Origin of the sequence: Allobosea sp. AAP35, from assembly GCF_001295925.1 — a bacterium.
Taxonomy (GTDB): Bacteria; Pseudomonadota; Alphaproteobacteria; order Rhizobiales; family Beijerinckiaceae; genus Allobosea.
On the sequence record NZ_LJHQ01000008.1, the window covers coordinates 1 to 57,671 of the forward strand.

44 protein-coding genes and 2 tRNA genes (1 of these 46 running past the window's edge) are annotated in these 57,671 nt (G+C 64.7%); 23 read left to right on the forward strand and 23 right to left on the reverse strand.

The genetic code is table 11. The annotated features are described in order from the left end of the window. Positions 1-237: 237 nt before the first annotated feature. Positions 238-2,160, reverse strand: coding sequence for a diguanylate cyclase (locus tag IP69_RS04300; protein WP_054141596.1), 1,923 nt, complete (start codon positions 2,158-2,160; stop codon positions 238-240). A gap of 594 nt (positions 2,161-2,754) precedes the next feature. On the opposite strand from IP69_RS04300, the gene IP69_RS04305 reads away from it, so the two are divergent. Continuing rightward, positions 2,755-3,768 carry a helix-turn-helix domain-containing protein gene (locus IP69_RS04305; RefSeq protein WP_082358957.1) on the forward strand — a complete coding sequence of 338 codons (1,014 nt, stop codon included), beginning with the start codon at positions 2,755-2,757 and terminating at the stop codon, positions 3,766-3,768. 142 nt (positions 3,769-3,910) lie between these two features. On the opposite strand, the gene IP69_RS04310 is transcribed toward IP69_RS04305, so the two are convergent. Beyond that, complete coding sequence (locus tag IP69_RS04310) at positions 3,911-4,234, reverse strand: hypothetical protein (protein WP_156323280.1); 324 nt, start codon at positions 4,232-4,234, stop codon at positions 3,911-3,913. A 14-nt stretch (positions 4,235-4,248) separates the two neighbouring features. Further along, on the reverse strand, positions 4,249-4,443 hold the full coding sequence (locus tag IP69_RS04315) for a hypothetical protein (RefSeq protein WP_054141599.1): 195 nt from the start codon (positions 4,441-4,443) through the stop codon (positions 4,249-4,251). Between the two features lie 874 nt (positions 4,444-5,317). On the opposite strand from IP69_RS04315, the gene IP69_RS04325 reads away from it, so the two are divergent. The 3 genes from IP69_RS04325 (at position 5,318) to IP69_RS04335 (ending at position 12,800) form a co-directional block, all read left to right on the forward strand. Next, positions 5,318-5,884 (forward strand): recombinase family protein, encoded by a 567-nt coding sequence (locus IP69_RS04325; RefSeq protein ID WP_054141601.1) that lies wholly within the window; start codon positions 5,318-5,320, stop codon positions 5,882-5,884. 248 nt (positions 5,885-6,132) lie between these two features. Beyond that, positions 6,133-10,461 carry a bifunctional DNA primase/polymerase gene (locus tag IP69_RS04330; RefSeq protein WP_054141602.1) on the forward strand — a complete coding sequence of 1,443 codons (4,329 nt, stop codon included), beginning with the start codon at positions 6,133-6,135 and terminating at the stop codon, positions 10,459-10,461. Between the two features lie 104 nt (positions 10,462-10,565). Beyond that, positions 10,566-12,800 (forward strand): EAL domain-containing protein, encoded by a 2,235-nt coding sequence (locus IP69_RS04335; protein WP_054141603.1) that lies wholly within the window; start codon positions 10,566-10,568, stop codon positions 12,798-12,800. 205 nt (positions 12,801-13,005) lie between these two features. On the opposite strand, the gene IP69_RS04340 is transcribed toward IP69_RS04335, so the two are convergent. Continuing rightward, entirely contained in the window at positions 13,006-14,229 is a 1,224-nt protein-coding gene (locus IP69_RS04340; RefSeq protein ID WP_054141644.1) for a sensor domain-containing diguanylate cyclase, read from the reverse strand. A gap of 213 nt (positions 14,230-14,442) precedes the next feature. Between IP69_RS04340 and IP69_RS04345 the strand changes: the two genes are divergently transcribed. Further along, positions 14,443-15,453 carry a sensor histidine kinase gene (locus IP69_RS04345; RefSeq protein WP_054141604.1) on the forward strand — a complete coding sequence of 337 codons (1,011 nt, stop codon included), beginning with the start codon at positions 14,443-14,445 and terminating at the stop codon, positions 15,451-15,453. Positions 15,454-15,474: 21 nt separating this feature from the next. Here the strand turns inward: IP69_RS04345 and IP69_RS04350 are convergent, their stop codons facing one another. The 4 genes from IP69_RS04350 to IP69_RS04365 all read right to left on the reverse strand — a co-directional run bounded on the left by IP69_RS04350 (position 15,475) and on the right by IP69_RS04365 (position 19,094). Beyond that, a complete protein-coding gene (locus IP69_RS04350) occupies positions 15,475-15,834 on the reverse strand; it encodes a response regulator (protein WP_054141645.1) in 360 nt (119 codons plus the stop codon). Between the two features lie 231 nt (positions 15,835-16,065). Then, positions 16,066-17,058 (reverse strand): sensor histidine kinase, encoded by a 993-nt coding sequence (locus tag IP69_RS04355; RefSeq protein WP_054141605.1) that lies wholly within the window; start codon positions 17,056-17,058, stop codon positions 16,066-16,068. A gap of 392 nt (positions 17,059-17,450) precedes the next feature. After that, positions 17,451-18,821: an integrase arm-type DNA-binding domain-containing protein gene (locus IP69_RS04360; RefSeq protein WP_054141606.1), complete on the reverse strand. Its 1,371-nt coding sequence runs from the start codon at positions 18,819-18,821 to the stop codon at positions 17,451-17,453. 199 nt (positions 18,822-19,020) lie between these two features. Further along, a tRNA-Cys gene (locus IP69_RS04365) sits at positions 19,021-19,094 on the reverse strand. Positions 19,095-19,260: 166 nt separating this feature from the next. Between IP69_RS04365 and IP69_RS04370 the strand changes: the two genes are divergently transcribed. The 4 genes from IP69_RS04370 (at position 19,261) to IP69_RS04385 (ending at position 22,160) form a co-directional block, all read left to right on the forward strand. Then, positions 19,261-19,335, forward strand: a tRNA-Asn gene (locus IP69_RS04370). Positions 19,336-19,453: 118 nt separating this feature from the next. After that, positions 19,454-20,161: a transglutaminase-like cysteine peptidase gene (locus IP69_RS04375; protein ID WP_082358960.1), complete on the forward strand. Its 708-nt coding sequence runs from the start codon at positions 19,454-19,456 to the stop codon at positions 20,159-20,161. A 128-nt stretch (positions 20,162-20,289) separates the two neighbouring features. Next, positions 20,290-20,568, forward strand: coding sequence for a hypothetical protein (locus IP69_RS04380; RefSeq protein WP_054141607.1), 279 nt, complete (start codon positions 20,290-20,292; stop codon positions 20,566-20,568). A 137-nt stretch (positions 20,569-20,705) separates the two neighbouring features. Continuing rightward, positions 20,706-22,160 carry a deoxyribodipyrimidine photo-lyase gene (locus IP69_RS04385; protein ID WP_054141608.1) on the forward strand — a complete coding sequence of 485 codons (1,455 nt, stop codon included), beginning with the start codon at positions 20,706-20,708 and terminating at the stop codon, positions 22,158-22,160. Positions 22,161-22,176: 16 nt separating this feature from the next. On the opposite strand, the gene IP69_RS04390 is transcribed toward IP69_RS04385, so the two are convergent. After that, the gene (locus IP69_RS04390; RefSeq protein WP_054141609.1) at positions 22,177-22,971 is read right to left on the reverse strand and encodes an SDR family NAD(P)-dependent oxidoreductase; all 795 of its coding nucleotides are present in this window, start codon (positions 22,969-22,971) and stop codon (positions 22,177-22,179) included. Positions 22,972-23,184: 213 nt separating this feature from the next. Between IP69_RS04390 and IP69_RS04395 the strand changes: the two genes are divergently transcribed. The 4 genes from IP69_RS04395 to IP69_RS04410 all read left to right on the forward strand — a co-directional run bounded on the left by IP69_RS04395 (position 23,185) and on the right by IP69_RS04410 (position 27,104). Further along, the gene (locus IP69_RS04395) at positions 23,185-23,901 is read left to right on the forward strand and encodes an alanyl-tRNA editing protein (protein ID WP_054141646.1); all 717 of its coding nucleotides are present in this window, start codon (positions 23,185-23,187) and stop codon (positions 23,899-23,901) included. A 50-nt stretch (positions 23,902-23,951) separates the two neighbouring features. Continuing rightward, positions 23,952-24,809 (forward strand): 3-mercaptopyruvate sulfurtransferase, encoded by an 858-nt coding sequence (gene sseA / locus IP69_RS04400; protein WP_054141610.1) that lies wholly within the window; start codon positions 23,952-23,954, stop codon positions 24,807-24,809. A 169-nt stretch (positions 24,810-24,978) separates the two neighbouring features. After that, positions 24,979-26,550, forward strand: a complete 1,572-nt coding sequence (locus IP69_RS04405; RefSeq protein ID WP_054141611.1) for an MFS transporter — start codon at positions 24,979-24,981, stop codon at positions 26,548-26,550. 23 nt (positions 26,551-26,573) lie between these two features. After that, complete coding sequence (locus tag IP69_RS04410; protein WP_054141612.1) at positions 26,574-27,104, forward strand: cupin domain-containing protein; 531 nt, start codon at positions 26,574-26,576, stop codon at positions 27,102-27,104. A 23-nt stretch (positions 27,105-27,127) separates the two neighbouring features. Here the strand turns inward: IP69_RS04410 and IP69_RS04415 are convergent, their stop codons facing one another. The 3 genes from IP69_RS04415 to modA are packed head-to-tail and all read right to left on the reverse strand — an operon-like array spanning position 27,128 to position 29,716. Next, complete coding sequence (locus tag IP69_RS04415) at positions 27,128-28,252, reverse strand: ABC transporter ATP-binding protein (RefSeq protein WP_054141647.1); 1,125 nt, start codon at positions 28,250-28,252, stop codon at positions 27,128-27,130. After that, positions 28,245-28,913, reverse strand: coding sequence for a molybdate ABC transporter permease subunit (gene modB / locus IP69_RS04420; RefSeq protein WP_054141613.1), 669 nt, complete (start codon positions 28,911-28,913; stop codon positions 28,245-28,247). The genes IP69_RS04415 and modB overlap by 8 nt, the downstream gene beginning before the upstream one ends. Before the next feature lie 11 nt (positions 28,914-28,924). Continuing rightward, complete coding sequence (gene modA, locus IP69_RS04425) at positions 28,925-29,716, reverse strand: molybdate ABC transporter substrate-binding protein (RefSeq protein WP_054141614.1); 792 nt, start codon at positions 29,714-29,716, stop codon at positions 28,925-28,927. A 169-nt stretch (positions 29,717-29,885) separates the two neighbouring features. Here modA and IP69_RS04430 point away from each other — a divergent pair, with 169 nt between their 5' ends. The 3 genes from IP69_RS04430 to IP69_RS04440 all read left to right on the forward strand — a co-directional run bounded on the left by IP69_RS04430 (position 29,886) and on the right by IP69_RS04440 (position 32,278). Continuing rightward, positions 29,886-30,335, forward strand: coding sequence for a winged helix-turn-helix domain-containing protein (locus IP69_RS04430; RefSeq protein ID WP_054141648.1), 450 nt, complete (start codon positions 29,886-29,888; stop codon positions 30,333-30,335). Next, complete coding sequence (cueR, locus tag IP69_RS04435; protein ID WP_054141615.1) at positions 30,332-30,739, forward strand: Cu(I)-responsive transcriptional regulator; 408 nt, start codon at positions 30,332-30,334, stop codon at positions 30,737-30,739. Before IP69_RS04430 ends, cueR begins: the two co-directional genes overlap by 4 nt. Before the next feature lie 117 nt (positions 30,740-30,856). Beyond that, the gene (locus tag IP69_RS04440) at positions 30,857-32,278 is read left to right on the forward strand and encodes a M20 family metallopeptidase (RefSeq protein ID WP_054141616.1); all 1,422 of its coding nucleotides are present in this window, start codon (positions 30,857-30,859) and stop codon (positions 32,276-32,278) included. A gap of 155 nt (positions 32,279-32,433) precedes the next feature. On the opposite strand, the gene IP69_RS04445 is transcribed toward IP69_RS04440, so the two are convergent. From IP69_RS04445 to IP69_RS04455, 3 genes are all read right to left on the reverse strand, one after another. Next, positions 32,434-33,018, reverse strand: coding sequence for an amino acid synthesis family protein (locus IP69_RS04445; protein ID WP_054141617.1), 585 nt, complete (start codon positions 33,016-33,018; stop codon positions 32,434-32,436). 217 nt (positions 33,019-33,235) lie between these two features. Then, positions 33,236-33,823 (reverse strand): amino acid synthesis family protein, encoded by a 588-nt coding sequence (locus IP69_RS04450; protein WP_054141618.1) that lies wholly within the window; start codon positions 33,821-33,823, stop codon positions 33,236-33,238. Between the two features lie 10 nt (positions 33,824-33,833). After that, on the reverse strand, positions 33,834-35,024 hold the full coding sequence (locus IP69_RS04455; protein ID WP_054141619.1) for an amidohydrolase family protein: 1,191 nt from the start codon (positions 35,022-35,024) through the stop codon (positions 33,834-33,836). A gap of 157 nt (positions 35,025-35,181) precedes the next feature. Between IP69_RS04455 and IP69_RS04460 the strand changes: the two genes are divergently transcribed. The 5 genes from IP69_RS04460 to IP69_RS04480 all read left to right on the forward strand — a co-directional run bounded on the left by IP69_RS04460 (position 35,182) and on the right by IP69_RS04480 (position 42,034). Continuing rightward, complete coding sequence (locus tag IP69_RS04460) at positions 35,182-35,697, forward strand: MarR family transcriptional regulator (RefSeq protein ID WP_156323282.1); 516 nt, start codon at positions 35,182-35,184, stop codon at positions 35,695-35,697. A gap of 115 nt (positions 35,698-35,812) precedes the next feature. Then, the gene (locus IP69_RS04465; RefSeq protein ID WP_054141620.1) at positions 35,813-36,694 is read left to right on the forward strand and encodes an FAD binding domain-containing protein; all 882 of its coding nucleotides are present in this window, start codon (positions 35,813-35,815) and stop codon (positions 36,692-36,694) included. Next, positions 36,691-39,477, forward strand: a complete 2,787-nt coding sequence (locus IP69_RS04470) for a molybdopterin cofactor-binding domain-containing protein (protein ID WP_082358962.1) — start codon at positions 36,691-36,693, stop codon at positions 39,475-39,477. The genes IP69_RS04465 and IP69_RS04470 overlap by 4 nt, the downstream gene beginning before the upstream one ends. After that, on the forward strand, positions 39,474-41,003 hold the full coding sequence (locus IP69_RS04475; protein ID WP_054141621.1) for a 6-hydroxynicotinate reductase: 1,530 nt from the start codon (positions 39,474-39,476) through the stop codon (positions 41,001-41,003). Before IP69_RS04470 ends, IP69_RS04475 begins: the two co-directional genes overlap by 4 nt. Positions 41,004-41,152: 149 nt before the next feature. Next, positions 41,153-42,034: a UPF0280 family protein gene (locus IP69_RS04480; protein ID WP_054141622.1), complete on the forward strand. Its 882-nt coding sequence runs from the start codon at positions 41,153-41,155 to the stop codon at positions 42,032-42,034. On the opposite strand, the gene ppx is transcribed toward IP69_RS04480, so the two are convergent. After that, the gene (gene ppx, locus IP69_RS04485; RefSeq protein ID WP_248306706.1) at positions 42,035-43,612 is read right to left on the reverse strand and encodes an exopolyphosphatase; all 1,578 of its coding nucleotides are present in this window, start codon (positions 43,610-43,612) and stop codon (positions 42,035-42,037) included. Then, complete coding sequence (locus IP69_RS04490; RefSeq protein ID WP_054141623.1) at positions 43,548-45,743, reverse strand: RNA degradosome polyphosphate kinase; 2,196 nt, start codon at positions 45,741-45,743, stop codon at positions 43,548-43,550. The genes ppx and IP69_RS04490 overlap by 65 nt, the downstream gene beginning before the upstream one ends. Positions 45,744-45,982: 239 nt before the next feature. On the opposite strand from IP69_RS04490, the gene IP69_RS04495 reads away from it, so the two are divergent. Beyond that, positions 45,983-47,236: an acyl-CoA desaturase gene (locus IP69_RS04495; RefSeq protein ID WP_054141624.1), complete on the forward strand. Its 1,254-nt coding sequence runs from the start codon at positions 45,983-45,985 to the stop codon at positions 47,234-47,236. A 7-nt stretch (positions 47,237-47,243) separates the two neighbouring features. Here IP69_RS04495 and IP69_RS04500 read toward each other — a convergent pair whose 3' ends face one another. From IP69_RS04500 to IP69_RS04525, 6 genes are all read right to left on the reverse strand, one after another. After that, on the reverse strand, positions 47,244-47,972 hold the full coding sequence (locus IP69_RS04500; protein WP_054141652.1) for a hypothetical protein: 729 nt from the start codon (positions 47,970-47,972) through the stop codon (positions 47,244-47,246). After that, complete coding sequence (locus tag IP69_RS04505) at positions 47,965-49,074, reverse strand: AI-2E family transporter (protein ID WP_054141625.1); 1,110 nt, start codon at positions 49,072-49,074, stop codon at positions 47,965-47,967. The genes IP69_RS04500 and IP69_RS04505 overlap by 8 nt, the downstream gene beginning before the upstream one ends. A gap of 123 nt (positions 49,075-49,197) precedes the next feature. Next, on the reverse strand, positions 49,198-49,728 hold the full coding sequence (locus tag IP69_RS04510; RefSeq protein ID WP_054141626.1) for a CDP-alcohol phosphatidyltransferase family protein: 531 nt from the start codon (positions 49,726-49,728) through the stop codon (positions 49,198-49,200). 190 nt (positions 49,729-49,918) lie between these two features. Then, positions 49,919-51,047 (reverse strand): peptide chain release factor 2 gene (prfB, locus tag IP69_RS04515; protein WP_156323283.1). Its coding sequence is split into 2 segments (ribosomal slippage): positions 49,919-50,977 and positions 50,979-51,047, totalling 1,128 coding nucleotides; the frame shifts between segments, so codons are not numbered across the junction. 158 nt (positions 51,048-51,205) lie between these two features. Continuing rightward, entirely contained in the window at positions 51,206-53,653 is a 2,448-nt protein-coding gene (locus IP69_RS04520; protein WP_054141628.1) for a penicillin-binding protein 1A, read from the reverse strand. A 143-nt stretch (positions 53,654-53,796) separates the two neighbouring features. Further along, positions 53,797-55,044: an N-acetylmuramoyl-L-alanine amidase gene (locus tag IP69_RS04525; RefSeq protein ID WP_197279671.1), complete on the reverse strand. Its 1,248-nt coding sequence runs from the start codon at positions 55,042-55,044 to the stop codon at positions 53,797-53,799. A 755-nt stretch (positions 55,045-55,799) separates the two neighbouring features. Here IP69_RS04525 and IP69_RS04530 point away from each other — a divergent pair. After that, positions 55,800-57,671 carry the 5' portion of a ribonuclease E/G gene (locus IP69_RS04530; protein ID WP_054141630.1) on the forward strand. The gene runs 1,059 nt beyond the window's last position, so only the first 1,872 of its 2,931 coding nucleotides appear in the window; it begins with the start codon at positions 55,800-55,802; its stop codon lies off the right edge, out of view.

A 57,671-nucleotide genomic window follows, 5' to 3' on the forward strand; every position in this document is an offset into this window, starting at 1 on the left:
CATCGGGAACCTCCATCGGATCCATTATGGCCGCCCGCACACGGAAATCCCGACAGTCCCCGTTTACAATTGCGAGTTCGGAGCTTTCGACCGCTGGACCTTCACTGATCTTTCTCAGCGTCGTCGTGTGCACCCTAGCCATTTACAAGAAAACCCCGCGCAGAAAAACCCGTGCCACGGCCGTGTCCGCGTCGATTCTTGGGCGGCCGCCGGCGCGTCAAGGAAGAACGGCGCTCTTCACGCACTTTTCGCCTGCGGCCAGATCGCGACCTGTCCTGACATAACCAGGCGATCGCGCCCGGCGCCTTTGGCGACATAAAGGGCCCGATCAGCTGCTCCAACCAGCGAGGCGCCATCTAACGCGGAGGCGTCAGTTGGCCAGGCGGTCGCTCCGCCGAGGCTCGCCGTGACGACCTTGGAAGGGAGCTTCATAGGGTGCGGGATCACAAGTCCACGAATGGCCTCGCCAACCCTGAGTCCGACCTGCTCGCAGCCCTCGGCGTCGGTATTTGGCAACAGGAAGACGAACTCTTCGCCTCCATATCTCGCAGCCAGATCGGCCGGTCGCCGAGCTTGTGTTGATAGGATACTTCCCACAGCACGAAGGCACTCATCACCGGCCTGATGGCCGTAGCGATCGTTAAATTCCTTGAAATGGTCAATATCGATCATCAGCACGGAGACAGGGGCCCCCTCTCGCGCCGCTCTTGCCCATTCTTGGTGTAGCCGCTCGTCGAAGCATCGGCGGTTGGCAAGCCCGGTCAGGCCATCGGAGGTTGCCAGTGCCGCCAGTTTGTCCTGGAGATCCTTGTGTTCGGTCATGTCGCGCGAAATTGCCACGACCCCGTCGACCATGCCGGTATCCGTCTTTTTCGTAACGCGTAGCGACGTCTCGATCCAGATTTCCGCCTTCTCTCGATGTCGAGTGCGATAAAGGATCTTGGCTTCCTCGACGTCCCCGCGCTTCAGCGCAGCTACGGCCTGTGCGACGCGGGGTAGATCCTCCGGGTTGACGCCAGCCAGAGCCGGCGTTCCCACAAGCTGTGCGGGATCCCAGCCCAGAACGCGCGCGCAAGACGGTGAGGCGTAAAGAATGCGCTCGTTGAGGTCGACACGGGTGACCATGTCGCTGGATTCTTCCGCGAGCAAGCGGAAGTCCGCCTCCTTGGCAGCCAGTGCCCCTGCCGTGCGCTGACGTTCGAAGAGCTGGCGCACGAGGTAAATACCGATGATGCCGATGAACAACGTCAAGGCGAGGACGAAGGCGGTCCGAACGACCGCACCCTGGCGCCAGCGCGCCAGGACTTCATCCTGTGCTTCCGTTGCGAGCAGCACGAGTGGATATTTTTCGCTAAACCTGAACGAACTCAATCGCTGAACACCGTCCAAGGGCGACTTGAAGTAATAGGCGCTAGCGGGGGCGCGGGACGATCGGTCCCTGATGAGCGACGTCGCCGACATGTCTCTCCCGACAAGGGTGCCGTCGTCGAGACTGCGCGCCAGCAGGATGCCGTCGGCACTGAGCAATGTGACGGTGCCGTTGGGCCCGATGTCGAACTGGCGATAGAACTGGGTAAAATAGGCCGTGTCGATCGTCGCAAGGACCACGCCCGCGAAAGTCCCATCTGGATGGTTGAAGCGGCGGGATACCGTGATGATCCATTGGCTCCCGGAACGGCTCTTGATCGGTCGGCCAAGAAAGGCCTGACGGTCGTCTACCGCGCGATGATGCTGGAAATAGGCACGGTCGCTGTTGTTCAAGCCGGTGAGGCTGACGCCTTCCGTCGTAGCCAGCCAGCGTCCCGTTTCGTCATAGACGAATAGGCCGCGAATGCGGCCTAGCGTCATCTTGCGCTGCGCTAGGAAAACCTGGATCCGCGCAATCGCTGCAGGCTCCGTCCCGTTTGTCTCAAGTCTGCTGGCCAGACCGATAAGCGTGGCGTCAGCGAGATCGATCGTGTCCTCCGCGTGCTGCGTCAGCGAGCGCGCGAGATTCGCCATGTCGACTTCGGCATTCTTCAGGTCGACGTCGCGCGAGGTCCATTCGCGCCATCCGCTCAGGGCGAGAATGACGAAACAGACGGCCGTTATAAAAATCGCGGCCCAGAATGGCAGACGTGGCAGGGCGAACGTTCGATGAGCGATACGGACCGCCTTCATGGCTGATTTCCTCCCAGTGGAGCCTCGCATTGCCACCTTAACGAATTGAACTTCTGCGGATTGGACGCGAGAGGCGAACAGTCCAGACGTCGGCCCACGGCGACCGTTGTCAGTTGCCGCCAAACTGCCAGCTGGACCGCCAAAATGCGGACGCTGTCGGTGTCGGCTAGGGGCGAGAAGCGCCGGACAGAGGTCCAGGCGAGATGCGCCACAGGACTAATCCGCTCTCCCGGCAGGGTGCTGCGGCGCCATCCGCCGTCGTGTGGATATCTGAGCTAGAATGACCAAGGGTCCGAAAGGACCCATGTAGGTGGAGGCAAGCAACGCCGGGCCGCGCGGCTGGGGGGCAACAGGTCGACCCGGCGTCGCACGCTCCGAGGAGCGCTGAGCCAAGCATGCTTTCGTAAGGTCAACACATCGTTAAGAGCCGCCGGCGTCTCCGCCTCGACGGCCGCACCAGGACGAGCTTGTTGGTCCTGGAAGGCGATGTTCGCGTTACTGGTGCGACGATTGGCGCGGTCTTGGTTTCCCTGACCGGATCACGAAGCCCGCTCGGCGTGTTACCCTACGGCACATCGTTCGCCGGGGGGCATTATGATCGCAGTCCGTTTCACTACGACCGATCTTCCTGCCAGAGAACAATTCGATGCGTGGCAGAGCTGGTTTGGCGGCGTCTTCAACGTCGCGACTGCTGATGGAAACACCGGCTTCGAAGCGAGCAGCACGGTCTGGGCACTAGACGGATTCGCACTGGGCCACGTCAGAGCGCCGGCCTTGACGGCCGCTCGGGACACCGCGCTTTTGCGTTCAAACCCTGTCGATCACTGGGTTATCACGATAGGGCAGCGCCAAACGGTCGGATCATATGGTGCTGGCCTCGAACTCAACGTGCCGGCCGCGGTCCCTTTTGTTGCCTCGCTCGGGCGGGAATTGATCAGCCAGCGGCCGGGCGACGAGCGGCTGCATCTTTATCTCCCGCGCGACACCTTCCGCGATCTAGCTCCACCGCTCGATGCGGCACAAGCCCAGGCCCTCGATACGCCGCTCGGCCGGTTGCTGGGCGACTATATCAGCCTCCTGCAGCGCCACCTCGTCGAATTCGAGGCGGCAGACATGCCGCGGCTCACGCATGCAGTCAGGGCCATGGTGATGGCTTGCGCAGGCCCCTCAGCGGATCGTCTCGACCTGGCCGCGAGCCAGATCAACCTGACGCGTCGCGAGAAGGTCCGGCAGTTCATTGACCGGAATCTGCGCGACCCGTCTCTCGACGCCGCTTTGTTGTGCCGCGCGATCGGGATGTCACGCACGCAGCTCTACCGGCTCTTCCAGGACGATGGAGGAGTGTCGCGCTATATCCGTCATCGCCGGCTGCTGCGCGCCTATGCCGACCTGGCCGACACGGCTAATAACGGAAGCATCAATGCCATCGCCGATGCCCTGTGCTTCGACGATGCCTCCAGCTTCAGCCGGGCCTTCAAACAAGAGTTTGGCTTGAACCCGCGTGATGTGCGGGCAGCGGCAGCTATGGGACCGAAGACTCATTCCGGACGGGGCGAAAGGTGCTCGGATTTTCCCACATCGCTCCGCGAGTGCCTGATGCGCTTCTGAGGCGGACCGCGCATTAAAGTTGGCGCTGGCAGGAGTAGACCGGCATCACCCGCCGGTGCGCGAAACGGTCCTTCGCTGCACCATCGACGACATGGCACCCCGACCTGACGCATGAATTCGCGCTGAGACCCGAAAAAGGTGCTCAGTTTGTCAATCTCGGCATGGGCGACATCCGCATGGGTCCGCGGTCGCTGCCCCGCCGCTCGAACGCGCGGGCGCGGCATGTCTTCAACATCGCGTCCCTCAGCGCAGTCGCGTTGACCGCTGGCAGAACCAGGTCACGCGCGGTCCAAAATGGCGTCGCAACTTCTTCAGCCAAACACAGGCAGGTTTGCATCCGCTGAAGGGGTGGTTGCTGCAATTCGGCCTCGACGCAAGGGTGCACGACGTCGTTGAAGGTCGGCACGCGCGACGTGACGAGGTATGCAGCCCCCGAACCGATCGCCATTAAAGCCGTGAACGTCATGGCAACCGCCCTGATCACGGCGTGGCGCCTTCCGGCATTTCAGCAATATCCCGTACGACCCAGCGCGTAATCTCGCCCGACACCTCAACCTTGTAATTCAAGTCGTTGGCCTTGCCGCGCGCTTCGTCTTCGTCACCGGCTTCTACTACGACCGTAATCGACCGCTCGATATCCATTTTGACCGTAAAGCTCTTAACTGGCTTCTGCATAGGCACCTCCTTTTGCGCGGCCTACGGGAAGAGTCAGATGACGTATAGTCAGCCAATAGGATTAGCGGTTGTTCAAAGGCAATAAAGCTTTGCGGACGGATCGACGGGTAGCCATAAAGCCTCGGACATGATGCGTTAATGCGACACAGCATTCGGCGTTCCGGTGCCCCGTCGTCGTACTCGCTTCACCCGTAGTGCCTCCGCCCACATCATACTCACGACCTGGGCACAGTGATTGTCGGCGTCATCGCGAACAGCGGAAAGGGCGGTCGCGCGACCTTCTTCGTCGGACGCCTGACGGGCACACCGAGGGGGCTGCGTAGGAAAATGGAGTCACGTCCATACATCGTTTGGCACATTCGGGATGCCCAACGTCGGACTTCCCCAAGGTCGGGATGAGCCAACTCCAGGAGCCCGACGCCTAGTCCAAAAGCTGCCCGGAAGCAGACGTTCCAGATGTCGGCTTGGCGGTTTTCCACAGAGTGGGGTTCGGCGCCGTCGTTCTTCATGGGCAAGCCCGGCTGGGTGCGATCCAGGGCCTGAAACTGCGCCTTCTCATCGACATTGAGCACCACGGCATGGGTCGGAGGATTACGTCTTGACCGCAAACAGCGGGGTAACTCAAAGAATTGCACCGCACTTGGCCTATCTCCGGGAGCAGCGAGGCCCGCAGGACAATTTTGGGAGCGGAGGACCCGCAAAATTCCTAGGCGGCCCGCGAGTAGACCGGCTGAAGACGGGCGTCGTTCCATAAGAGCTTGCCCTAACGGATCGTTCCAAAACTAGCGATTATCGGTCCATAAGAATGGTCCATTGACATTGATGGCCACACCTAAGATGCTATTGGAACGATAGCCTATAGGAGACGGCCCCCATGCTCATCGGATACGCGCGCACCTCGACCCTCGACCAGACGGCCGGACTAGAGGCGCAACAGCGCGACCTTGCGGCGGCGGGGTGTGAGAAGGTCCTGGTCGAACAGGTGTCGTCGGTGGACGTAGGCGAGCGCCTGGAGCTAGCCCGCGTTCTCGACATGCTCAGAGCTGGCGACGTCATGGTGGTAACGAAGCTCGACCGCCTTGCCCGATCCATGGCTCACCTAATGGACCTCCTGAAGATCATCGACGGAAAGGGCGCATCTCTCCGCATCCTCGCGATGAACCTCGACACGGGCACTCCCACGGGACGGCTCATGCTCAACATGCTGGGGAGCGTGGCGCAGTTCGAACGGGAGATCATGCTGGAGCGGCAGCGCGAAGGCATCGCCAAGGCCAAGGCCGCAGGCAAGTACAAGGGCCGAGCCCCCACGGCCAAAGCCAAGCAGGCCCAGGTCACTAAGATGTCGGCTGAAGGCACTAGTTTGTCAGAGATCGCGCGGCGCCTTGGTATCGGCAAGGCAAGCGTGCATCGCATCCTTAAAGCCGACCGCTCCGAGAGTTGAACGGCTGACCTGGCGCTAATCAAAAACGAAATAATATCATAATATCAGATACTTAAAAAATTGCTGACTTGGCGAAATGGCCTGTCGCAACAATATCCAGGTCAGCGGTTGCTCTTCCGAATTAGCGGATGGGCGTCTTCCATAACGAAAACCCCGACCTTTCGGCCGGGGCATCGTCTGGGCAGGAACTGCAGCCATCCTCGCGCTTGCCGGCGCAGGCGGCTTGATCGAACAAAGCGACTTGCCCGATGTCAGAAGATTTGGCCATTGAGCCGCTCCCTATCAAGAGCTTGCGCCCCGCGAATGATGCGGACGGGCCGGCCTCTCTAAACCACGATCCCCTCGTCGCTCTGCTTGATGACGCTGCATCATATGATGAAGAGCGGGTGCGAGCGCATGAAACCAGCGAGTCCCGCTACCAGGACGCTGTGGCATCCGGTAAGGCCCCCAAGCGCCCTGCCGCGCTGCGCCTGCTCGACTGGTCCCGTTCGACCATCCTCAGCCACGAGCCCGCCCGCGCGGAATATCTGCAACAGCTCCGCGACCGTAATGGCGTGGCACGCATCATCGGAGACCAAGTCGCTCCATATTATGCGTGGGTGCGCCAGCAGGCCGAGCGCCCCCTTGGCTCGCACCTCGCCGCGGTGACCGCCAACGGCTTCAACTGCCTGCCGGTCTTCGGCAAGATGCCGGCTCCGCCGCGCGACTACATTGCACCAGGCGCGCATTTCGCGTTCGACGATCCGGCTCGGCCTGCATGGACTGACGCATGCTCGCGTCCGTGGCAGCAGTCGATCCTCGACTATTGGACCACCAACCGTGCTAAAGCATCTATCGGCCTGGCATGCGGTCCACTGCAGTCTGGCGCAGCGTTCGGTCTAATCGCTCTCGACATCGACGCGGACGACGCCGCGACCGTCGCCATATGGCGCGAGGAATTGGCGCGCGAGCTAAACCTCGATCCTGATGCCCTCATGCAGCGCGGTCGCGCGGGCTCACCCCGTGTTTTAGTGCCGATCCGCATCGCCATGTCTGGCATTGATCGCGTTCCTTCAGCCAAGATGCACGGCGCGGAGCTGCTTGGACACGGAAAGCAATTCGCCGCATTCGGCTATCACGTTTCGGGCTCCGCCTATGAATGGACCAATGGCAGCCCGGCGACCGTCCGTCATATGGACCTGCCTGTTATCGACGTAGATCAGCTCGCAGCCGTCACGTTTCGCGCCTATGGGCGCCTTGGCCGCATCGCTGACGCCGAAGAGATGGCGCAGAGCATCGTCCTAACCGCTGTCAATGGCGTGCAGGAGGCAACCGCCAGCACTCTCGCCACAGCTGAGGTTTCAGGACTTGTTCGTAGCGCCCACTCGTCCGGTATGAGCATCTTCTCGCTCGCGAACGACATGGCGCTGCGGAATCTGACGCACTGGATTTACGGCCTGGCCGGCGTCGCCGAGATCAAACCCCGCCGCAACGGCTTCGATGCCGTGCCGATGTTCCGGGACACAGGCCGCAGCTCGAAGGATCGCGCACGCGATGGCCGGTCGCTGACGTTCGGCCCGCCCGGCACGACGCAGGCCGGCATCAAGGACCAGGTCGCCGGCACGAAATTCAGCGCCATCGACCTCGTCATGGCATCAGAGGGCTTCTCCAAGGTCCGCGCCCTGCGCTGGTTGTGTGAACGCCTCTGCCTTGTGGCGGAGTACGACGAGTCCCGACGTGTCTGGTTCGCGGGCGAGAAAGACATAGACCTGGCCGCCATCCGTGAGAAGGCTCGGCTCGTACGCGACTTCAACACAATGTTGGCAGGCGTCTTGGTCAAGCCTGACGACGCCCCGCACGTCGATGACGAGCCAATTGTCGAGGATGACGCCCTGGCGGTTGCGGACGCCGCCAGTGAAGCCTCTACGGCTGCGCCAGTGTCGATTGAGCAAGCGCGAGAGATCGCGTCTGCCTGCGTGGATTCTGCGTTTGCTCATGCGGCCAAGCCCCGCACGAATGAAACCGCCGTCACACGGGTGCTTCGTGCTCGGCTCGGAGTCGGCAAAACGACGGCGTTCATCACCCGCGTCCTGACTTGGCTTTGGTCTGGCGAGGATACTGATGGCTGCGTGGTTTATGCCGCCCCCACGGACGCACTGGCGCGAGAAACCTACGACAAGCTTGTGGCGACGGCCCCTGCCGGTTCTGTTTCCCGCATCGGCGGGCGCGGGACCGTCATAGACGGCGAGCCGCTCTGTGGACGTGTCGAGGACGTGAACCGCTTCGCACGGCACATGCCCGGCGTCTCGATCATCAAAACCATCTGCACGGCGCCCACTGAAAACGGCGGGTGTCCGCTCGCTGCCTCGTGCCGCTATCTAGCGCAGGCGAAGGCATCTGAGACGAAGCACCGCAAGCCGCATCTCGTCATAGTGTCTAGCCAGTTTCTCACGAGCCCTGGTGCGGTCATCCCGCTGCATGTCGCTCTTCTCGTTCTTGACGAGAGCATCATCGGTTCGATGACGACGCAGGTTGCTGACATCGGCGTCTCAACCATTTCCGCGTTGCGGGCGACCGCCGAAGAAACGCGAGCCAAAGCCCGGTCTTGCCGCTCCGTCGCTGGATCCGGCCTGATGCCGAAGGTTGAGGCGTTCGCCGCAGCCGATGATTTGGCGATCACCCTGCGTCAGATCGAGCCGAACCGGATCATCACTGCCGAGCGCCTCGCTGAAGCTGGGTTGGACTTCGCAGCCGTCCGCCATCTTGCCCATTGGGCGTCGATGATGTCGGAAGCCTGCCGCCCCGAACATGAATGTGGGCGCGTCAACCTCGACACCGAACACGTGTACGCCGCGCGCTGGCACGAGACGGCCGCGATGCTGACCGCCATTGTGGAATGGGAGGATAGCTTACACGAGCGCGTTCCGGTCCTGATCGAGAACGAGTTGTCAGAACGCCGCGTCCGCGTCGTGGCCCGTCGCCGGTTGCCGGAGCACCTCCGCACCGTTCCGGTCCTGGCGATGGACGGGACCGGCGAGATCGAGTTGATCGAGTTGGCGCTCCGCCGCACCATCGCTCCTGAGAACATCGTTGACGCCTGGCCGGACGATCCGGCCGGCGTCGAGAACCTTTATGTTTCGGATGCTCCGGTCGGAAAGGCGGAGATGCTAGACCGCAAGACAGGCGTCGCGGCGGGCCACAACCGCATCATCAGCGCCTTGAAGCGCAACCTGGGCGACAACGCCCTTGTGGTCATGCCGAAAGCGATCCGCGAGGCGAAGGCGTCGAAGGGGCAAGGCTTCCTCGACTATCGCGGACTCGGAATTGGCCACTTCAATGGCCTCGCCGGATCGAACGCATTTGAGCATGTCCGCTGGATCAGCCTTCACTCGCGAGAAATTCCTCCCGCGTACGACTTGGTGCCGATGGCTATTGCGCTGAAGCTCGATGACCTCGACGATAACTCGTCCCGCTACAGCAAGACATCGCGGCCGATCCGCCTCCGCAATGGCAGCACCCTATCGATGCAGATCGACTCTCATGGTGATCCCGTCGTGGACGCGCTTTTGCGCGCTTCGACGGATGGCGAACAGCTACAAGCTGCCGAGCGCGGCCGTGCAGTCAACCGTTCCGAGGACAAGCCGTTGACCACCGTCTATGCGACGGGGCGTCTGCATCCTCGTGTCGTGATCGACGACGCGCCACGTTGGGGAGCGACCGCCGCCGGTATCGCTGATGTCGTTCGCGAAGCATCGGGTGGATGGATGATCTATGGCCGTCGCGGGCTTCTTCCGGCCCTGCCGGTAGCAACCGAGCTGAAGGAGACATTGACCTGGTATCCCGCAAATCGCGGCTGGCCGGCAATGTCACAACAGGGGGCGCTAGCTCGCGTAGAGATTAAAGATGGGGTTCTTATATCTCTACGCGAGCTAGCGCCCCCTGTTGGAGCGGTACTCTACCGCGTCACCGAGGCGAACACTGGGGACTGGCATATCGAATGCCCCCCAGGCACCACGGCCGAGAATGCTCAACGCTTCGTCCGCTCCCTTGGTGCTCTGACCGCCCATGTCGAGGGTGTGGCCGGATCGCGCGCTCTTGCGTCGTGGCAGGAGCATGGCATCGCGACAGACAGCGCCGCTGCTTGCGTCATCATCGACCCGATGACCTGGGGGGATAAGCGCAACGCCTCAAGATCGCCGGGCGGCTTGCTCGACCCCGCAGCTCTTGCTGCCGCAGACCCGAACGTGGTTCTGTTCCGCATTACGCGGCCGGCGTCATCGAGCGCGTTCGTCGTGGCTATCGATAGCGCCCGCTATCCGCATCCAGTGCCGCATCTCGAAGGTCTATTCTCCGGCCGTGGCAAGCTCGCGGGCAAGCTGCCGAAGGTCGAGCGTGTAGGAGCACCCCAGGAGCCCGCCAAGACCCCGGCCGGCGTACTCCCCTTCGTTCGCCCGGCCACCCCGTCCGTGCCCGCCCTTGGGCTTGCTGGCGGCTTGCTCGCCGGCTGGCACCCGGCCCAGCCGAACGACCTAGCAGGGCCGACAGCGGGATGGGCATCCCGCCCATGGGTCGCCGCAACCTTCGTCGGCCTGATGTAGTGGCACTCGCATGCGCGAGACCGCTGACGCGTTGCAAAATTTAACTCACTGGCAATAATTTCGGGATTTTCTGACGCAATAACAGGCATTGAGGCTGCGTTCCGATGGCGAAGCGCCAAAAACCCGCGGCAGTGGAGATGACTATGTCCGTCACATCCATTGACTTCGAAACTGCATTCGCAGCGATGCCCATGCCAGCGTTTCTTGTCGATCGGGCACTGGTCATAGCCGCGAGCAACTCTGCCTTTGAACGACTGGTCGGAATTGATCAATCCACGATGATTGGCCGTCCGTTTTTTGAGTTGTTTCCGCCTGCCAATAAGCGCGAGGGACAGGTGTTAAAGAACTCCTTTAATCGCGTGTTCAGAACCGGCAAGCCGCATCACATGGCACACGTTCAGTATACGACGGCGTCTGCGGAAGGTGGCGAACGTTCGTGGACAACCTCCAACAGTCCGCTGTTTGGACCCGATGGCGCCGTTTGCCACGTTCTGCATTGCACGGCAGAGATTACGGATCTGGTGCAATTGCGGCACTCGCCACAGGCCGAGTGCGTTGCGGAGACCGGCATCGTAGCTTGGGCTCGGAATGTCGAAAATAGCCTCAGCAGCGAGCATAAACGTCTTCAGCAGCTTTTTCAGCAAGCGCCAGGCTTCTTCTGCGTACTGCAAGGCTCGAAGCATACTTTCGAGCTTGCCAACGATGCCTATTATCAGCTGGTCGGGCATCGAGAAATTATCGGCCAGGAGGTTGTCGATGTCCTCCCGGAAATCATCCCCCAAGGCTTCATTGAGAAACTTGATCGAGTCTACACAACCGGGGAGCGCTTTACAGGTCGTGCAGTACCGATCCTGCTACAGCGGACCGTTGGGGCACCGATGGAGCAGCGCTACATCGATATGATCTACGAGCCCATGTTCGACGCGAACAGGGTCGTGACCGGCATATTTGTCCAAGGGCACGACGTGACCGAAGCTTACGCGCTCGCGCAGGAGATCGCCTACCAGGCTGCGCATGATCCGCTCACGGACCTCGTCAGCCGACGAGAGTTCACCAAACTGACGCGGAGGACGGAGGGCCCTGGGCCGCATGCGTTGTTCTATATGGACATCGACCATTTTAAGATCGTGAACGATCGCTGTGGGCATGGAGCAGGGGACGCCTTGCTCATTCAGGTTGCCGAGGCTCTCAAGCCGCTGTGCTCGACGGACCAGGATCTTCTCGCCCGCATTGGCGGCGACGAATTTGCGCTGGTCCGGCGAAATTGCACTATGGAGGCTGCCGCCAAGCTGGCCGAACAGTTGCGCCGGGCGGTCAGAGAGATCGATTTCATCTGGAACGGGACGCGCTACGGCATCACGTTGAGCATCGGCCTGGCCGGCTTTACAGAGGCCGAAAGCGAATTCTTCGATTCCATGCTGTGTCTTGCGGACTCTGCGTGCTTCCTGGCCAAGGAGAAGGGCCGCAACAGGGTCCAATTGAGTCTGCGAGACGATCAGGAGATCAGACAGCAACAACAGGACATGGACGGTGTTACGCTTCTCAAGGAGGCGATGCGAGAGGACCGCGTCGTCCTTTACGGCCAGAGGATCGTAGGGCTTCAGGCGGACGTGAAGCACCAACGGACCTTCTGCGAAGTCCTTGTGCGGCTAAGAGACCCTGATGGGACGATCATCTCTCCGAACGCTTTTATTCCAGCTGCCGAGCGCTTTGGCCTGATTGAGGAGCTAGACCGCCACATCATCCGGACGGTGTTTGCATTCATTGAGGCCCGCCCCTCCGACCACCTCGGTGAAATCTGCTACTTCGTCAATCTCTCGGGAATTACCCTGAGCGCTCCGGGATTTTCCGATTTCATCGAGACCGTCCTCACCGATCATCCTTCAGCACTGGCCTCACAGGTATGCTTCGAGGTCACCGAGACTGCGGCCGTTTCCAACATCAACCGGACGAGCGAGTGCATGCACCGCTTGATCAAAAAGGGTTTCAGCTTCGCGCTGGACGATTTTGGCAGCGGGATGGCTTCGTTTGCGTATCTCGATCGGCTGCCGGTCCAGTACGTCAAAATCGATGGCGATATCATCAAGGGCATGGCCGCTCACCCCGCGAAAGCGATCATTGTGGATGCTGTGGCGAAGATCGCGCGCATCATGAATCTGCGCACGGTCGCCGAATCTGTAGAGTGTCGAGAAGTCATCCCACAGCTTGAGACATTAGGAATAGATTATTTGCAAGGCTACGCTTTGCATCGGCCAGAACCACTGTCGAGCCTGATCAAGCTCAATGTGGCCGGGGTTCATTTTACAGATCTGCAGACTGGTCGCGGTGTACAAAGTTAGTGGTATAGAATTCAGAATCTGTCGCTACCTAGCTGTCTCAAGGATGTTTCGTTCTATAATAAATATCGAGTTATTGCATAAAATTATGAAATAATTTGCTGATAAACATCAAGATTAATATTTAATTTTATTCTGATCGCGCAATCATAGCGACGAATATTTTTAAATACGACAATATTCGCAGTCGACGTTGCGGTTTTCCGTCTCAAGCAAAGCGGACATCAATCTCCCCGCTGGCCTTGCGGGCGACTTCGCACATCGTCGAGAAATTATCAGCCTGGATCGCGAGCTTGAAGCGCTGCGGCACGTCCTCTGTACTGATCACCGCGAGGTTGGCGCCCTGTTCGGATAGGCGTTTGACCGTGCAGTGGATTGCAGAACGGCCGCCGTTGAAAATGATCTGTCCGGCCTTGAGCACGCGCCGGCCTAAGCCATGCGACGACCCGGCTGGCGCGGGAGCAGCGATACACCGGTTTCGCCCTTCCGCCTTCGCGCGATACAGCGCGGCGTCCGCCATGCCTAAGAGCGTATCGAGGTCGGCTGCTGCCGAGCCGGAGGTCGCAACACCAATGCTTGCGGTCACCGTAAGAGGGCCATCGTCGGCCCCGACGACCTGTGAAGCGATGCCACTGCGTAGCTTCTCGGCGACTTTGATGGCCTCCTGCTGATTGGTGTGCGGCAGCAGCACGGCAAACTCTTCGCCGCCGAGCCGCCCGAACAAGTCGGTCTTTCTCAACAGCGATTGGCACGTCGCCACGCTGCCAGCCAGCACAGCATCTCCTGCAGCATGTCCATGGCAGTCGTTGATACGCTTGAAATGATCGAGATCCAGCGCGATGCAACTGACTTTATGGCCGTGGCGCTGGGTGAGCGCCAGAAGACGCGAGCCCTCTTCCCGAAACGCACGACGCGAGAGCGCTCCGGTCAGTCCGTCGGTGGTGGCCAAGACGCGCAGCGCCAGCGCGTCGGTGACCACGCCCGCCAAGTCCGACAGGATGGCGATCTGATCGGCGCCGATCACGCGCGGCTGCGCGTCCAATGCGCAAAGCGTACCGATGTTCTGGCCGCGGGAACTTCGAAGTGGGATGCCGGCATAGAAGCGCAAGTGAGGTGGGCCAGTCACCAGCGGATTATCGATAAATCGGCTGTCTGTGTGGGTGTCAGGAACGATCAAGGGTTCGTTCTGCCTGATCGTATAGTCGCAGAAAGCAACGCTACGGTCGGTCTCGCATTCGACGAGTCCCTGCCGGGACTTAAACCATTGCCGATGGCCGTCCAGAAATGTCACGGTCGACATTTGGACCTTCAGGATGCGGCACACCAAGCGGGTTACGCGATCGAAGGGCTCCTCGGTCGGCGTGTCAAGGACGTCGTAACGATCGAGTTCGTCGAGGCGAGCCTGTTCAAGCGCCGCCGCAGAATCCGACATAGCGTCCATCCCTGGTGTAGTTTCTTGGGTTCAGTTCATCGCTGGAACCTAAATGATCGGTAAATCAGGGCGCCTACGGGCGTTGGCGTGCATCTCGAAATTTCGCCCAAACGATTGAACTGCGCTCGCGGCTACGGCATAGCGACAGCGGGCGGACCACACTTGTTCGCGCTACTCGCAATTTGCGTAGCCTAATTTCGATCTGGATAGCTGATGGCGACCACACCCGACGAGCTCAAGCCCCTCCTCTGGGAACCTAACAATCTTGTAAGGGCGATCGAAGCGGCAGGTGTCACTTTATGGTCGTGGAACGTCGACACCGACGCGTTGGCGATGGACGACTTCGCCTATGATCTGTGGGGCATACCGCGCGGCATCGATGTCAACTTCGAGGACTTATCGGCGCATATCCATCCCGCTGATCGTGACCGGGTGCGCGCAGCTTTTACTGCGACGAGGGCCATTGTGGGACCCTACGAGATCGATTTCCGAATCCTGATCGGGGATGAGCTGAGATGGATATCCGCTCGTGGACAGGGCAACGATTCCGGCATGGTCAAGCGCATCATGTTCGGAATTTTCATTGACGTGACCGGCCGTAAACAGGCTGAGGAGGGCCGTGAACTTCTCGCGGGCGAAATGAGCCATCGCGTTAAGAACCTCCTGGCTATCGCTTCCGGGCTCACAGCCATCACGTCGCGGTCCACGTCGACGACCAACGACATGGCTCGCGAGCTCACGCTGAGGCTGACCGCCTTGGGAAGAGCCCATGACCTGGTCCGCCCCGTCCCGGGACAAACCGAAGCGGCGTCGGCCCTGCTCGGCGACCTTTTAACAGTCCTGCTCGCCCCATATGACGATCTCGGGGCGTTTAGCGGACGCATTCGGGTGTCTGTACCGCGGATCAGGGTCGGCGAAGCCGCAACGACTGTTCTAGCGCTCGTCGTACATGAACTGGCGACCAATTCCCTGAAGTATGGTGCCCTGTCGGTGGATACGGGGCTGCTGGACGTCTCTTGCTCGGCGCGTGATGAGGCTGTGACGATCGTATGGACTGAAAGTGGTGGCGCGAAGGTCTCGCCGCCCACGGGAATTGGCGGCTATGGAAGCAAGCTAATCCAGCGCAGTGTGACGGGACAACTGAGAGGTTCCATCGACTATGATTGGGCGGAGGAAGGCGTTGTAGTGACGCTGCATGTCGATCCTGAACGCCTTGCAGCCTAACCGGCAGCGACCTAACCCCAACTACGGCGCAGCAGCAGCGATCGCCTGTAGCAAGGCCGCCGGCGAGTATGGCTTTCGTAAGAATACCGTCTCGCTGGGCATATCGTCCACCCCTGGCGCTACACGTCCAGAAGCCAGTATCAGGATAACGGGAGGCCACCGCTGCCGGATCGCGTGTGTCAGCTTTAAGCCGTCCATAGAACCCGGCATTTCGATATCCGAGAAGACGACGCGAATGTCAGGTCGCGTCTCCAGAAATTGAATGGCCTCATCGGCATTTGATGCCTCAAGGACTTCATATCCGGCATCTTCGATAAGAGAAACTGCGTCTAAACGTATGATAGGCTCGTCCTCAACGACGAGGACAACGATCTTGGTCATTCTGGGCACTCACGACAGCTCTGTTGGTAACTCAGTTTGATCGATTTTGTTTCAGGCCGCCACGTAGAGAATAACCATTTTCGGCTTTCGAATGGGTTGGGTGGGAGCGGTTGGCCAGCGTCTAGAATTTTGAGCTAACCGCCAGTTTACGACCATTTCCTTACGCGCCGCGCTGGAAAAGATAATCGCTACGCTCGTGCGGCACCTTCCTGCGACACCTAGCCCAGCGTTTTAACTGGCAAGCTTTGCCATTTGCATCGTCAATGTCACGATGACGCCCTCTCGTGCCCATTCGCGGTGGATCGACCCGCCGAGCTGGCCGGTAATGCTGCGGACGACGAGACGGCTACCGAAGCCACCCGTACCCTCAGGCTCTTCGACCTTGGGTCCTCCACGTTCTTTCCACGTGATCGCGACGGTCTCGCCGGATTGGTTGCCGGATATGTCCAGCGTTCCTTCCGGCACTGATAGCGAGCCGTATTTCACCGAGTTGGTCGCCAATTCGTGGATCACCAAAGCGATCGACGTCGCCGATGCTTCGCCAACACCCATTCGAGGGACCGCCACGCGGATACGCCCGGAAAATGCGCCCATGTCTTCATAGGGTGACAGCAGGATGGAAAGGAGGTCTCCAAGCAATGCAGCCGTTCCTTGGTGGCCTGGAAGTGGCCGCACCAGGTCATGCGCCCTGCCCAGGGCCGTCAGCCGCCCTGTGAGTTCGTTTGCCATGTCCAACACGGACTTGCTCGAACGAGACGACATCTGTGTTAGACCCGTGGCGATCGCCAGCAGATTTTTGACCCGGTGGCTCATTTCCCCGGCTAAAAGCTCATGGCCCTCCTCGGCTTGTTTTCGACCGGTGACATCCAGAAAGACGCCGTAGGCAAGACCCTTATGTAAGCCGACGTCGCCGATCCCGCGCGCCGAGATCCATCGTATTTCCTCGCCAATCAAAATTCGGAAGTCGATTTCGTACGTGCCCGCGATGGCTCTGGTCGCGATGAAGGCTGCTCGGACCCGATCCCTGTCGACGGGATGAATACGCTCCGACAGGTCTTCAAACTGAAGACGCTGCTTCGGAGCCACCGACCACAACTCAAAACCACGCTCATCCATCGACAAGCTGTTGGTCGCGACGTCCCAGGACCATAAGGAAACTGCGGCGGCACCCATGGCGCGTCGTAGGATGTCGGCGTTCCAGGTCGAAGGGTCGGTTGTCGTCATTGGGCTCTCTGGGCGGTGGCAAGACCAGACCGTGTAGCAGCCGTAGCTCGGATCAACTACTTATAACGGTGAGGTGTTAAACCAAGCGGGGTAAACTGGTCGGCTCGTACGGTTTATGGCCCCCGTAGAGACATTCCGAACGTCTGCAGACTGGCAGGGCTGCGCCGCTTTCACCGAGCCGTGAGGACCAAATCGGGCGGATACTGATATCGCGACCCGTGCCATATAGGCGGCAGGCCAGGACTACCAGTCTGGCCCGGCTAAACCTGCCGAAAGACGCCGACATGATCTCCGACGTGCCTCTGGGACTCGCCGAGCTTGTGTCTGATGACCATTCTATGGAACCTGAGCCTATCCAACGGCAACACCGGCCAGCAGACTACCGCCGGCCTCTACCCCTTCGCCGCCCGGCCGCGCCCACCTGCCGGCTGCGCCTGCCCGACGGGGGCGGGATCGCTTGCCGCCAGGATGCGTCGCCTCCGGCCTTGCCGCAGTTGCCCATCTTCGCCGATCCCGGCGCGTGCCCGCTGCGCCATCACGTCGGCCGGCGGACGCGCGTCCTCGCACAGCAGCCCAGCCCATTCGTTCAGCACGTCGCGGCGAATTTCGAGCAGGGTCGAGCGGTTATATCTGCCCTCAACATCCCCGCGCACATGGCCGAGACAGAGGTCGATCACCACCGAATCTCTCGGCCGGCGCTCATTCATGATCGAGCTAAAGCTTGCCCGCCCCCCATGGCAGTTCTGTTCGCCAGAAAAACCGACCCGTCGCAGCGCCTGTGCGACCGCGTTCTCGGAGAGTCCCTTGCTGCCGTCGCGGAAAGGCGAGGGAAACACTAAAGCGCCCTGCCCTGTATGCGCCCGCATGACCTTCAAGATGGTCACGGCTTCCGGCGACAAGGGCACGACATGATCGTAGGTCGCGCTCGCCTTGCGCGTCTTCGTCAGCTTCATCCGCGACGCAGGAATCACCCACTGTGGATTAGGACCGTCCAGATCAGCGGGAATTTCCGACCAGGGCAGGAAATTAACCGTGCCAATCCGGACCGCCGTTAGCCAACATAATCGTAGTGCCAGCTTCACGATGCCGTGGCCGTCTGCGTCGTCCATGGCCTGCATGATCTCCCGCAGCCTGCCGATGTCCGTGACTGCGGGATTCCGACCGTGCATGACCGCCCCAAGCTGTTTTCCCAGCTTCGCCGCCGGGTTGCGATCGATCAGTTCAAGGCTTTCGGCCGTATCTAAAATGCCGGCAATGCGTCGCTGGACGCGGTGCGCCAGATCAGGCGAACGCGCTTCGATATCGCGCAACAGCTTCATGACGTCGCGCGCCGTGACCTGCGCCACGGGCAGATTACCAAGTGTCGGCATCACTGAGCGGTCGAGCGACGCCTTGACGTTGTCCAGATGAACCGCCGACCAGTGCGAGGCCCTTCCCTTTAGCCATTCATCAGCGACAGAGCGGAACGTCGATTGAGCCTCACGCTCGCGCTGAGCCTGCCGCGCCTTTCGGCCTTCGTCTGGCGTAACCCCTTGACGAAGATCGGCCTTGATCGCCTTCGCCCTGCGGCGCGCCTCGCCGAGCGTCACATCGCCATAATGGCCAAGCGTCTCGACCGTCTCGCGCCCGTCTTTCTGCCATCGGACGCGGAAGATTCGCGCGCCAGACGGCATGCAATGGACATACAGCCCACTCTCGTCGGCGAGCTTGTAAGCCTTGGCCTGCGGCTGTGCAGCGCGAATTTGCGTATCGGTTAGCGCCATCGGGAGTCCCATCATACCCGGTTGAGGCCCTACCCATACCCGGCCCCATACCCGGCGCAAGCCTCTCTCGCTTTGCAAAACCGGCCAAAACACCAAACTAAGCAACAAAAACAGCCAAAACAACCAAACGAGAAAAGCCCCTGTTTCCAGGGGCTTATCACGAAAAGGTAACAATTTCAGGGGCTTACATTTGAGTTTTTGGAGGCCTCGCCCGGAATCGAACCGGGGTGCAAGGATTTGCAGTCCTCTGCGTAACCACTCCGCCACGAGGCCTTCCGTCGGGACGCATCGCGTTGCGTGCCCAGTGGCTCGCTATAACCATATGCCGGGGCTCGCCGCAACTGCCAAGCTTCCCCTCGTCGCGGATGAGACGCTTTCACGGTGGATCGGCGGAAAGGGGTTGCGTCCCCGTAAAGGCGTCGCTATACGCGGCCACCGATCCCGGATAGCTCAGCGGTAGAGCAATCGACTGTTAATCGATTGGTCGCAGGTTCGAATCCTGCTCCGGGAGCCAGTTTTTTGAAGGTCCGAGCAGCGATGCTCGGACCTTTTTCTATTGGCAGGTTCGCGACTGGCTGAGCCGTGGCGTGCAGGACAGGCGCGACCGGTGTGGTTCGGGCGCACCGCGTTGCATGAACGGCCTCCGATCGACACTTCGCGGCGCAGGCCTCGGTCAGCCGACTCAACTGGGCGACGCCGGCCTCATCAGTCAGGATCGGCAGCCGAATTGTTTACCGGCTTCACCCCATGATCGAGCCATGAACGACACTCGTCGCTACGTCCCTGGGCTTCTTCTAGGTGTCGCCACCCTGCTGGGCGCCTGCGCCTCGCGTCCGGTTGGCGACGTCGGCCGTACCCCGCAGCCCACGCAGCGAGCGGGTATCGATTCGTCGCGGTTGGAACTGGCGCCTATCGACTACACCCGGTTTTGCCTGCGCCATGCCGGCGAATGCGAGCTTGGTGTACCCGACGCCCTGATCGCCCTGACACCGGATGTCGAAGCCGAGATCGAGCGGATCAACCAGGGCGTCAATGCGCGCATCAGGCCGAGCAAGCAGATCGGCGACTGGCGGATCGATCCCGCGTCGGGCAATTGTAACGATTACGTCGTCACCAAACGCCATGAGCTGATGGCATCGGGGCTGCCTGCCTCGGCGCTCCTGATAGCGGTGGTGAAGACGCCTGCGGGCGAAGGGCATCTCGTTCTCCTGGTCCGGACGAATCGCGGTGATTTGGTGCTCGACAACCTGACCGCTGACATCCGGCGCCGCGCGGACACCCGCTATGCCTGGCTGAAACGGCAATCGGCCCGCGATGCCACCTATTGGGAACGGATGTAGGCGCCGCCTCCATCGGCCGACGACCGTGCAATCTCGCTGCCGCATGAACGGGAGCGAACTTTCTGCTTCACACGCGGTTGTCCTGCCACGGCGCATTGTCTCGCGGACCGTCAATCAAGGAGAGCGATATGCGCAGACTGATTCTTGCAGCAACACTGGCACTAGGGCTCGGAGCGATCCCAGGTGCGGCATCGGCCGCGCCGGCCTTCGCCGGACAGACGGCAGCGGCAGCAACAACCGACACGCTGCTCGTCCAGTACCGTGGCAATGGTGGCGTCCGTATCTATGAGAGCCGGCCACGCTACCGGCATCGCGGCCCCGGCTACCGCCGCTCCTATGGTCCGCCGCCGCATGCCCGCGCCTATGGCCGGCGCTACAACGACCGCCAGTGGGACCGCCGCTGGTGAGGTGACGATCGGCCGCCGGTTCGCCCGGCGGCCGAATTCCGGCCAGGGCGAAATCCGATCCGCCATTTTTGGCGTAAGGTCCGCGTGACGCTGACAGCCGGTCGGCGCAATCGCGAGCGGAGCGCAGCACCTCGATCATGACCGCCCGATCGCTCCACTGGTTCCGCGACGACCTTCGTCTTGCCGACAATCCCGCTCTGGCTGCCGCCGTCGCCCATGGCGCGGTGCTGTGCCTCTACGTTTTCGATGAGGGCAGCTCCCGCCGCCAGCTCGGGGGGGCCAGCCGCTGGTGGCTTGCGCGCTCGCTCAAGTCGCTGGCGGCCTCTATCCAGGCAAGGGGCGGTGAACTTGTCATCATGCGCGGCGATCCCGCCGACATTCTGCCGCGCGTGGCCGAAGCAGCCGACATCGCGCTGGTGACGTGGAGCCGACGCTACGACGCGGGCTCGATCGCACTCGACAGCGCGATCAAAACAAAGCTCGTCGCAGCCGCGACAAAGGTCGAAAGCTTCAATGCCTCGCTTCTGAACGAGCCCTGGCAGGTCACCACAAAGACCGGCGACCCGATGAAGGTGTTCACGCCCTATTGGCGCGCGGCCCGCGAACGGGGCGACCCGCCCGCCCCCCTGCCCGCACCGGTACGGATCGAGGCCCTGAAGCTGCCGGCTGCCGTCCAGGCCATGACGATGTCTCTCGGCGACCTGGCGCTGGAGCCTTCTGAGCCCGACTGGGCCGGCGGGCTGCGCGATGCCTGGACGCCCGGTGAGGACGGCGCGGCTGCCCGTCTGCACGACTTCCTGACAGGGCAGCTCGACGGCTATGGCGAAGGCCGCAACCGACCCGACTATGTCTCCACCTCGCGGCTCTCGCCCTCCCTGCGCTTCGGCGAGATCGGCCCGCGCCAGATCTGGCATGCGACACGCAGCGCCATCGAAAGCGGTAAGGCTCAGGCCGGCGCAGGCGATGCAGAGAAATTCCTCTCGGAAATCGGCTGGCGCGAATTCTCCTATCACCTGCTGTTCTACAACCCTGATCTGGCGACGAAGAACTACAACCGCCGCTTCGACGTCTTCCCCTGGCGGCAGGATGATGTCGCGCTGTCGGCCTGGCAGCGCGGGCGCACCGGCTATCCAATCGTCGATGCGGGCCTGCGCGAGCTCTGGACGATGGGCTGGATGCACAATCGCGTGCGGATGATCGTTGCGTCCTTTCTCATCAAGCATCTGCTGATCGACTGGCGACAGGGCGAAGCCTGGTTCTGGGACACGCTCGTCGATGCCGATCCCGCCAACAACACCGCCAGCTGGCAATGGGTCGCGGGCTCGGGCGCGGATGCGGCCCCCTATTACCGGATCTTCAATCCGGTGACCCAGGGGCTGAAGTTCGATCCCAAGGGCGGTTACGTCCGGCGCTGGATTCCCGAGATCGCCGGCCTCGACGACAGCGTCATCCACGAACCCTGGAAGGCTGATGCCTCGTCCCTGCGCCGGGCGGGCGTTGTTTTGGGAGACACCTATCCCCGACCGATCGTCGATCTCGATGTCGGCCGCAAGCGTGCGCTGGAGGCCTTGGCCTCGACCCGGGGGGACTGAGCCCGACGCATGCGATTCAGAGCGATCGTGCCCCGCTCCAACGGGCGCCCCGAGACACCAACCAGAAATAAACCGGATAAGGCAGGAGGTTGAGGGCTTTCATCGCCCAGGACAGGCGGCGAGGAAAGCTGATCTCGAATCCGGACTTCTCCAATCCATCGACGATTCGCAGAGCGGCCTGTTCCGGTGTGATAGCGAATGGCATCGGTACGTCCTTGGCATCGGTCAGCGGCGTCGTGACCCAGCCGGGATTCACGAGCTGGAGCCTGATGCCGCGCTGATCGGCGGTGAACTTCAGGCTTTCGCAGAGATGGATCGCGGCCGCTTTCGAAACCCCGTAGGCGGATGCGCCCGGCAGCCCGCCATAGCCCGCGACCGAGGCATTCAGCGCGATCTGGCCGCGTCCGCGCAGGGCCATCGGGTCCATCACCGCCGAAAGCGCGCGCGCCGCTCCGACGAGATTGACGGCGATGATCCGCTCAAAAGCCTCCATGTCGAGCAGACCGCGCGAGGCTGGCGCGATGCCGGCGTTCAGAAAGGCCAGCGCGATCGGTCCCTGGACGCTTTCGATTCCGTCGACCACCTCCTTCATCGCGGCACTGTCGGTGACGTCCCCGGCATGGGCGACAATCCGCCCTGGCAGGCCCTCGGCCCGACGCGCGACGTTCTCGAGCAGGTCGAGCCGGCGCGCGGTGATCGCCACCGTCCAGCCGCGCCGTGCCAGTTCGAGCGCCACGGCTTCACCGATTCCGGAACTCGCCCCAGTAATCCACGCGACTCCGTCGCTGGGCTGCATGCGCGGCAGTGACATGGGACCTCACAGGCTGAACCGAGCGGGGCTGGACCGACGGCTGAGGCCATCTCTACGATCTGCGTCCCGCCGACGGAAGGGCCAGGGCGGCCCCCTCGTAGGATCACCGCTGAAGGCGCGGTGGCGCTTCCCGGCGGATCCGTGCAATCTGCGTTTCCCTCCCTACCGCGCCTGGCGCCGCCGCGTCGGCGCGACGACAACGAGCCCGCAGCCATGCCGACCGAACTTCTTTTCCGAGAAGACGCTTATCTCTTCGAGACATCCGCCACCGTGCTTGCCGTCAACGAGCGCGGCGGCATCGTGCTCGACCGCACGGTGTTCTATGCGACCGGCGGCGGCCAGCCCGGCGATGCCGGGATCATCACGCGCCCTGATGGCTCAACGATCGCGATCGGCACCGCGATCTACGACCCCGGGGACAAAAGCCGGGTCCTGCATGTCCCGCTCGAGGGCCAGCCCGTGCCTGCGCTCGGCGAGCGCGTGACGGCGGTTCTCGACGGCGAGCGGCGGATGCAGCGCATGCGGATTCACACCGCGCTGCATCTGCTCAGCGTCGTCCTGTCCTATCCGGTGACGGGCGGGGCGATCGGCGATGGCGACGGCCGACTCGATTTCGACATTCCCGAGGGCGGGCTCGACAAGGCCGAGATCGCAGACAAGCTCAACGCCCTGATTGCCCGCAATGCCGCTGTCGGCGAAAGCTGGATTACCGATGCGGAACTCGACGCCAATCCGGGCCTGGTCAAGACGATGTCGGTGAAGCCGCCGCGCGGCTCGGGCCGGGTCCGGCTGGTGGCGATCGGCGATATCGACCTGCAGCCCTGCGGCGGAACCCATGTCCGCAACACCGCCGAGATCGGCCTTGTCGCGGTCACGGATATCGAGAAAAAGGGCAAGCAGAACCGCCGCGTGCGGATCGCGCTCGCCTGATGAGCCTCCCGGTACGGGCTATGAAAAAAGACCACGAGGAAACACCCGACATGGCACGCGACACTGTTTTCGTTTCGACCGACTGGCTCGCCGAGCGCCTGAACGCACCCGACATCGTGGTCGTCGACGGCTCCTGGTACCTGCCGGTGCATGGCCGCGACCCGCATGCCGAATATGCCGACCGGCGCATTCCCGGCGCGCTGCGCTTCGACATCGACACAGTCAAGGACACCACCTCGGACCTGCCGCACATGCTGCCGCGGCCGGAGGCTTTCGCCGCCGCCGTCGGCGCCATGGGCATCGGCGACGGCATGCGCATCGTCATCTATGACGGGCTCGGGCTGTTCGCCGCCCCGCGCGTGCGCTGGACGTTTCGGACCTTCGGCGCGACCGATGTTGTCATCCTCGACGGCGGCTTCCCGAAATGGCAGGCGGAAAACCGCCCGATCGAGCATGGGCCGCCGCGCAGCCGCGCGGCCCGCAGCTTCACCGCTAGGCTCGACCATTCTGCCGTCGCCGATGCCGACGATGTCGCGCGGGCGCTGGCGCAAGGCACGGCGCAGGTGGTCGATGCCCGGCCCGGCGATCGTTTTCGCGGCGAGGCGCCCGAGCCGCGCGCCGGTGTCCGGTCCGGCCATATGCCGGGTTCGCTCAACCTGCCCTTCTCCGCAATCGTGCAGGACGGGCAGCTGAAATCGCCGGATGCGATCATGGCCGCCTTCACCGAGGCCGGTATCGACCCCGACAAGCCGCTGATCACAAGCTGCGGTTCGGGCGTTTCGGCGGCGATCCTCTCGACGGCGCTGGAAACCATCGGCAAACCGGCACGCGCGATCTATGACGGCTCCTGGGCGCAATGGGGCGCCAGCGACCGGCCGCTCGCGACGGGCCCCGCCCGTAAGGGCTGAATCCGGCGCGAGCCCAGGCCCCTGGCGCGGCGACGTCCGCCTTCCGCTCCTTGACCTCAAGACAGATCTGTCGTCCGCCCTGTCGCGCAAACCGCGCATGGTCCCGTGCCGGCTGCGCTGCAGCGGCCCGCTCGACGGGTCGCCGACACCGAAAGCCGCGATTTTACCGATGACGCCGACCGACCTTCCAACCAAGGCGACGCGCCGCGACTGGATCGGCCTTGCCGTACTCGCTTTGCCTTGCCTGTTCTACTCGATGGATCTCACGGTCCTGAATCTGGCCGTGCCGCAGCTAACGGCCGATCTCAAGCCCAGCGCGGCGCAGTTGCTGTGGATCGTCGATATCTACGGCTTCATGGTCGCCGGCTCGCTCATCACCATGGGCACGCTCGGCGACCGGATCGGCCGGCGCAAGCTCCTGCTGATCGGCGCGGCAGCCTTCGGCTGCGCCTCGATCCTGGCGGCGATGTCGACCAGCGCCGAGATGCTGATCGCCACGCGCGCCTTGCTCGGCATCGCGGGGGCGACGCTGGCGCCCTCGACCCTGTCGTTGATCCACAACATCTTCCGCGATTCCCGCGAGCGTACCTTTGCTATCGGCGTCTGGATCTCGAGCTTCTCGGCCGGCGGCGCGATCGGGCCGCTGGTCGGCGGCCTGCTGCTCGAGCATTACTGGTGGGGTTCGGTCTTCCTGATCGGCGTGCCGGTGATGGTTCTGCTCCTGATCCTCGGACCGATCCTGCTGCCGGAGTTCAAGGACCCGCAGGCCGGGCGCATCGACCTGTTCAGCGCCGCCCTGTCGCTGGCGGCGGTGCTGGCGACGATCTACGGCATCAAGCACATGGCCGAGCATGGCCTGACCTGGCGCGCGCTCGCGCCGATCGCGATCGGTCTTGGTCTTGGCACCGTCTTCCTGCGCCGGCAGCGCCATCTGGCCGACCCGCTGATCGATCTGCGCCTGCTGCGCAATCCGGTCCTCAGCGCCGCGCTCGCGATCAATGTGCTGGGGTTTCTGTTCCTGTTCGGCAGCTTCCTGTTCATCGGACAGTATCTGCAGCTGGTGCGCGGATTTTCGCCGCTGGAGGCAGGCCTGTGGAGCCTGCCCTCGGCGCTCGCCTTCATCCTGGGCGCGCCGATCGTGCCGGTGCTGGCGCATCGCTTCCGGCCGGCGCTGATCATGGGCACCGGGCTGACGATGGCGGCCTGCGGCTTTGCGCTGTTGTCCCAGATCGAGATCGGCGGCAGCCTCGCGCAGGTCGTCGTCGCCTCGGTGATCTTCTCGCTGGGCTTCACGCCCGTCGTCGCCCTGACGACGGAGCTGATCGTCGGCAGCGCGCCGCCCGAGCGCGCCGGCTCTGCGGCGGCGCTCTCGGAGACCAGTCTGGAATTCGGCGGAGCGGTCGGGATCGCCATCCTCGGCAGCATCATCACCGCCGTCTATCGCAGCGAGATCGTCGCCGGCATGCCGTCGGCCTTGCCTGGCGAGGCCGCGCGCGTCGCGGCGGCCACGCTCGGCGGCGCCGTCGCGGAAGCCGCGCAGTTGCCGGTCGATCTGGCCGCTAGCCTGCTTGCGGTGGCGCGGGCGGCTTTCGTCTCAGGGATGCAGCTTTCGGCCCTGGTCGCGACGCTCGGGCTGTTCACCACCGCGCTGGTCGCGCTGGTGCTGCTGCGTACCGTCCCGCCGGCGGCCTCGCGCCAGGCGGTGACAAAGCCGGTTTCGCCCGGCGCGGCGCTGTCCTAACCTGCGCGGACAGGAGCGCACGCATGTCCGACCATGATAACGATCACACGCACGACCATTCCCACGATCACAGCCATGCCCCCGAGGGCGAACCGCGCTGGAAGCATGACGGCGTGCGGGTCGTCACCGGCGACAAGCTCGATTCCAACACCGCCCAGACGCCCGGCATGTTCCGGCAGGCGGCGATCGACCATGCCCGCGTCGGGGCCCAGAAGATCTGGGCCGGCACGGTTTCGATCCAGCCCAATGCCAGGACCGGCGTGCACCACCATGGCGAGCTCGAGAGCGTGATCTATGTCGTGCGCGGCAAGGCCCGCATGCGCTGGGGCGAGCGGCTCGAATTCGTCGCCGAGGCCGGCCCGGGCGACTTCATCTATGTGCCGCCCTTCGTGCCGCATCAGGAGATCAATGCCGACCCCGACAACCCGCTCGAATGCGTCCTGGTCCGCTCCGACAACGAGGCGGTGGTCGTCAACATCACCGATGTCGACCCGGTCGAGGCGCCGGAATCGGTCTATTGGGTCGATCCGATCCACAAGCAGCCGCCGGGCTGAGCCGGCCGGCCAGAGCGGGCCGGTCAGGGGAGATCGGCTCGGCCTTCGCTCTCGCCGGCCATGATGTGGATGCCTTCCGGCATCAGGGCAACTGTGACGGCCGAGCCGGGTCCGAGCCCCGTCCGGCGGGCGTAATGAGCGGGCAAGGTCATCGACAGCAAGGGTGCATCGCGTCCGTCGAGACTGACGGTGACCGCCAGGCTCTCGCTGAGATGGACGAGGTCGCGGATCGTCCCCGAGAAGCGATTGGGCAAACGGTCGGCCTGGTCGAGATCGGTGCGGCTCAACAGGACCTGCGTGCCGGCGATGGCCCAGGCGATCTCCGACCCGACCGGATGAGATTCAGTGCGCGGCGTCTCAAGCCTGCGGCCGTTCCAGTCGAGCCAGCTGCGCGGACCGTCATGGGCGACGATGCGGGCCGAAAAGATGTTCTTGAGGTCGACCAGCCGCGCCGCCTGCACCGATGCGGGTCTGGCCAGCACGTCGCGCGGCGTGCCGATCTGGAGGATCGATCCACGGTCGAGCAGGCACATCCGGCTGGCTACGCGCGCCGCCTCGTCGAAATCATGGGTGACGAAGAGGATCGGGATCGGAAAAGCGCGGCTCAGCTCGCGCAGTTCACCGTAAAGCCGCTGGCGCGTCACCCGGTCGACGGCGGAGAAGGGCTCGTCGAGCAGGAGCACATCGGGGTCGCGAGCCAGGGCGCGGGCGACGGCGACCCGCTGTTGCTGCCCCCCTGAGAGTTCGGCCGGTTTGCGGTTGTGGAGGTCGGTCAGGTTGACACGTTCGAGCAGCTCTCCGGCGCGGCGGCCGCGTTCCGGGCCGGGCAGATGGCCAAGCGCGGCGGCCACATTCGCCAGCGCGGTCATATGGGGAAACAGCGCGTAGTTCTGGAAGACCAGGCCGACACGGCGCCGATGGGGCGGCAGATCGATCCGGCGCGCGGTATCCAGCCAGGTCGCTCCGCCAACCGTCACCTGGCCGGCGGCCGGACGATAAAGCCCGGCGATGCTGCGCAGGATCGTCGATTTGCCGCTGCCGGAGGGGCCCACCAGCGCCAGAACCTCTCCGGCCGCGCAGGACAGCGACAGATCCAGCGGGATCGGCCATCTCTGCTTCAGCGCGATCATCAGAGTGTCATCAGCCATGCCGGCGGCCGACATGGCTCGAGAGGCGATAGATCAGCCCAAGCGTCACCAGCGACATCGCCAGCAGCGCAGCCGCCATGATGCCCGCGCTTTGGGTGTCGAACGCCTGGACGCGGTCGTAAATCGCGATCGAGATGGTCTTGGTTTCTCCCGAGATCGACCCGCCGACCATCAGCACGACGCCGAATTCGCCCAGGGTGTGAGCGAAGGTCAGGACGAGCCCCATCAGGATACCCTGCCAGGCCAGCGGAATGTCGATCCGCAGCAGCACCTGCAAGGGCGACAGTCCCGAGACCGCCGCAGCCTCGCGAATCTCGGGCGCGATCGCCTCGAAAGCCCGCTGCATCGGCTGAATCGCGAAAGGCAGGTTCACGATCACGGAAGCCACCACCAGGCCTTCGAACGAGAAGACGAGGTTGTGGCCGAAGGCGGCTTTCCAGAATTGGCCAATCGGCGTCGCGCCGCCGACGCCGACGAGCAGGTAATATCCCACGACCGTCGGGGGCAGCACCAGCGGCAACGCCAAGGCCGCTTCCACCCAGCCCTTGCCGGCGAAGGCGGTATAAGCGAGCCAGCGTCCCGCCACGAGGCCGACCGGCAGCAGCAGGGCAACCGTGACGAGACCCAGCTTGATCGACAGAGACAGCGCAACCCAATCCAACGCGGTCGCCCCTATTCGCCGGGCAGCAGAAAACCGTAGCGCTTCAGGACAGAGCGCGCCGGTGGTGACTGCACATAGTCGTAAAACGCTCTCGCATCGGCGTCGGCATTCTTCATCCTCACCATCCGCTGCCGCAAGGGCTTGTGCAGATCCGCCGGGATCAGCGCATAGGACCCCAGCTTTTCGATCTGCGGCGCCAAAGCGAGCGAGAGGGCGAAGATGCCGCCTTGCGTTGAACCCGAGGTCGCGAATTGCGCCGCCTGGCTGACATTCTCGCCCAGGACCAGCCTCGACCGAAGGCCATCCCAGAGGCCGACGGCGCGGAGTGTTTCCTCGGCCGCACGTCCGTAAGGCGCATGGTCTGGATTGGCGATCGCGAACTGGTTGACACGGCCGTCGCTCACCGCAGCTTTGAGATCGGAAAGCTCCGCATCGGGCGTCCATCTGGCTCCAGCGGGGGCAAACAGCACGATGCGCCCGATCGCGTAGAGCTCGCCGCGGTCCAGGGTCAGACCCTTCTCCGCCAGTTCGAAAACGAAGCTTTCGTCAGCGGACATGAAGATCTGGAACGGTGCCCCCTGGATGATCTGGGTCTTGAAATTGCCGGACGAACCATAGGTCGGCACGACGCCGCGCCCGGTGTCCTTCGCGAACGCCGCGATCACCTCATCGAGGGCGAACTTCAAATCCGACGCGGCGGCAATCCGTGGGGCATTGGCCTGCGCGGTTGCGGGCGCGTTGGCCCCGCAGGCCATCAGCGCCGCGCAGACGGCGATGCGCAGGAGCACGTGAAATGCGCGCATATGTCCTGACGGCACGGCCCCCTCCCAATCGCTATATCCCGTAGACTATAACGAAATGGCCTGCGACGACCACAACAATCCTCAGCTCTGGAACGGCTGTGGGCGAACCCGATATCGGTGACCATGCGAGGTCTTGGGTATTCGCGCCGCGATGCTCTACCATCCCGACATGCCCGAGGATTCAGCCACGCCCCAAACGCAACCGACGCGCCCTGCCCTGAAGCTCGGTCTGCGGCTGGATTTCACACCGGGCGGGCGGCTTGGCCCAGGCAAGGCTGACCTACTCGAGGCGATCGGCCGAACCGGCTCGATTTCCGCCGCGGGGCGGGCCATGACAATGTCCTATCGCCGCGCCTGGCTGCTGGTCGATGATCTCAACCGCATGTTCAGGCAGCCCCTGGTCGAGGCCCAGCCCGGTGGCGCGAAGGGCGGCGGTGCGAGGCTGACGGCGCTCGGCCTGGAGGTGGTGGCGCATTACCGCGCCATCGAGCAGGCGATCCTGGAGGCCGGGGCGGCGCCGATCGAGGCGCTGCGTGGCCTGATCGAGATGGCGCCGCGCTCCACCTCGGCGCAGGCGGCCGATGCTTCCGGCACGGTCAAAGACGAGGGTGACCCATGAACATCGGCGAAGCGGCGAAGCGCTCCGGCGTCAGCGCCAAGATGATCCGCTATTACGAGAGCATCGGCCTGATCGCGGCCCCGCAGCGGACGCAGGCGCAATACCGTGTCTATGCGGATGACGATCTCCACACGCTGCGCTTCATCCGACGCGCTCGAAATCTCGGCTTTTCGCTCGAGGAAAGCCGCGCGCTGCTGGCGCTCTGGCGCGACAAGAGCCGCGCCAGCGCCGATGTAAAGCAACTCGCCATGAGCCATGTCCGCGATCTCGAGGCGAAAGCAGCCGAATTGCAGGGCATGGCCGACACGCTGCGCCATCTCGCGCAGCACTGCCATGGCGACGGCCGGCCCGACTGCCCAATCCTGAGCGACCTCGCCGCAGCGCCGCGCGAGGCCTGCTGCTGAGCAAGCATCGACGCCAGCGCATGAAACGACTGAAAAAACGGCCCGGCCATGCGTCTGACGGCTGGACGGAAGCCGGCGCGATTGTTCATATGCCGGCCTGACCAAGGCAGGACCCTCATGGACAACCGAAACGATCTCTGGCGCCACGTCGATGCGAACAAGGAGCGCCTGATCGCGCTGAGCGAACGGGTCTGGGGCATGCCCGAGGTCTGCTACACCGAGATTCGCTCCTGCGCGGAGCATGAGGCCGAACTCGCCCATCAGGGCTTCCGCGTCACCAAGGGCATCGCCGACATCCCGACCTCAGTGATCGGCGAAGCCGGCGAAGGTGGACCCGTCATCGCCTTCATGGGCGAATACGACGCCCTGCCCGGCCTGTCGCAGGAGGCCGGAATCGCCAGCCACTCTCCGGTCGAGACCGGTGGCCACGGCCATGGCTGCGGCCACAACCTGCTGGGCTCGGCCGCGCTGCTGGCGGCGGTCGCGATGAAGAACTGGCTCGCCGAGAACAAGCTGCCCGGCCGCGTGCGCTATTATGGCTGCCCGGCGGAGGAAGGCGGCGCGGCGAAGGCCTTCATGGTCCGGGCCGGCGCGTTCGACGACGCCGATGTCGCGATCTCCTGGCATCCGTCGAGCTGGTGGGAAGTGGCCCCTCCGCTGGCGCTCGCCAACACCCGCGCCGACTTCGTTTTCACCGGCCGCACCGCCCATGCCGCAGCCGCACCCCATCTCGGCCGCAGCGCGCTCGACGCCGTCGAATTGATGAATGTCGGCGTCAACTACATGCGCGAGCACATGCCCAGCGACGCCCGCGTGCATTACGCCGTGCTCGACACCGGCGGCATTGCGCCCAATGTCGTCCAGGCCCACGCGCGCGTCCGGTACTCCATTCGGGCCCGCGATCTCCGGGGCATGCTCGAACTCGTCCAGCGCGTGAAGAAGATCGCCGAAGGCGCCGCGCTGATGACAGAAACCAAAATGGAGATGCGCATCGTCAGCGCCGTCTCCGACCTGCTCGGCAACACCCCGCTCGAACAGGCGATGCATGGCGTCATGGAAGAACTCGGCCCGCCGCATTTCGACGACGCCGACCGCGCCTTCGCTGAAAACATCCGCAAGACGCTGCAGCCGCAGGAGATCGCCTCGATCTGGCGCACGATCGGCATGGAGGATTCAGGCGCGCCGCTGGCCGATTTCCTTGTGCCAATGGACGCCAAGCGGAATCCTGCGATCGGCTCGACCGATATCGGCGATGTCAGCTGGGCCGTTCCGACCGTGCAGGCCCATGCGCCGACGGTCGCGATCGGCACGCCCTTCCACACCTGGCAGGTCGTCGCCCAGGGCAAGAGCCCGGCTGCCCACAAGGCGATGGTCCATGTCGCCAAGGCGATGGCGGCAACCGGCGCCGCCGTCCTGCTCGATCCCGCGCTGATGGCCGCCGCCAAGGCCGACCACAAGAAGCGCCTCGGCACGGAGGGCTACACCTCGCCCTTGCCGCCCGAGGTCAAGCCGCCGCTGACCATGTCTCTGGGCGGGTGACGAAACCACCCTCGCCAAGGAGGCTCCGTCATCCTGGACCAGCCGCGTAGCGGCGCAGGCCGGGATCCATCGTAAGGCACCGCCGTTGCCCTACGATGGATCCCGGACGGCCTTCGGCCGCCCAGGATGACGGGGAGGTTGTGGCGAAGGGCCGTTTACCGCAGCCCGTCCTCGCCCTTGATCTGGTCCTTGGTCAGCCCGCCGATGCGCGGCAAGGGCCGGCCGGAATCGGTGACCGCGATCGCGACCAGGATTTCGCCGGCGCGCGGCGCGTCCGTCACCCGGACCTCGACCGCGTCGAAATGCGAGCGGACATAAGCCGCATCCTTGTGGCCGAGCGGCACGTCGATCGGCGTGCCAAGCCCGCCGCGCTTCTTGGCGGAAGGGATCAGCGCCGGGCCCTTGCCGAGCGCGGCGCGCACCGGCGTGCCCATCTTCGGATGCAGGATCGCGGCGGCGTGCTCAAGCTCGCCGCCCTCGCCGACGATCGCCGCCTTGCCGAAGCTCTCGGCCTGGCCGGGCTCGATGCCCAGCGCCGCCAGGCAGCGCTTGGTCAGGAGATCGCCGAGCTCGACGCCGATCTCGGTCAGCTCCGACAGATCCTCCTGATAGCGCCCAACGAACGGGTTGGCGATCACGGCGACAGAGACGGCGCGGCGCGTCGGCGGCGCGATGGATTTGCCGGATTCGATCAAGGTTTCGTCGACCTGGGTGAGAATCTTGCGGATGTTGGCGGTCACTGTGAGGCTCCGGCGTCAGTCAGACGAGCGCTGGGAACCCCTCTCCTGTAAGGAGAGGGGCAGGGGTGAGGTGAAGGCCGCAGAACCAGTTGAGCGCCAATTTGAACGGTGCAGCGGTAAGGTCACGGCCATGGCAGAAACGGCCTTCCCCTCACCCAGCCCTCTCCCTCTGGAAGAGGGTTCCTTGCGCTTGGTCCTAAGAGGGTAATCGCGGTCATCACCGCTGCCCGTCCCAGACGCTGATCTGGTCGGCGCGCAGGCCGCCGACGCGCTCATGGATGCGGGCGCCCGTGGTCATGACGAGGATCAGCACCATCTCGTCGGCCTGAGGCGAGCCCGGCACGCCGACCTCCACCGCGCCAAAATGGCTGCGCACATAACAGGCGTTGATATGGGTGACGGGAATGTCGATGCGGGCACCCGGCCCCGCGACCTTCTTGGTCGAGGGCACGATCGCCTTGGCGTTGCCGAGTATCTCGCGCATCGCGTAGCCGCCCGGCACATGCCAGAGAGCGCCATGCTCCAGTTCTCCGGCCGAGCCGATGATCGCGCCCTTGCCATAGCCTTCGATCGTGTTGGGGTCGCCGCCGAGCGCGTTCAGGCAGCGCGTCGCCATCTCCAGCCCCGCGGGTTTGAGCGCCTCCATCATCGGCAGGATGTCGGGCTCGTAGCCACCGGCATAGGGGTTGGTCAGCACGGCGCAGACGCTAGCAATGCGTTCGATCCGGCCGGGCAAGGGGCCGAACTCGTGGAAGATTTCCTCGACGGAGGTCTGGATGCGGCGGATCTCAATGAGGTCGGTCATGCCCTTCCCCTCAAACGACCGCAGGCGCGGTGTGGGAGGGCGGCGTCGAGCGCGAACGCCCCGTCCGCACCAGCCCGTCGATCACGACCATGCCGATGCCGGGGATGTCGCCGAGCGAGACCGCCTCCAGCAGGTTCTTGCCCGAGGAATGCTGCGGCTTGTCGAGGAAGACGAAATCGGCCGGATAGCCTTCAGCGATCAAGCCCGCATCGAGCGAGCGCTTGCGGGCGACATTGCCGGTGGCGAGGCAGAAGGCCTGCTCGGCCGGCAGGTTGCCCAGGCTCGCCAGCAGCGTGATCATCCGCAGGATTCCGTTGGGCTGCACGCCGGAGCCGGCGGGGGCATCCGTGCCGATCAGCACATCGGCCAGACGACCAGCTTCAAGCGCGGCCTCCAGCGCCACCAGCGCCGACTTCTCATTGCCGTTATGGACGACCTCGAGCGCGCCCTTCGCCTTCTCGCAGAGGATGCGGATGTCGGCCTGGGCGATCGAGGTCGGCCCGCCATTGATATGGCTGACGACGTCGGGCTGGGCTTCCAGCACATCGTCCTTGTTGACGAAATGCGAGCCGGCGATCGACGGGCCGCCGGTATGCATGATCGATTCGAGCCCGATCTCGCGGCACCAGTCGGCGACCCGCTTCGCATCGGGACCCTTTGCGACGGTGCCGAGCCCGATCTCTCCGATATGCCGGATGCCGAGCGCCTTCAGCTCCTCGAAGACCTCGCGCCCGAAATCGAGCTCTGCGACGGGCGCACCGGCGATCACCTTGGCGCCGGCGGGCCGGAAGTTCTGGAAGCACCGCTGTGCGGTCACCGCCAGCGCCTTGACGCCGATGGCGTCCTTGGGCCGGCCCGGCAGATGCACCTCGCCGGCCGAAACCAGCGTGGTGACGCCGCCATTCACCCCCATCTCGATCCAGCCGAGTTGGTTCTGGCGCGGCGTCCAGTCGCCGAAGACCGGATGACAATGGGAATCGATCAGGCCCGGCGATACCGGAGAACCGTTCGCATCGATGGTCTGGTCGGCTTCGGAGAGATCGAGGTCGGCGGCCTTGCCGATTGCCGTGATACGACCATCGACGGCGATGATCGTATCGGCATCGAGGATCGGCTGCGCCAGATCGCCAGAAAGCAGCAGCCCGATATTGCGGACCACCAGCTTGCCCTTGGCGCCTCCCACAGCGACGTCGTGAGCCATCTGGTTCTCCGTATCGGGACAGCCGCCGATCCCCGCGATGGGACAAACGGCGATTGGATGTGTAATAACAATCATGGACAGCGTCGCGGCGGCTGGCAAGAGGCAGTACGAGGCGCCCATTCGCTCTTGAGACGCTGTCGAGGAGATGGGGCAAACGATGTCGAGCAGCGAGACCGGCGCCGCCGAAGTCCTGAGCGAGCCGTCCACCGAGGCCGCGACACGCTTGCGCAAGGTCGCCGCTGTGCCTGCGGCCGCAGCGACCGGCTATGTCCTCGACGAACAGGTCGGCTTCCTGATGCGCCGCGCTCAGCAGCGCCATATCGCGATCTTCCAGCGCATCATGGGTGATGACGGCCCGACCCCGACGCAGTTCGCCGCGATGGCCAAACTCAGCGGCGGTGAGGATATCTCGCAGAACCAGCTCGGCCGCATGACCGCGATGGACCCGGCCACGATCAAGGGCGTCATCGCCCGGCTGGAAGAGCGCGGCCTGGTCGAGCGCCGGCCCGATCCCGACGACCACCGCCGTGTCCGCGTGCGCCTGACGCCCAAGGGGTTAGATGCGATGCCGGCCCTGGTCGAGAAGGCCCGCGCCATCACGGCGGCGACGCTTTCGCCCCTGTCGCGTGAAGAGGCGGAACGTCTGCTCAGCCTGCTGGCGCGTCTCGATTGAGCCATTGCTGCCTGCAGAGCAAATCCTGCCTGCAAAATCCGCTTGCGCCACCTTGTTTGTATACTAACAATAATCAGGAAGGTTTCTGAGCCGTCACACCGGATGGGAGTTGGCCATGGCGCGCTATCTTCGACCCCAGACTCTGGATCAGGCGCTGGCCCTGCGCGCTGAAGCCGCCGCCGGATCACAGATGCTGCTCGCCGGTGGCACCGACGTCTACCCAGTGCGCACGCATAAGCTCGCCTGGTTCGAGCCCGACGACCGCGACATCCTCGATCTCGGCGCGGTCTCCGAGTTGGGCGGCATCACTCGCGGCCCCGACGGCACCCGCATCGGCGCCACCGCGACCTGGAGCGCGGTGATCGATGCCACGCTCCCGCCCGCTTTCGACGCCCTGAAACAGGCCAGCCGGCAGGTCGGCGGCGTCCAGATCCAGAATCGCGGCACGATCGGCGGCAATCTCTGCAACGCCTCGCCTGCGGCCGATGGCGTGCCGCCGCTGCTGGCGCTCGACGCGGAAGTGGAACTGGCGAGCCTGCGCGGCCGCCGCCGCCTGCCGCTCTCCGCCTTCGTTCTGGGCAACCGCCGCACCGCGCTGGCGCCAGACGAAATCCTGGTCGCGATCCATGTCCCGAACCAGCCCCAGGGCGCCCGCTCGACCTTCCTCAAGCTCGGCGCCCGGGCCTATCTGGTGATCTCGATCGCCTCTGTTGCGGTAAACATCGCAACCGATGCGGCCGGCGCGATCACGTCCGTGCGAATCGCGGTCGGCGCCTGCTCGGCGGCGCCGCAACGGCTCCCGGCGCTGGAGGCGCGGCTTGTCGGCATGGCCGCGACGCCCGCGCTCGCCGACGCCGTGACGGCGGACGACCTCGCCGGCCTCGCGCCGATCGACGATGTCCGCGCCAGCGCCGTCTATCGCCGCGATGCCGCGCTCGTGCTGGTGCGCCGGGCGCTCGCTGGGCTGCTCTCGTCGCCGCTGGAGGTCGCCGCATGAACGTCCATGACCGCTCCGCCCTCGCCCCATCCCCCACCAGCGACGCCGTCGGCTTCAACCTGAATGGCCGCGATGTCGTGTTGCATGATGCGCCCGAGACCCGCCTGAGCGAGGCGCTGCGAGCCGGGCTTGGTGCAACCGGCACCAAGATCGGCTGCGATGCCGGCGATTGCGGCGCCTGCACGGTGCTGGTCGACGGCGCCCAGGCCTGCGCCTGCCTCGTGCCGGTCGGCCAGATGGCGGGCTGCGAGATCCTGACGGTCGAGGGTCTTGGGGATCACGCGCTCGGAGCGGCCCTGCAGAAGGCCTTCCACGCCCATGGTGCGGCCCAATGCGGCATCTGTACGCCGGGCATGTTGATGGCGGGCTATGATCTTCTCCGTCGCAATCCTCAGCCAAGCGAGCGCGAGACCCTCGATGCGCTTGGCGGCGTGCTCTGCCGCTGCACCGGCTATCTCAAGATCGTCGAGGCCGTGCGCGACGCGCATCGCTTTCTCGGCAGCGAGAGGAGCGCCGTCGATGCAGACGGCCCAGCGATCGGCACGCGCCTTGCCCGTCTCGACGGGCTGCCCAAGGTCGGCGGCACCGATGTTTACGGCGCCGATACCGCCCCCGACGACGCGCTCTGGCTGCGTGCGATCCGCAGCCCGCATCCGCGCGCGCGCTTCACGCTCGGCGATCTCGACGCCTTCGTGGCGGCGAGGCCCGAGCTGGTGCGCGTCTTCACGGCCAAGGACGTGCCCGGCGAGAACTCCTTCGGCATCTATCCCCATCTCAAGGACCAGCCGGTCTTCTCCACCGGTGAGACACGCTATCGCGGCGAATGCGTGCTGGCGGTCGTCGGTGAAAAGGAGGCCGTCGAGGCCGTGCGCGTCGACGAATTCCCGATCACCTGGGAACCCCTGCCCGCAATGATCGGCAGTGCAGCGGCACTGGCCGAGACCGCTTTCAGCCTCCATGATTTCGTGCCCGACAATGTGCTGACGCGCGGCCGCGTCGAGCGCGGCGATGTCGAGGCGGGCTTCGCCGACGCCGCCCATGTCGCCAGCGGCGCCTTCGAGACCGGCTTCGTCGAACATGCCTATATCGAACCCGAAGCCGGCTATGCAAAACGAGTCAGCGAGACGATTCAAATCTTCGCCTGCACCCAGGCGCCCTATATGGACCGCGACGAGGTCGCCCGCGTCATCGGTCTACCCCTGGAGAGCGTGCGGATCATTCCCTCCGCTTGCGGCGGCGGCTTCGGCGGCAAGCTCGACGTCTCACTGCAGCCCATGCTGGCGGTCGCCGCCTGGGTTCTCGACCGGCCGGTGCGCTGCGTCTTCTCCCGCATCGAATCGATGATCTCCTCGACCAAACGCCATCCCTCCTCGATCGAGGCCCGGGCCGCCTGCGATACGGAAGGGAAGCTCGTCGCTTATGCGATGGAGGGCGATTTCGACACCGGCGCCTATTCCTCCTGGGGGCCGACAGTGGCGGGCCGTGTGCCCGTGCATGCGACGGGGCCCTACAAGGTGCCAAATGTTCGCAATCTCTCCCGCGCCATCTACACCAACGGCCCGCCCTCCGGCGCCTTTCGCGGCTTCGGTGTGCCGCAGGCGGCGCTCGCGCAGGAGAGCCTGTTCGACGATCTCGCGGCGGCGGCGGGGATCGACCGTCTGGAGTTCCGGCTGATCAACGCGATCCGCGCCGGCGACACGACGCCCTGTGGCCAGACGCTCGAAGCCAGCGCCGGGCTGGCCGAATGCCTGGAGGCGCTGAAGCCGCACTGGCAGCGACTGCTGGCCGATGCGGCCGCCTTCAATGCGAGCGAGAGCCGCACGCGCCGCGGCGTCGGCATCGGCTGCATGTGGTACGGCATCGGCAATACTGGCATGTCCAACCCCTCGACCATGCGGGTGACGCTGTCACAGGATGGCCGGCTCACCTTCTGGAACGGCGCCGTCGATATCGGCCAGGGCTCGACCACGGTCCTGACCCAGATCGCGGCGGATGCGCTGGGCCTGGCCGTCGAGCATTTTGACCTCGTGCTCGGCGACACGGCCCTGACCTTCGATGCCGGCAAGACCTCGGCCTCGCGCCAGACATTCGTTTCGGGCCGCGCCTCGGAGGCTGCGGCCGCCGCGCTCCGGACCGAGATCCTTCGGCTCACCAATGCCGGGCCCTCTGCGCGGCTCTCGCTCGACGGCGCGACGGTCTCGGTCGAAGAGAACGGCGTCGTCGCGCGCATCGATCTCGCCGCCCTCCCCTCCAAACCCGACGGCACGGTGCTGGAAGGCATCGGCTCCTTCGATCCGCCGACCGTCCCGCTCGACGAGATGGGTCAGGGCGTACCCTACGCCACCTATGGCTTCGCCGCGCAGATCGCCTCGCTCGACGTCGATCTCGATCTCGGCACGATCAAGCTGAACCGCATCGTCGCCGCCCATGACGTCGGCCGCGCCATCAACCCGATGCTGGTCGAAGGCCAGATCCATGGCGGCATCGCCCAGGGCATCGGGCTGGCGCTGATGGAGGAGTATCTGCCCGGCCGCACCGAGAACCTGCACGACTATCTGATCCCGACCGCTGGCGACGTCCCGCCCATCGACATCATCCTGATCGAGGATCCCGAGCCGCTCGGCCCCTCCGGCGCCAAGGGCATCGGTGAGCCGGCTTTGGTTCCAACCGCGCCGGCGATTCTCGGCGCGATCAGGCACGCCACGGGTGTCACGCCGCGCCAAGTGCCCGTGTTGCCGCATCGGCTCTGGGAGCTGCTGCGGGAGAAGGAGGGCCGCTCATGAACGAGCTCATCCCCACTCCGACGCAGGACAGCGCCCTCGCCGAGCGATCACGCAAATTCGGCGTGTCCGAGGGGCAGGACGGCATCGTGCGTTGCGATGCCTGCCCGGTCCTGTGCCGGATCAGGCCCGGCCGCGCGGGCGCCTGCTCGCGCTATGCCAACGAAAACGGCCTGCTGATCCGCACCGACCCGGTCGTGCTGCTGGCGGAGGCCGTGACCGACGGCCAGCCTGTTGTTCCCTTCGCCGAGAACGCGCAGGATTGGGACGGCAGTGTCCTCCCGGCCAACAGGGTCTTCGTCACCGGCATCGGCTCGGGCACGACCTATCCCGACTACAAGCCCGCGCCCTTCATCGTCTCGTCGCAGCATGAGGGAGTCGATACGGTGACCGTGGTGACCGAGGGCATCTTCTCCTATTGCGGCGTGAAGGTGAAGATCGACACCGACCGGCATCTCGGCCCGGAGACCGCGGCGATCCGGGTCAATGGCGAGCAGGTCGGCCATGTCACCACGGCGGAATACGGCTCTCAGATGCTCTCGATCGGCGGCGTACGCCATCTCACCGGCGGTTCCAAGAAGGAGGGCAACACCACCTGCGAGACCATGCTGAAGCTCGGCAATGGCGAGGCGGTCGAACTCACCATCGATGGCGGCCATGGCGTCGTTGTGCAGGCTGGCCAGGCGCCGATCGTCGATGGCAAGCCCGAGACGCGCATGCGCGTCGGCTGTGGCTCGGCCACCGTCGGCATCTTCGCCAAGCAGTGGCAGGGCCATGTCGACGAGGTCATCGTCGTCGATGACCACATCACCGGTGTGCTGACCGAGCATCAGGCCGGCCGCGTGCTAGACATGCGCCCCGCCGGGATTCGCGTCCGCGGCCGCAAATCGACGCCCGGGCGCTATTTCCAGGTCGCCCAGCCCGGCCTCGGCTGGGGCGGCACCGACATCACCGAACCTCTCCAGATCATCCAGAAGATCGATCCAGGCGTCGCCTGGCCCGGCATGCGCCTGTTGATGACCTCGACCACCGGCGAGGATTCGCTCTACTGCGTGCTGGACGAGAACTTGGTTCCGGTCGAGGCGGAGATGCCGGCGGCAGTCCGGCAGGTGGTCGAGCGCATCGGCGAGAATTGCGAACCCTCGCTCTGCACCGTGACCTTCATGGCCGGCGCTGGCGGCTCGCTTCGCGCCGGCGTAACCGAAAACCCGGTGCTGCTGACGCGCTCGGTGCAGTCGGGGACGACGCGGGTCACCATGGGCGGCGCGCCGGTCTATGTCTGGCCGGGTGGCGGCATCACCGTGATGGTCGATGTGCTGCGCATGCCGAAAAACGCCTTCGGCTCCGTGCCGACGCCGGCGATCGTCGCGCCGATCGAGTTCACGCTGTCGCGGGACCTCTACCTGGCCTCCGGCGGCCATGCCGGCGAGATCGTCCCGGTCGAGGAGGTCCTGCGCGCCCATGGCGGGCAGGCTCGCATCGAAAGCGGGGCGCTGGAGAATCCCTGGCCGCTGCGGCGGGAGCTCTGATGGCCATAAGGCCAGTTCCACCGTCATTCCGGGCAAGCGAAGCGCAGACCCGGAATCCCTCGTAAGGCACGAAAGTGCTCGATGATCGATTCCGGATCGGCGCCGCTGCGCGGCTTGTCCAGAATGACGGCGTGGTTCACGAGAGAGCGATGAAGACCCACCGCGTCGCCCTCCTCCCCGGCAACCGACTGCATCTTCAGGAAGGTCCCAGCGACCTCGTGATCGCAGCCTTTGGCGACCCCTCCCAGATCGAGCGCGCCTATGCCGCCGCAGAGGAGGCATTCGACGGTCTGCTCGGCCAACTCGCCGGAGAATTGCCGACATTGCGACAGCCGCTGGCGGCCCGGCCACCTGCTCTGGAGTGCGCCACGGCACAGCGCATGGCGCGCGCCTGCTGGCCCTTTCGCGAGCACTACATCACGCCCATGGCGGCGGTCGCGGGTGCGGTCGCAGACACGGTGCTGGCAAAGATGGCCGCAGCATCACCCGGGCTTGAACGCGCCTATGTCAACAATGGCGGCGACATCGCCGTGCTCGTCACCCTCGATCATTCGCTCGACATCGGCGTCGTACCCTCGCTCGCCCGCGCGCGACCGGAGGGCTTCATTCGCATTCATGCTGCGCACAATGCTGCGCAGCATTTTTGCGGCATCGCGACCAGCGGCTGGCGCGGCCGATCCTTCTCGCGCGGCATCGCGGACGCGGTGACAGTGCTGGCGCGCAGTGCCGCCGAGGCCGATGCGGCGGCCACGATCATCGCAAACGCGACCAACGTCAGAGACCCCGCGATCAAGCGTTGCGCTGCCCGCGAGCTCGATCCTGACAGCGATCTGGGTGAGCTGCCGGTGACGGTCGATGTCGGCCCTCTGTCGCGGGACGCAATCGCCGCGGCTCTTTCGGCCGGGGCGGACATGGCCGAGATCCTGGTGCGCGCAGGCTTGGTCGAGCAAGCGCTTCTGGCGCTGGCTGGCGAGTGGCGCAGCGTCGGCCCGACGCCACAAGCCCTCAGCGACGGTTCGCGCGGGCCCTGATCAGATCGAGGCGATCTCGACCTCGCGACCCAGGAGCTTGGCCAATTGCTTCAGGCGACCAACCACCCGATCGCTGGCCAGGGGACGCAGATCGTCGGGGAACCGAAGAATCAGACGGCCATCGACACAGGTCGCCGGCATGCGCGGCAACAGCCCGCTCATCCCGGCCGATAGCAGGTAGGCGACGCGGAAGATCGCCGCCATCAGGATCGCCCGGTCGAGGATCGGCGGCGCCAGCAAGGCCCGCAGCGCGGCCGCGGCAGGCGAAGAGGATTTGAGCCCGGCATAGCGGTGGAAAATCGCCAGCGCCAAGAAGGCCCGCCCGGCATGGTCGATACCGGTGAAATAGGCATGCGCGATCACGTTCATGCTTTGCTCGCCGCGATAATCGGGATGAGCGCGCCAGCCGATATCGGAGAGCAGGCAGACCGATTCGATCATGCGCGACGATGGCTCGTCCTCGGACAGGCCCGCCGATTCCAGGATGGTGCGACACCACGAGATCAGTTCGGCGGCGTGACGCGGATCGCGTGCCCGCAGATGGTTGTAGTCCCGAGCCGCGCGCAGCAGCGGGTCGGCAAGGCGCTCCTTGGCCGGGAGCTGCTCATGCAGCAGTCCCTCGCGCACACCCTGCGCGGAAATGATGACCGAGCGCGGCTTGCCGCGCTTGATCAACTCGTCGAGCACGAGCGCGCCATAGGCCAGCAGCGGACGCCGCGCCGAGGACACGGATTCGATCGCCTCGAGCCCCGCCAGATCGGCCCGCTCGACAAGCTTGACGAACTCCGCGACGTCCCGGGCCGGCAGCGTATAGCCATGCATGACGTTGAGCGGGTAGTTCGCCTGATGCTGGTGCAATGTCGCCAGCGCCCGCCAGGTGCCCCCGACCGCATAGAAATCGCGGCCCTTCATGGCGGCGATCTGGGGCAGCTTGTCGAGCTCGTCCTTGACGATCTTTTCAGCCAGCTTGAGCGAATTTTTCGAGCGGTCGAGCAGAGCGAGACCGCCCAGGGGCACGCTGGCCCCCTCCCCGACACCGTCCTTCGAAATGGCGATCAGTTCGAGGCTGCCGCCACCAAGATCGCCGACCACGCCGTCGGGATTGTCGAAGCCCGAAATGACGCCGAGACCCGACAGCACCGCCTCGCGATCTCCCGAGATCAGTTCGATGGGATGGCCGATCGCCTCCTCGGCACGCGCGATGAATTCCGGCCCGTTGCTGGCATAGCGCGCCGCCGCGGTCGCAATCACATGGACCTTGCCGACCTGCATCGCCTCGCAGAGGATGCGGAAGCGCACCAGCGCCGCGATGGCCCTCTCGATCGCGTCGCTGGCGAGCCGCCCGGTGGTGGCAACCTGCCGGCCGAGACCGGCCATCTCCTTTTCGTTGAAGACCTGGGCGGGCGCGCGCGCGACGCTTTCGTAAACGACGAGGCGGACCGAATTGGAGCCGATATCGACGATGGCCAGCGTGCCGGCGCCCAGGCCGAGGCGGCCGGGCGCGCTCAGTACGTCAGCCCTTGCGCCCCCCTCGCCGCGAAAGGGAGCGAGGACTTGAGTTCGAAAGTGATTTTCCACGTCCAGACAGACTCGGGTTCGTCATGAAGTACTTATGGGCGTTGAACGACTCGTCGCTCGGCGCCGGGACAATGCGTCGGGAGCCGCCATCGGGCAAGATCGTCCAGCTCTGTTCGTTGTCGAGAAAATTCGCCAGCATGATCTGCTCGAGCAACTGCTGATGCACCGTTGGGTTCAAGATCGGCGTCAGCGCCTCGACGCGGCGGTCGAGATTGCGTGGCATCAGGTCTGCCGAGGAGATGTAAAGCTTGGCCCTGGGCGACGGCATGCCATGCCCGGCGCCGAAGGCGTAGACCCGGGTATGCTCGAGGAAGCGGCCGACGATCGACTTGACCCGGATGTTGTCCGACAGCCCCGGAACCCCCGGCCGCAGGCAGCAGATGCCGCGCACGACGAAATCGATCTCGACGCCGGCCTGGCTGGCATCATAGAGCGCGTCGATGATGACGGGATCGACCAGCGAGTTGCACTTGCCCCAGATCGCGCCCTTGCGGCCGGCTTTCACATGCGCGATTTCCTCGGCGATGTCGTCGAGCAGGCGTTGCTTCAGCCCCGACGGCGAGACCGACATCCTCTCCAGCTCCGCCGGCTCGGCGTAGCCGGTGATGAAGTTGAAGACGCGCGCGACATCCTGCGACATCACCGGATCGGCGGTGAAGAACGACACGTCGGTGTAGATGCGCGCCGTGATCGGGTGGTAGTTGCCAGTCGCAATATGGCAATAGGTCACCAGTTGCCCGGCCTCGCGCCGGACCACGAGCGAAAGCTTGGCATGGGTCTTGAGCTCGATGAAGCCATAGACGACCTGGACGCCGGCCCGCTCCATCTCCTTGGCCCAGCGAATGTTCGCCTCTTCGTCGAAGCGCGCCTTGAGCTCCACCAGGGCGGTGACCGACTTGCCGGCCTCGGCGGCCTCCGTCAGCGCCTTGACGATCGGGGAGTTCGACGATGTGCGGTAGAGCGTCTGCTTGATCGCCACCACATTGGGGTCGCGTGCCGCCTGCTCCAGGAACTGCACGACGACGTCGAAGCTCTCATAGGGATGATGGACCAGCAGGTCCTTCTGTCGGATCGCGGCAAAGCAGTCGCCGCCATGCTCGCGTATCCGCTCCGGAAAGCGGGCATTATAGGGCTTGAACTTTAGGTCCGGCCGCTCGACGCTGACCAGCTGGGCGAGCTCGCTCAGGCCGATCATGCCCTCGATCGCGACGACCTCGTCCTCGTCGACCTTCAATTCGCGCACGATCATCTTGCGCAGATGGGCCGGCATGCCGTCGCTGATCTCCAGGCGGATGACGACGCCAAGCCGACGCAGCTTGATCATCGTCTCGAACAGGCGAACGAGGTCTTCCGCCTCCTCCTCGATGTCGAGATCGGTGTCGCGGATCACGCGGAAGGAGCCGGTGCCCTTCACGTCATAGCCCGGGAACAGCTTGCTGATGAACAGCGAGACAGCGTCCTCCAGCGTGATGAACCGGCGCAGACCCTCGCGCGCCAGATCCGGCAGCTCGATGAAGCGGTCCATCTTGATCGGCACGCGGATCAGCGCATTGAGCTGGCGGCCATCGCTGATGCGCTCCAAGGCCAGCGCCAGCGTGAAGCCGAGATTGGGGATGAAGGGGAACGGATGCGCGGGGTCGATCGCCAGCGGCGTCAGAACCGGAAAGACGTAGTTGAGGAAGTAATCCTCCAGCCAGGCGCGATCCGGCGGGCCGATATCGCCCGGCGCCAGCAGATGGATACCCTCGTCATGCAGGTTGCGCTTCAGCTCGACCCAGCGCGCCTGCTGGTCGTCGGTCAGCGCCGCGACCGCCTTGCCGAGTTCGCCGAGCTGTTCGGCCGGGGTGAGCCCGTCCTGGCTGCGCGTCACCACGCCGGATTTGTGCTGCTCGCGCAGGCCCGACACCCGGACCATGAAGAATTCGTCGAGATTGGCCGCCGAGATCGAGAGAAAGCGCAGCTGCTCCAGCAAGGGATGATTGCGGTTGGAGGCCTCCTCCATGACGCGCCGGTTGAACTGCAGCCAGGACAGCTCGCGATTCATGAAGCGCGACGGCGACGTCCGCAAGGCGAGAGCCTCTTCGGAGACGGGCTGATCGGGAACGGCCGCGACGCTCGGTTGGGTGTTCATGCGCTTGGTTCTCGTTGCGGTCGCTGGCCTGGCCACTGTGGTCTCCTTGCCCGTTTCGAATCACTCTAGCGTGACGGTCTGTTGGCGAACATGAAATTTCGACGCATCGCAGCATCATCGACGGGTCTGCGTCGAGTGGCCCCCTTGCATGGTTGGCCGCGCTCCTGTTTCGTGCCGTCGAACGGGATAGCCATCCCCGGCGGCCGAGACCAGATCCGCCCATCCATACAGAGGCCCACTTGAACACCACGCCCCACCATGACGATGGCGACATCGTCTATCCGTCCGCCATTCCCTTCGTCCTCGCTCATCTGGCCTGTCTTGGCGCGATCTGGAGCGGCGTGACCGCGACCTCGCTTTGGCTCGCCATCGGCCTATACGGCTTGCGGATGTTTGCCGTGACGGGCGGCTATCACCGCTATTTCTCGCATCGCACCTACAAGACGAGCCGGTTCTTTCAGTTCGTGCTGGCGCTGCTGGCGCAGTCGACGGCCCAGAAAAGCGTGTTCTGGTGGGCCTCCAAGCATCGGCACCATCACCGCCATGCCGACACCGAGCACGACGTCCATTCGCCGGTGCTGACCTCGTTTGCCTATTCCCATGTCGGCTGGATTTTCAGCCGCGACCACGAGACCTTCGACGATTCGACGATTTCCGACCTGACCAAATTCCCGGAACTGCGCTGGCTGCATCGCTATGAACTGACACCGGCCCTGGTGCTGGCCCTGCTCTGCTTCGCCATCGATGGCTGGGCCGGGCTCTTCGTCGGCTTCTTCTGGTCGACGGTGGCGGTCTACCACGCCACCTTCTGCATCAACTCGCTCGCCCATGTGCATGGCGACAAGGATTATGTGACCGGCGACGAGAGCCGCAACAACTGGTGGCTGGCAATCATCACCCTGGGCGAAGGCTGGCACAACAACCACCACGCCTATCAGTACAGCGTCCGCCAGGGATTCCACTGGTGGCAGATCGACCCGACCTATTACGTCATCCTCGGGCTTGAGAAACTGGGCCTCGTCTGGGACCTGAAGCAGCCCCCCCAGGCTGTGATCGAGCGCTCGCAGGCCCTGCCGCCGCGCGTCATCGAGCGCTCGGCCGAGCGGCTGGCGGCGACCGTGCCGCTCGACCCGGTCGTGAGCGCCTTCCGCGCGACCTATGCCCAGACGCCCTCGCTGCCCGACCTGCATTGGCCGAGCCTGACCCTGGCCGAGCTCAAGGCCGCGCTCATTGCCCTGCAGGACCGGGCCGGTGATCGCTTCGCCGGCATCCAGCATCAGGCACAGGAGGCCTGGGCGCAGTGGGATGCGACGAGCTGGCATCTGCCGGTACCGCCAAGCCGCGAGCAGCTGCGTGAGAAGGCCGCGGCGATGTTCGTCAAGACGCCCTCGCTCGACGCGATCACGGCACGGGCCCACGAACTTCTCGTCGAGGCGATGCATGCCCGCCTGGTTGCCCAGCCGGTCGAGCCGGGCCCGCAACGCGGTCGCTGAGTGCGGCCTAATCCGCCGCCAAGGTATCATCCCAAGGCGCGGCATCGTCCGCTTGAACGAGTGAGGCAAGGGCCTCGCTCGCCAGGGCCCGCGTGACGCGCCGCCCGCGTTCGAGCGAGAGCCGGTCGAGCGCATCGACGAGCGCGCGCGCGGCGGCAAACGAGCGTTCCATGCGCAGCGCCAGCATCTCGATGATGCCGGTATCGACGACGAGCTGCCGGTCGATGAAGAGCTTCACCAGCACCGCCCGCAGCAGCGCGTCGTCGGGCGGCTCGATCGTGGCATGCGGGGCGAGCCGCAGCCGCGACAAGAGGTCGGGAATGCGCAGGCCCCATTGATCCGGCGATGTTCGCGCCGTGAGCAGGAGATGGCCGCCGCGCGCCTTGATCGCATTCATCAGGTGGAACAGCGCCGCCTCGTCCGTCAGGCTTCGGTCGCAATCCTCGACCACGAGCGCGCCGCCCGAAACCAGATGCGGGACCTGGCTCGCGACGACCTCGGCGGCCGACACCGTCCAGGCATGGGCGGCCCGCGCCCAGATCGCCGCGAGATGGGTCTTGCCGGCGCCTTCTGGCCCGAGCAGGCGCAGCCACGCGTCGGGCCATGCCGGCCAGGCCTCGACGAGGTTGTAGGCCGCTTCGTTCGAAGGCCCGATCAGAAAGTCCTCAATCCCGTGCCGGCTGTCGACGGGCAGGTCAAAGGCCAGCTGGCGCGGCCGGCCCGGAATCTCAGGCATCGGTTTCGAGCCGCGCCTGGACCTCGGCGGCACGCGTCGCGTCGCCCCCGTGATAGATGTTGCTGGCGAGGTATTGGCGGAGCAGGAAGCGGCACAGCACGCCGATCACCGCCGCCAGCGGCACGGCCAGAAGCAGCCCGACGAAGCCAAACAGCGTGCCGAACGCCAGAAGCGCAAACATCAGCCAGACCGGGTGAACGCCGATCGAATCGCCGACGAACTTGGGCTGGAAGATGTTGCCCTCGAGAAATTGCCCGGCGGCGAAGAAGGCCAGCGTCGCCAGCGGCCAGGTCCAGTCCGGCCAGAACTGGACGATCGCCACGCCGACCGAAAGCACCAGCCCGGTCAGCGATCCAACATAGGGTATGAAGGACAGGAAGCCCGAGATGATGCCAATCAGCGCGCCGAAATTGACGCCGAGCATCGTCAGGCCGACCGCATAGAAGATACCCAGCAGCAGGCAGACCAGCGCCTGCCCGCGCAGAAAACCCGCGATCGAGACATCCATCTCGTGCAAGAGCCCGCGGATGGTCTCGCGATGGTCGAGCGGCAGCCAGCTGTCGACGGTGGCGCACATGCGGTCCCAGTCGATCAGCAGATAGAAGGCGATGACGGGCGTCAGCACGAGCAGCGAGAAGACGCCGATGATGGCGGTGCCGCCGGTCCAGAGCGACTGCAGCACGCTGCCAACCCACTTGGTCGCTTCGCCGACGATGTTGCCGAGCGAGCTCTGGGCCTCCTCGGTGAGTTTGGTCCCACCGAAGCGTTCGAGCCAGGGGCCGCCCTGCTCCAGCACCAGCGCCTGCAGCTTGGCTGCGTCCGCCGGCAGGCGGGCGACAAGCCCGGCGACCTGCTGGCCGAGCAGGGGCGCCAATAGCACCAGGGCCAGCACGAAGATGAGCAGGAACACCGACAGGATCGCGATGGTCGCCCAGAGTCGGCTCATCCCGGCGCGCTCCAGGCGATCGGCCAACGGATCGAGCAGGTAGGCCAGCGCCAGCGCCGCGATGAAGGGCAGCAGCACATCGCGCAGCACCACAAGCACCAGCACGAAGACGACGAGCGAGATCAGCCAGAAGCCGATTTGGCGTTGCAAGGTCATGCTCGGGCCTTTCGCTGATCCGGCGGCGGTCTTCAAATGGATCGGAACGACGAAGGTTCCAAGGGCTCTTTGAGACGTCGTCTCGGTTTTTCTCAGCGATGCGACCGGGGCGCCCGCTGAGCCTCACGCCGCCATGTGGCGCAGCCAGAGGGCCAGATAGGCCGTCATCGAACCGAGCGTCAACAGCGCCACGACAAGCTGTCCGACTTCGACCGTAAGCCCGGGATCGACACCGAAGGCGCGCACCCCCAGCAGCAAAGCAGCAAAGACGATCTGAGCGACGGTATTGAGCTTGCTGACGGCAAAGGGCGCCATCACCAACGGCTTGTCGATGAACCAGGCCAGCATCACGGCTGCCACAATCATCAAATCGCGCGAGACCACCAGAACGACCAGCCAGGCTGGAACCGCCCCGACGAACGCCAACGTGATGTAGATCGAGACGATCAGCGCCTTGTCGGCGATCGGGTCGAGATAGGCCCCGAGTTCGCTGGCCATGCCGAACCGCCGGGCAAGAATGCCATCGACCGCGTCCGACACCCCAGCCACGACGAAAACGACGAAGGCCGCCTGCCAGCGCCCTTCGAGGATCATCGCGACCACGAGCGGCACGAGGAACAGCCGGCCGATGGTGATCAGGTTGGGCAGCGTCATGCGGAGGGCTCGCTGGCGGCGGTGGACCAGGCTAGCCGATCGCTGCACGAAGCGGAAACGGATGTCCGGGCAGAGCCGGAACTGTCATTGCGAGGAGCGCAGCGACGAAGCAATCCAGGTGACGTCGAGCCCCGGCGCTCCTGGATGGCTTCGCTTCGCTCGCAATGACGGTTCTGGCCGACCGCAAGGCTCAGTCGATGTCCTCGACCTCGACTTCCGTGCCGTAGACCCGCTGGGCCAGCGAGGCCTCCATGAAGGGGTCGAGCGCGCCGTCCAGCACTTCTGACGGCGCCGTCGAGCTGACGCCGGTGCGCAGATCCTTCACGAGCTGATAGGGCTGCAGCACATAGGAGCGGATCTGATGGCCCCAGCCGATATCGGTCTTGGAGGCCTGCTCGGCATTGGCCTTGTCCTCGCGCTTCTTCAGCTCGACCTCGTAGAGCCGCGCACGCAGCATGTCCCAGGCCTTGGCCTTGTTCTTGTGCTGCGAACGCTCCTGCTGGCACGACACCGCGATCCCCGACGGGATATGCGTGATGCGCACGGCGGAATCGGTGGTATTGATGTGCTGCCCGCCCGCGCCCTGCGCGCGATAGGTGTCGATCCGGCAATCCGATTCGTTGATCTCGATGACGATACGGTCGTCGACGACCGGATAGACCCAGACCGAGGCGAAGGAGGTCTGCCGCCTGGCGTTCGAATCGAAGGGCGAGATGCGCACCAGCCGGTGCACGCCGCTCTCGGTCTTCAGCCAGCCATAGGCGTTGTGGCCCTTGAACTGCAGCGTCGCGGACTTGATGCCGGCCGTATCGCCGTCCTGGTATTCCAGCGTCTCGACCTTGAACTTCCGCCGCTCGCCCCAGCGCCGGTACATGCGCAGCAGCATCTCGGCCCAGTCCTGGCTTTCGGTGCCGCCGGCGCCGGGATGGATCTCGACATAGGTGTCGAGCATGTCGGCCTCGCCCGACAGCAGGGTCTCGACCTGCCGGCGCGCGGCCTCGACCTCGACGGCCTTGATCCCGGCCTCGCCCTCGGCGATCGAGGCGGCATCCTCCTCCATCTCGCCGAGTTCGATGTAGGTCAGCGCGTCGTCGAGATCACCCTCGAGCTTCGCGATGCCGTTGATCTGGTCCTCGAGCGAGGTGCGCTCGCGCATCAGCTTCTGCGCGGCGTCGGCGTCGTTCCAGAAATCGGGGCCCTCGGAAAGGGCGTTCAGTTCCGCCAGGCGGCGTTGCGCGACATCCCAGTCAAAGATGCCTCCTCAGCAGTCCAATCGACTGCTTGGCGTTGTCGAGCTGGGTCTGGATTTCTGGACGCATGCGGATCAGGGCCTTGGATGAAGCACGAGCGGTTGGGATAGGGCCGAAAGACGTCGCTGTAAACGGCCCAAACGCGTCATGGTCGGCCCTGAGCCGACCATTTCCTGCAGACGATTCTCGGGCCTGCGCTTCGCTTCACCCGAGATTGACGCTGGATATCAGTACAGGCCGCCCGTGCCGGAGCCGACGCCGCGACCGCCGCCCGGCGAGACACTGAACGGAGCGCCGCCATCACCGGCGGTGCCGATGACCGAATAGCTGTCGGGCGGGGCCGTGCCGGGCTTGAAGGCTTCCAGGATGCCACCCTCGCCGCCCGAGCGCATGCCCGACTTGGGATCGACGCGGATCAGCTTGATGCCGGCCGGCACGCGAAACGGCGTCGCGGGCTTGTCCTTGAGCGCCGCCATCATGAAGTCGCGGAAAATCGGCGCCGCATACTGGCCGGCGGTGGCCGAGGTACCAAGCGACTTCGGCTTGTCGAAGCCCATATAAACGCCGACCGCGAGATCGGGCGAGAAGCCGACGAACCAGACGTCCTTGGCATCGTTGGTCGTGCCGGTCTTGCCGGCGAGCGGCTTGCCGACCGATTTGACCACGGTCGCGGTGCCGGCATTGACCACGCCTTCCATGATCGAGACCATCTGATAGGCCGTCAGCGGGTCGAGAACCTGGTCGCGGTTGTCGATCAGACGCGGCTCGCGCTGGTCGGCCCAGGCCGTCGCGTCGCAGCCTTCGCAAACGCGCTGGTCGTGCCGGAAGATGGTCGCGCCCCAGCGATCCTGGATGCGGTCGATCAGCGTCGGCCGGATCTTCCGCCCACCATTGACCAGCATCGCATAGGCCGCCGTCATCCGCATGACGGTGGTTTCGCCCGCGCCCAGCGACATCGACAGCACCGGCAGCATGTCGTCATAGACGCCGAAGCGGCGTGCATACTCCGCAATCAGCGGCATGCCGACATCCTTGGCCAGCCGCACCGTCATCAGGTTCTTCGAGAACTGGATGCCGTAGCGCAGCGTCCGCGGGCCGGTGAACTTGCCGTCGTAATTGCTCGGCTGCCAGAGCCCAAGCCCGCCGCCCTGGTCGATCTCGATGGGCGCATCGAGCACGATCGAGGACGGCGTGTAGCCGTTGTCGAGCGCGGTGGCGTAGACGAACGGCTTGAAGGACGAACCCGGCTGACGCAGCGCCTGCGTCGCGCGGTTGAACTCGGACTGGTCGTGGCTGAAGCCGCCGACCATCGCGAGCACACGGCCCGAAAACGGATCCATGACGGTGATCGCGCCGTTGACCTCCGGCAGCTGCCGCAGACGGACCTGGCCAGGGCGGTTGTCCATCGGTTCGACATAGACCACGTCGCCGACGGAAACGGCCTGCGCCACGCGGGCGCGCCGCGTCCATTTGATGCCCTCGGCACCGAGGGTCACCGTCTCGCGATCGCCTCTCAGCACGCCGGAATTCTCGCGCAGGGGATGGAGGCCGAGGCGTGCACTATCGCCGGCGACATCGAGCACGACGGCCAGGCGCCAGGGCGCCACATCGCCCAGCACCGGCAGTTCGCCGATCGCCAGACCCCAGTCGCGGGCCTGTAGCTCGAGCTTCTGGATCGCGCCGCGCCAGCCACGGGCCTCGTCAAACCGAACCAGGCCATCGACCAGCGCCTTGCGCGCCATCAGCTGCATCTTGGGATCGACTGTCGCCCGCACCGAAAGCCCGCCCTCGAGCAGCTTCTTTTCGCCATAGCGGTCCTGCAGCTCGCGCCTGATTTCCTCGGCGAAATAGCCGGCGGCGATGTTGTTGGGCGAGACGGTCCGCGCATTGACGCCCAGCGGCTGGTTCTTGGCGGCCTCGCCGACGGGGCGCGCGACAAACCCGTTCTCGACCATGCGGTCGATCACATAGTTGCGGCGCTCGATGGCGCGCTCGCGGTTGCGCAGCGGATGCAGATCGGTCGGCGCCTTGGGCAGCGCGGCCAGATAGGCTGCCTCCTGCAGATTGAGCTCATGCACCGACTTGCCGAAATAGTTCAGCGCGGCGGCGGCGATGCCATAGCTGCCCTGCCCCGGCGCCGGAGCGCCGAGATAGATCTCGTTCAGATAGAGTTCGAGGATCTTGTCCTTGGAATAGGTCGACTCGATTCGCAGCGCGACCAGCGCCTCGCGGATCTTGCGTTCGTAATTCTGCTCGGATCCGACGAGGAAGTTCTTGGCCACCTGCTGGGTGATGGTCGAGGCGCCCTGCGGACGCCTGCCAGCCGAGCGATTGCGAAAATTGGTGATGGCGGCGCGCACGAGGCCCTCGGGATCGACGCCAACATGCTTGTAGAAATTCTTGTCTTCGGCCGAGAGATAAGCCTCGATGATCAGCTTCGGCACGGCCTGAATCGGCAGATAGAGCCGACGTTCACGCGCGAATTCGGCGATCAGCGAGCCGTCGCCGGCATGGACGCGCGTCATCACCGGCGGCTCGTAATTCCGCAGCTGCGCCGAATCAGGCAGGTCCTTGGAGTAGTGCCAAAGGAATCCGCCCGCGACGACAGCCCCGATCACGAAAACGATCGTGCCGGCAGCAAACATCCAACCGAACAGTCGCAGGATAAAGCGCATCTTTGGCCCTGGCTCTTGCCGCTACCGCTCCGGCACCCCCGAAGCAGCGGTTTGCAAAACATCTCTATAGCACCACGCACGTGGCGGAACCGTGGCCTGCGCACCACATCTCGCAGCCGCCGAACGCCGCCGCCGCTGCGGCCTCAGCGGCGGTTTTCGGCCGCCTTGCCGGCGGGCGCGCGAGCGCTGACGAAATAGCCCTCGACGGCTGCCGCCACGGCCTCCACCGCCTGGGCCCGCCATTGCGCCGAATTCAGCAGTTCGGCGTCCTTGGGGCTCGACATATAGCCCAGTTCGATCAGCACAGACGGCACGTCTGGCGCGCTCAGGACGCGGAAGCCGGCCGAGCGCAGCGGCACCTTGTGCATCTTCACCGAACCGCCGAGCTTTTCGACGAGATTGCGCGCGAAAACCGCAGAGAACGTTCGGGTCTCGCGTTTGGCGAGATCCATCAGGATGCCCGCGACATCCTGCGTGTCCTCGCTGGTATCGAGCCCCGCGACACTGTCGGCCTGGTTTTCCTTGGCGGCAAGCCGTGCCGCTTCCGCGTCGGTGGCGCGCTCGGAGGCCGTGTAGACCGTTGCGCCGCGCACGTCCTGCGCCTGCGCCAGCGAATCGGCATGGATCGAGATGAACAGATCGGCCCCGGCCGCCCGCGCGATGGCGACACGCTCCGCCAGGGGCACGAAGCGGTCGTCCTCGCGGGTCATCAGCACGCGGTGGCGCCCGCCGGCTTCCAGTTGCTCTTTCAGCTTCGTCCCGAAAGCAAGAACCACGGACTTTTCGGCGATGGAGGCCACGACTGCGCCGGGGTCGATCCCGCCATGACCCGGGTCGATGACGATGGTCTGGCGCCGATCGCCGCTGGCAGCCTGCGCGGCAGCGACCGGGCCAGGCGACGGGTTCGGCCCGGAGATCGCTGAATCCCCTTCTGTCCCGCGTGAAGATGTTTTGGCGACAGCGGCTTGGAACTCGGCACGAGTGGCCTTGCGCAGTTCGATGACGAGTTCGCCGAAGCCGCCGCGCAGCGGCCGCGATTCGGCCCGCACCACGATTGCCGGCTGTGTCAGATCGATGATGATTCGCGCCTTGTCGGCGGTGAACAGGCCGAAACGGAAGGCGCCGACGACGCCACCGCTGCGGCGCGCGGCGGCCGGCTGGACCTGGAAATTGATCGACGGCAGATCGATGACGACGCGGTCGGGCCCGGCGAGGACCGATGCGGCGACCTCGACCGGCCGCGACAGCGCCATCGTCAGCCGTACGGTATCGCCGGCCTGCTCCAGCTTCGCATCGGTCGCGACCGGAAATTCATTGTGCGAGCGCCCATTCGCACTAGCCGACGCGATGCCGACAACACCCAGCATGGCGCACAGCGCAACCCAGGCCACGAACCGCGTCCGCAGCCTCAGCAAGCCTGTATCGAGAAATCTGGGGGGAGGCGTCAGGTCATTCATCCCGAACTGTCGTCACCAAGGCTTAACCATAGCGACGCGACATCCTAACAGCCGGTTACCATGGCTTGGCACGGGGGTGAAGCGGCGGCGGTGAGCCGTGAAGCGGCGGCGAAACGTGATCGGAGGCAACCGGTATCGACGGCCAAGCCAGGATGATCTGAAAATCCGATGTGACTTGCAAATCGCGGTCACCTGTCTGTAATGGGGATGGTTGCTTTGCAAGGCCGCCCATGGTGCGCATCCGGATCCGAGGATCCGTCGGCGTCCGGGGTTCGGCTGCAAAAGGCCAACCACAACGGATCGTCCGCAGGCGGCCGGCGCCAGGTGCCCGTATTTCGGAGCTTCAGGCCGACGTCTCGCGAGCGTGCAATCGCGGTGGGCTTCGTCTCTCACGAGACAGGCGTGCTGCAGGTCAGGGCAGATGTCGGGGCATACGACGCCGCAGCGTTTATCGGTGAATCGTCAATACCTGCGGGACCGTGCCGGGCTTTGCGCCCGGTCGGGTTTCCCGAGCCGCCTTCCTGTCTCGATCGATCACTTCTCCGTCCCAGACGCCGGCTCGCGCCGGCTTATGCTCCTGCAACTTGCCGGCACGCGCCGGCTCATGCGCGGCGCCCCTGCCCGCGGCAGCGGACTGTTGTCCGCAGCCCGGCGGGTGTTGCTGGCCGTCGCGCCGATGGAACAGACCTATGGCCAACAAGATGCTCATCGACGCCACCCACCCGGAGGAGACCCGGGTCGTGGTGGTCCGCGGATCGCGGATCGAGGAATTTGATTTCGAGGCTGCCAGCCGCAAACCGCTGCGCGGCAATATCTACCTCGCCAAGGTGACGCGCGTGGAGCCCTCGCTCCAGGCCGCCTTCATCGAATATGGCGGAAATCGCCACGGCTTCCTCGCCTTCTCCGAAATCCATCCCGACTACTACCAGATCCCCGTCGCCGACCGGCAGGCCCTGCTGGCCGATGAGGCGCGCGCCGACCGCGAGGACGAGCGCGACGAGGAAAAGCGCGAGAAGCGCGGCCGCCGCGACCGCGGCCGCCGGGGCGACCGTGACGGCCGCGCCAAGAAGGCCGCAGGCGACGACACCGTCAGCGCCGAGGTGACCGACGGCGTCGAGACCGACGGCAAGGAAGCAGCGATGGTCAATGAAGGCGCTCCCGCCTTCGGCGAGCAGTTCGCGCCCGCGATTACCGATTCGACGGGCGAGGATGCGATCGAGAATGCCGCGCCGCTGACCTTCGAAACGCACAGTGCCGAGACCGTGACACAGGAGGCCGGCGACTCCGGGTCCGAGGCCGCCGGTTCCGATGATGTCGCTTCCGAGGATGTCTCTTCCCAAGAGAGCGAAGCCCAAGAGAGCGAAGCCGAGGACGCGCAGGCCCGCAGGCCGGCTGACGACGATGAGGATGGCGCCACCGATGATGGCGACCATGAAGAGCCCGAGCAGCTCGGTGGCGGCGATGCCCTCGACGAGATGTCGGAGCGCCCGCAGCGCAGCTCGCGCCGCCAATACAAGATCCAGGAGGTGATCAAGCGCCGCCAGATCATCCTGGTCCAGGTCGTCAAGGAGGAGCGCGGCAACAAGGGCGCGGCCCTCACCACCTATCTCTCGCTCGCCGGCCGCTATTCGGTGTTGATGCCCAACACCGGCAAGGGCGGCGGCATCTCGCGCAAGATCACCAACACCGACGACCGCAAGCGCCTGAAGGAGATCGCCCAGGAGCTCGAGGTTCCCGAGGGGATGGGGCTGATCCTGCGCACGGCGGGCGCCTCGCGCACCAAGGTCGAGATCAAGCGCGACTACGAATATCTGATGCGGATGTGGGAGAGCGTGCGCGAGCTGACGCTGGCCTCGATCTCGCCGGCGCTGGTCTATGAGGAGGGCAACCTCGTCAAGCGCTCGATCCGCGATCTCTACAACAAGGATATCGACGAGGTTCACGTCGCGGGCGACGAGGCCTATCGCGAGGCCAAGGACTTCATGCGCATGCTCATGCCGAGCCATGCCAAGAGCGTGAAGGCCTATCGCGAGCAGACGCCGCTCTTTGCCTCCTTCGGCATCGAGAGCCAGCTCGACGCGATGTTCTCCAGCACGGTGACGCTGAAGTCGGGCGGCTACATCGTCATCAACCAGACCGAGGCGCTGGTCGCCATCGACATCAACTCCGGGCGCTCGACCCGCGAGCACAATATCGAGGACACCGCCCTCAAGACCAATCTCGAAGCGGCGGAGGAAATCTCCCGCCAGCTGCGCCTGCGCGACTTGGCCGGCCTCATCGTGATCGATTTCATCGACATGGAGGAGAACCGCAACAACCGCGCCGTCGAGAAGAAGCTGAAGGATTGCCTCAAGGACGACCGCGCCCGCATCCAGGTCGGCCGGATCTCGGCCTTCGGCCTGCTCGAGATGTCGCGCCAGCGCATCCGCACCGGCGTTCTCGAAAGCTCCTCGGTGCCCTGCCCGCATTGCGCCGGCGCCGGCATGATGCGTTCGGTCTCCTCGGTCTCGCTGCAGATTCTGCGCGCGCTGGAAGAGACGCTGATTAAGAGCGCCTCGCAC

What these genes read in the sequence shown, in the direction of transcription:
- IP69_RS04355 (WP_054141605.1), bottom strand. Translation starts at nt 17,058, where the DNA reads ATGACGACAACCGACCCTTCGACCTGGAACGCCGACATCCTACGACGC.
- IP69_RS04465 (WP_054141620.1), top strand. Translation starts at nt 35,813, where the DNA reads ATGGCGCGCTATCTTCGACCCCAGACTCTGGATCAGGCGCTGGCCCTG.
- IP69_RS04330 (WP_054141602.1), top strand. Translation starts at nt 6,133, where the DNA reads ATGTCAGAAGATTTGGCCATTGAGCCGCTCCCTATCAAGAGCTTGCGC.
- IP69_RS04410 (WP_054141612.1), top strand. Translation starts at nt 26,574, where the DNA reads ATGTCCGACCATGATAACGATCACACGCACGACCATTCCCACGATCAC.
- IP69_RS04440 (WP_054141616.1), top strand. Translation starts at nt 30,857, where the DNA reads ATGGACAACCGAAACGATCTCTGGCGCCACGTCGATGCGAACAAGGAG.
- IP69_RS04380 (WP_054141607.1), top strand. Translation starts at nt 20,290, where the DNA reads ATGCGCAGACTGATTCTTGCAGCAACACTGGCACTAGGGCTCGGAGCG.
- sseA (WP_054141610.1), top strand. Translation starts at nt 23,952, where the DNA reads ATGGCACGCGACACTGTTTTCGTTTCGACCGACTGGCTCGCCGAGCGC.
- cueR (WP_054141615.1), top strand. Translation starts at nt 30,332, where the DNA reads ATGAACATCGGCGAAGCGGCGAAGCGCTCCGGCGTCAGCGCCAAGATG.
- IP69_RS04350 (WP_054141645.1), bottom strand. Translation starts at nt 15,834, where the DNA reads ATGACCAAGATCGTTGTCCTCGTCGTTGAGGACGAGCCTATCATACGT.
- IP69_RS04450 (WP_054141618.1), bottom strand. Translation starts at nt 33,823, where the DNA reads ATGACCGACCTCATTGAGATCCGCCGCATCCAGACCTCCGTCGAGGAA.
- IP69_RS04375 (WP_082358960.1), top strand. Translation starts at nt 19,454, where the DNA reads ATGAACGGCCTCCGATCGACACTTCGCGGCGCAGGCCTCGGTCAGCCG.
- IP69_RS04475 (WP_054141621.1), top strand. Translation starts at nt 39,474, where the DNA reads ATGAACGAGCTCATCCCCACTCCGACGCAGGACAGCGCCCTCGCCGAG.
- IP69_RS04325 (WP_054141601.1), top strand. Translation starts at nt 5,318, where the DNA reads ATGCTCATCGGATACGCGCGCACCTCGACCCTCGACCAGACGGCCGGA.
- IP69_RS04490 (WP_054141623.1), bottom strand. Translation starts at nt 45,743, where the DNA reads ATGAACACCCAACCGAGCGTCGCGGCCGTTCCCGATCAGCCCGTCTCC.
- IP69_RS04470 (WP_082358962.1), top strand. Translation starts at nt 36,691, where the DNA reads ATGAACGTCCATGACCGCTCCGCCCTCGCCCCATCCCCCACCAGCGAC.
- IP69_RS04510 (WP_054141626.1), bottom strand. Translation starts at nt 49,728, where the DNA reads ATGACGCTGCCCAACCTGATCACCATCGGCCGGCTGTTCCTCGTGCCG.
- IP69_RS04360 (WP_054141606.1), bottom strand. Translation starts at nt 18,821, where the DNA reads ATGGCGCTAACCGATACGCAAATTCGCGCTGCACAGCCGCAGGCCAAG.
- IP69_RS04390 (WP_054141609.1), bottom strand. Translation starts at nt 22,971, where the DNA reads ATGTCACTGCCGCGCATGCAGCCCAGCGACGGAGTCGCGTGGATTACT.
- IP69_RS04460 (WP_156323282.1), top strand. Translation starts at nt 35,182, where the DNA reads ATGTCGAGCAGCGAGACCGGCGCCGCCGAAGTCCTGAGCGAGCCGTCC.
- IP69_RS04430 (WP_054141648.1), top strand. Translation starts at nt 29,886, where the DNA reads ATGCCCGAGGATTCAGCCACGCCCCAAACGCAACCGACGCGCCCTGCC.
- IP69_RS04305 (WP_082358957.1), top strand. Translation starts at nt 2,755, where the DNA reads ATGATCGCAGTCCGTTTCACTACGACCGATCTTCCTGCCAGAGAACAA.
- IP69_RS04505 (WP_054141625.1), bottom strand. Translation starts at nt 49,074, where the DNA reads ATGACCTTGCAACGCCAAATCGGCTTCTGGCTGATCTCGCTCGTCGTC.
- IP69_RS04345 (WP_054141604.1), top strand. Translation starts at nt 14,443, where the DNA reads ATGGCGACCACACCCGACGAGCTCAAGCCCCTCCTCTGGGAACCTAAC.
- IP69_RS04395 (WP_054141646.1), top strand. Translation starts at nt 23,185, where the DNA reads ATGCCGACCGAACTTCTTTTCCGAGAAGACGCTTATCTCTTCGAGACA.
- IP69_RS04315 (WP_054141599.1), bottom strand. Translation starts at nt 4,443, where the DNA reads ATGCAGAAGCCAGTTAAGAGCTTTACGGTCAAAATGGATATCGAGCGG.
- IP69_RS04300 (WP_054141596.1), bottom strand. Translation starts at nt 2,160, where the DNA reads ATGAAGGCGGTCCGTATCGCTCATCGAACGTTCGCCCTGCCACGTCTG.
- IP69_RS04310 (WP_156323280.1), bottom strand. Translation starts at nt 4,234, where the DNA reads ATGACGTTCACGGCTTTAATGGCGATCGGTTCGGGGGCTGCATACCTC.
- IP69_RS04340 (WP_054141644.1), bottom strand. Translation starts at nt 14,229, where the DNA reads ATGTCGGATTCTGCGGCGGCGCTTGAACAGGCTCGCCTCGACGAACTC.
- IP69_RS04335 (WP_054141603.1), top strand. Translation starts at nt 10,566, where the DNA reads ATGGCGAAGCGCCAAAAACCCGCGGCAGTGGAGATGACTATGTCCGTC.
- modA (WP_054141614.1), bottom strand. Translation starts at nt 29,716, where the DNA reads ATGCGCGCATTTCACGTGCTCCTGCGCATCGCCGTCTGCGCGGCGCTG.
- IP69_RS04480 (WP_054141622.1), top strand. Translation starts at nt 41,153, where the DNA reads ATGAAGACCCACCGCGTCGCCCTCCTCCCCGGCAACCGACTGCATCTT.
- IP69_RS04415 (WP_054141647.1), bottom strand. Translation starts at nt 28,252, where the DNA reads ATGGCTGATGACACTCTGATGATCGCGCTGAAGCAGAGATGGCCGATC.
- IP69_RS04500 (WP_054141652.1), bottom strand. Translation starts at nt 47,972, where the DNA reads ATGCCTGAGATTCCGGGCCGGCCGCGCCAGCTGGCCTTTGACCTGCCC.
- IP69_RS04385 (WP_054141608.1), top strand. Translation starts at nt 20,706, where the DNA reads ATGACCGCCCGATCGCTCCACTGGTTCCGCGACGACCTTCGTCTTGCC.
- IP69_RS04520 (WP_054141628.1), bottom strand. Translation starts at nt 53,653, where the DNA reads ATGCGCTTTATCCTGCGACTGTTCGGTTGGATGTTTGCTGCCGGCACG.
- IP69_RS04405 (WP_054141611.1), top strand. Translation starts at nt 24,979, where the DNA reads ATGACGCCGACCGACCTTCCAACCAAGGCGACGCGCCGCGACTGGATC.
- IP69_RS04455 (WP_054141619.1), bottom strand. Translation starts at nt 35,024, where the DNA reads ATGGCTCACGACGTCGCTGTGGGAGGCGCCAAGGGCAAGCTGGTGGTC.